Here is a 53,794-nt window from a genome sequence, read left to right as displayed (position 1 = left end):
CGAGGCGAGGCGCAGGCGCAAGTGGCGATAGCTGTCGAGACGCAGGGTGAACGCAGCCTTGCGCCCTTCGGCCAGAGCAGAGCGCACTTCCTTGCCCGCCTTCATGCGGCGGCGTGGGGCAGCTTCAGTTTCGAAGGGCGCAATGGCAGCGGCAAGCGCTTCCTGTTGCTGCACGATCACCGGCTTTTCGCCCGGCGCAATTTCGGATTCGCCAAGATCGTTCCAGCCCAGATCTTCAAGATCGGCCTCTTCGCGCGACAAGGCCGGAATGGCCTGTCCCGTATCGACCAGAAGCTGCGGACGCATCGCGGGCTTGGCCGCACCCTTGCGGGCAAGCAGACCAGACGACAGGGATGCGAGGGGTTTGATGGCAGCCATCACGAGCGCCTCCTCATCAAGAGCCGACGACGCGGCGGCCAAAGCCGCCCATCGGGCGCGGTGCGCCAGCCATCGGCATGACCGCCGCCTGCTGTGGCACGGCAAAGACGGTGCGGCGGAAATTCTTTTCGAGCCGTTCGGAAATATACGTCCACAGCGCGGTGACTTCGGCCGAAGACTTGCCGTTGGGATCGACTTCCATGACCGTGCGACCATCGATCATCGACGCGGCGAAATCGGTGCGGTGGTGCAGCGTCACCGGGGCAACGGTGCCATGTTGAGAAAGCGCGACGGCAGCCTCTGCCGTGATTCGTGCCTTGGGCGTCGCGGCGTTGACCACAAAGATCAGCGGCTTTCCGGCGCGATCGCACAGATCGACCGTTGCGCCCACGGCGCGCAGATCGTGCGGGCTGGGACGGGTCGGCACAACGATCAGTTCAGCAACCGAAATCACCGACTGGATCGCCATTGTAATAGCTGGCGGCGTATCGATCACGGCCAGTTTGAAGCCCTGCTGGCGCAAAATCGCAAGATCGCTGGCAAGCCGCGCCACGGTGGTCTGGGCAAAGGCCGGAAATTCGGCTTCACGTTCGTTCCACCAGTCAGACAGCGAACCTTGCGGATCGATGTCGATGAGGACAACCGGGCCTGCGCCCGCTCTCTGGGCCTGGACGGCAAGATGCCCGGACAAGGTAGTCTTGCCCGAACCGCCCTTTTGCGATGCCAATGCCAGTACGCGCAAAGCCAAACCCCCTGAAAATCAAAATCTGTCGTATAGGGATTCGCAGATTGGGCTGAAATTTTGGTTAACATGGCCCTTGCCCCGGCGAAGCATCGAATCGGATGCGGGCGCAATAGTTGAAGACGGCCCCGCGCATTCGCGCTAAGACTTCGCTAACGTCTCGTTGACTATAACGGCCGGAAAGCAATCCAGCAGGCATCGACACGGTTAATCGAACTTCGGTTCCGAAGGTCGGCTTTTGCGGGTTGCACCAATCGCAATACTGGTTTGATCAGGACGGACATTCTGGCGATGAGCACTTCGAGGCATAGAGCCAACACTTCTGCCGCGCTGCCCCTTGCATTGGCAGCAGTGCTGGCCAGCGCGCCTGCGCAGGCAGACGTGAAGACTGGCGTTGATGCCTGGTCACGCGGGGAACATGAGACTGCGGTCAAGGAATGGCTCGGCCCTGCGGCCAAGGGCGATGCCGATGCGCAGTTCAACATGGGTCAGGCCTACAAGCTGGGCAAAGGCGTGCCGCAGGATCTGAAGCGCGCCGAAGCGTGGTATCGCAAGGCGGCGCAGAGCGGCCATATCAAGGCGGCAGATACGCTTGGCCTGCTGCTGTTTCAGGACAATCGCAAAGCCGATGCCCTGCCCTTCCTTCAAGCCTCTGCCGAACGTGGCGAACCGCGCGCAATGTATATCCTTGGCATTGCCCACTTCAACGGCGATGGCGTGGGCAAGGACTGGGTGCGCGCCTATGCCCTGATGAGCCGGTCGGCATCTACGGGGCTGGAACAGGCCAAGCGCGGGCTGGCCACGATGGACGGGATGATCCCGCTCGAACAGCGGCAGATGGGCGTTTCACTGGCGTCCGACCTTGAGCTGAAAGCACAGGCAAAGCGCAGCCAGCAGTTTGCCGCCGCCGATCTTGGTGTGAAGACGACGCCCACCGCTCCGATCCGCGCCACTGCTTCTGGCGGAGCGTTGGAACGGGCGGACATGCCGCCTTCGGTGATCACTGCCGGGGCGGACTATGCCAATCCTGTAACGATGCCACAGGGTAAGCACGTGCCGTTGCCCACCGCCAAGCCGCAAGTCACCGCCGCAAAACCTGCCGCCCCGAAGCCTGCTGCGACGGTAAAGCCCGCCGCCCCAAAGCCGCAAGTTGCCGCCACCCCCGCTGCAAAAGGGAGCTGGCGCATCCAGCTTGGCGCATTCGGCGTGAAATCCAATGCCGACGGGCTTTGGAACAAGGTGAAGGGCCGCGCGGAACTGGCAGGGCACAACCGCATCGACCTGCCATCGGGCAGCGTAACCCGCCTGCTCGCGGGCGGGTTTGGCGGCCAAGTCGAGGCCGACAGGGCGTGCGGCGCGCTCAAGTCTGGCGGGTTTACCTGCATGGTGATAAAGCCCTGATGGCTTGGCCGACGATCTTGCCCCGAACCGTTCCACATCCCGGATAGAAGCGCTGGATTTCCTGCGCGGCGTGGCCGTGCTGGGGATTCTGGCGATCAACATCACCGGGTTCTGGGGGCCTTCGCTGGCCGTTTTCTCACCTGCGATTCCCTATCCCGAACCGGGAGCCGCAGGCTGGTATGCGTTCGCCTTCGTGCTGTTCGAAGGCAAGATGCGCGCGCTGTTCACGCTGCTGTTCGGGGCCAGCATGGTGCTGTTTGCCCAAGCGGCAGAGCGGCAGGGCATCAATCCCGACATTGCGCAAATGCGCCGCCTGTTATGGCTGATGCTGTTCGGCTACCTTCATTTTGCGCTGCTATGGTGGGGCGACATCCTGTTTTCCTACGCGCTATGCGGTCTTGGCGCTTTGCTCTTTCTACGCCTGTCGCCGTGGCAATTGCTGGGTATCGCGCTACCGTTCTACGCGCTGTCGCAGGGCATCGAAGCACTGATGGACCTGCCCGGTGTGTTGACCGAACAGGCCATTCTCGCAGGCACCGCCCCTGCATCCGATGTGGCGCAGCAAGCCGCAATGATGGGCCGCATCACCGCGTCGGTGTCGAAAGACATGGCCGTTCTGAACGCAGGTTTCATCGGCGCGATCCGGCTGAAGCTGGGGCAATCGGCACTTCAGCCGCTGACCACCACGCTGTCGACTTTCACCGAGACGCTGCCTCTGATGCTGACCGGCATGGCGCTACTGCGGCTCGGCCTGTTTTCGGACTGGCCAAGGCGACGACTGGCGCTGGTAGCGACGGCAGGGGTAGGTTTTGGCGGCGTGCCCACACTTTTCGCGCTGGACTGGCTTTGGACGCATGACTGGCCACCCCGCGCCATGTTCGCCGCAATCGAACATGGCATGGCATTGCCGCACCTGCTGATGGCTGCTGGCTACGCCGCAGGGATGGTGCTGCTTTTCCCGAAGGCGCAAGCCACTGCTCTCGGACAAAGGCTGATCGCGGCGGGGCGCTGCGCCTTCAGCAACTACATCGGCACCACCGTGCTGATGACCGCGATCTTCAGCGGTTGGGGACTGGGTCTGGGCGCAGGCTTGCCACGCCAATGGTTGCCCGTGTTCGTGCTGCTCGGCTGGGTGACCATGCTGGCGTGGCCGCGCTGGTGGCTGGCGCGGTTCGGACAAGGGCCGCTCGAAGCCCTGTGGCGAAGGCTGGCCCTACCCCGACGCGCCGCCCGTTAACCTTGTTCGGTAACCTGCCAAATGCCTCGCGTCCCGGCGCGGGACGTGGGGCATTCGGGACTCGCAAGGCTTCGCGTTAATGCCTATTCCTTAAGGGGAAAGGAGCAAGGCGCATGACGAAGCAATCAAACCTCTGGAGCAAACGCTGGGTGCGGATGCCGCTGGGGATGCTTGCCACCGGTGCCGCCTCGCTTCTGGCGTTCCACGCAGGACAGGACATTGCCGGAACGCTGTTTGGCAATACCACCGCCGAAGCCGCGCCGATGATCACCGCTGCTGCCGATCCTGCTGTCATCACACCCGCCGTTGCCGCGCCGAAGCCGGTCGATGGCCCATTCGTGGTCAAATCGATCCTGCCAATCAACGAACCGATCAAGTTCGGCAAGTTCTACTGGGACGAAACCCGCGCACCGGCCACCGGCCCGCTGGTGGTGACGGTCGACCTGACCGCGCGCGTGATCTCGGTCTTCCGTGACGGGCACGAAATCGGCGCTGCCGCGATCCTCAAGGGGTATGGCGAAAAGCCCACGCCCACAGGCGTTTTCCCGATCACGCAGAAGGACGCCGATCACGTCTCGAACATCTATGACGCGCCGATGCCCTACATGATGCGCCTGACCAACGATGGCGTTTCGATCCACGGCAGCAAGGTCGAAAAGGGTTATGCCACCAATGGTTGCGTCGGCGTACCGGAGGACTTCGCCGCCAAGCTGTTCGCGCAGGCCAAGCTGGGCGACAAGGTGATCATCACCGATGGCCGCAAGATGACCATCGGTGATCCGATCCTGACGGGTGAGCACGCGGGCTAAGCAAGCCCCTTGCTTGTGCTGGTGCGCGAAGCATCGCCCACCGAACTGCCACCGTCCACATCGAGAATGGCGCCGGTCACATAGCTGGCCGCAGGCGTGGACAGGAACACCGCCGCTTCGGCAATCTCATAAGCGGTGCCCCACCGCTTCATCGGAATGCGTGCGTAGTGCGCCGCCCGCGTCGCTTCATCAGGCGCCAGACGCGCCATGCCTTCGGTATCCGCGATTGGTCCCGGCGAAATGCCGTTTACGCGCACGTTCGGTCCCCATTCGATGGCTAGCGTGCGGACAAGCTGGTTGATCCCGGCCTTGGCTGCACAGGCATGAGCCTGCATCGCCATTGCCTGCTCAGCCTGCCCGGCGGTGATCGCGATCAGCGATGCACCGGGGTTCAACAGTTCATGGCAGCCACGAAACACGTTGAACGTGCCCAGCAGATCGATATCGACCACGGTCTTGAACGCATTGGCAGACATGCCCAGCACCGGCGCGAGGAAGTTCCCCGCAGCGCCTGACACCACGATGTCGAGGGTGCCGATCTCGTCCCGCACAGACTTCATCGCCTCGCACAGCGCGGTATAATCGCGCACATCGGCAGCGCGCCAGATCGCATCGCAGCCGATTTCGGCAGCGGCATTCGCCGCCTTTTCCGGGTTGCGGCCCAGCACGGCCACACGCGCACCAAGTTCGGCAAAGCGTTTGGCGATGCCAAGATTGATGCCGCTGGTGCCACCGGCAATAAACGCGGTCTTGCCTGCAAGAACATCGCCGCGAAAAGGGGATTGGCTCATGTCGTAAATCCTCAGCGCCAGAAATTAACGGGGGGCCATACGGATCGCGCCATCAAGACGGATCGCTTGCCCATTGAAATAGGAATTGCGCACCAGTTCCATCGCAAGGCTGGCGTACTCTTCCGGCCTGCCAAGGCGTTTGGGGAACGGGACCGAGGCATTCAGGCCATCGAGCACCTTTTCCGGCAGCCGCCCCAGCAGAGGTGTTCCGAAGATGCCCGGCATGATCGCGTTAACCCGGATGCCAAGGTCCATCAGATCCCGCGCCATTGGCAAGACAAGGCCGTTCACCCCGGCCTTGAGCGAGCCATAGGCCACCTGCCCCACCTGCGCGTCCTGCGCGGCGACCGACGCGGTGAGAATGATCGTCCCCCGCTCGCCATCCTCCAACCCATCGAGGCTCGCCATGCCCAGCGCGGAAAGCGAAGCAACGCGATAGCTGGCGATCAGGATGCCTTGTGCCGCAAATTCATAGTCCTCGGTCGAAAGGCGCGAAAACTCCCCGGTTTCACGGTTACGGCTGACAGTTTTGCCCTTGCGATGGGTCATCGCACAGTGAACGCACACCCGCTCCTGCCCGTGTGCGTCGCGCGCCTTGGCAAAGCCTGCGATGACCGATTCCTCGGACATGATATCGACCTTGCAGAATAGCCCCCCGATGGCTTGCGCCACTGCCTCGCCGGCCTCTTCGTTCAGGTCGAATATAGCGACTTTCACGCCCGCCGCCGCCAGCACTTCTGCGGTAGCCCGGCCCAGCCCCGATGCACCGCCGGTCACCACCGCACTGATCGTCGCGTCGATTTTCACAGGGCCTCTCCCAAAGCGCATTTAATTGATCGATTAAAAGCGCTTTGGGCAGTTGGCAAGTCCGTCAGAGAATATCGTAGCCCTCACCTAATCCGGCGCGCAGCTTGTCGAGCGCCTGCGCCTTCAACTGATGAACGCGGGGAATGCTCACGCCCAATACCTCGGCAATTTCCGCAAGGTTCAGTTCTTCAACGAAATAGAGCTGGATGATCATCTGCAATCGTTCCGGCAGATCAGAGATTGCCGCAGCGACCGCACCGCGCATTTCGGCATCGGCCAGCATCTCGAAACTGTCCGGCCGCTCGTCGGCGAAGGCGGCGTTGCTGTCCGAATATGCGTCGTCGATGGTCTCGAACCGCAGCGGTTCATCCGCCGCTTTCTGATCGGCCAATTCCTGCTCGGTCAGGCCAACGGCAGCGGCGAGTTCGGCGTCGTTGGGCGGGCGCCCCAGATCGTTGGTGAGCGCAGTGGTCTTCTCGCGCAGCACTCGCCGCCGCTCTGTGGCAGAGCGTGACAGGGGCGTGGAACGACGCACCAGATCGACCATTGCCCCGCGCACGCGCAGCTTGGCATAGGCGGCGAAACCATCTTCGGTTGGCCCGTCGTGCCGCTGCGAACATTCAGTCAGGGCAACAAGGCCCGCCTGTATGAGATCTTCGATCTCTATTCCTGCGCGGCCGGAACCGTGAACATGCCAGGCAAGCCGCTTCACCATCGGCAGGAAGCGCCGGATACGATCGGCAGTCTCGTCCTTTTTATAGGCCAGTGCGGCGGCAAAGCCGCGTTGATCATGTTTCATGCGGCAATTCCCTCAAGGGTCGGTTGCTCTTCGCGGGTCTGTTCGGGTGCCTCACCGCCGATGACGGAGATGACCTCGATCGGCTGCGAAGGCGGCAGTTCGGCAATGGAGAGGACAAGGCAGTTGGGCGCACGCAGGCGCAGCAGGCTGGCCAGTGGACGGCGCGCGCGCGGCTGCACGATCAGCGCAATCGGCGGCGCGCCGGGACCACGCCCGGCAATCAGGTCGGACACGCGCTCGCCGATGCCGCGCGCCAGATCGGGTTCAATCACCGGCTGCCCGGTGGCAGGATCGTGCATCCCGGATACGATCATCTGTTCCAGACCGGCTTCCAGCGTAACCACCGGCAGGCGATCATTCGGCCCGCACGCGCGGCCCACGATCATATTGCCCAAATCCGCGCGCAGCAGATCGACCAGACGGTCGTGATCATTGGTCTGCTGCAGCGCCTGGCTGAGCGCGGACAGGATCGGCAGCGGATGAGCGATGGAAATGCCATCGTCGAGCAGCGCGTGGAACAGCCGCGTCAGCGCACCCAGCGACATCGGTTGTGGATGGATCGTTTCAACCAGTCCTGCCGAACGCTCCTTTACGCCTTCAAGGATGGACTTGACCTCATCCGGGCCGAGCAACGCCGATGGCCTGTCGCCCAGCACCTGATTGAGATGCGTGGCGATGACCGTGCTGGCATCGACGGTCAGGAACCCTTCGGCAATGGCAAGATCGCGCTGCGCAGGCTGAATCCAGATGGCGGGGCAGCCGAAACTGGGGTCGCGGGTATGTTCGCCGCGCAGGCCGTGGTCGGGATTGGCCTCACCGGCATCGATCGCCAGAATCTTTTCAGGCCGCATCTCACCCACGCCAATCGGCACGCCGCCCAGCAGCACGCGGTAGGCATTGGGTGCCATTTCAAGCGAGTCCCGGACGCGGAACTGCGGAACGATGAAGCCGAAGGATTGCGACAGTTGCTTGCGCACCCCGGTGATCCGCGCCACCAGCGGCGACCCGCGCCTCTCGTCGACCAGATGGACGAGGCCATACCCCATCTCGATGGTGACCAGCGTGTGATCGCTCACCTCGTCCAGCGTGATGCGGCCCGGATCGACCGGCGGCGCTTCTTCCACCACTACGGGCGCAGGGCGGTCCGCGCGCTTCTTCAGAGTCCACCACAACCATCCGGCAAGGCCTGCGGCGGGCAGGAAAATCGTCTGCGGCATGGCCGGGATAACACCGATGGCCCCCATGATGATCGCCACCGGCAGCCAGATCGCCGGGTTTGCGAATTGTCCGCCGATCTGGCCCGTCAGGTCGCGGCTGTCGGACACACGGGTCACGATGGTCGCCGCCGCAATGGACAGCAGCAGCGATGGCACCTGAGCCACAAGTGCATCGCCGATGGCCAGTGTGATGTAGAACTCCGCAGCTTGCGACGCGCTGAGACCGTGGCTGATCATGCCAAGGCAGAACCCAGCGATGATGTTGACGCCCAGGATCAGCAGGGCCGCAATCGCATCGCCCTTCACGAACTTGGACGAACCATCCATCGAACCATAAAAGTCCGCCTCGGTCGCCACTTCGCGGCGGCGGGACTTGGCTTCGTCCGCCGTCAGCAGACCTGCGGCCAGATCGGCATCAATTGCCATCTGCTTGCCTGGCAAGGCATCAAGGGTGAAGCGTGCGGACACTTCCGAAACGCGGCCCGCGCCCTTGGTGACGACCACCATGTTGATAATCATCAGGATCAGGAACACGAACAGGCCGACCGCAAAGTTGCCGCCGATCAGAAACGCGCCGAACGCCTCGATCACATGGCCTGCCGCCGCGCCACCTTCGTGCCCGTTGACCAGCACGATGCGCGTCGATGCCACGTTGAGCGCAAGGCGAAGCAGCGTGGCAAACAGCAGGACCGATGGAAATGACGAGAAATCGAGCGGCTTTTCCGCATTCATCGCCGCCATCAGGATCGCCACGGACAATGCGATGTTGAGCACGAAGAACACGTCGAGCAGAACCGCGGGGATCGGCACGACCATCAGCACGATCAGCGTGAGAATGCCGCCGGGCAGGGCCATTGCGACGGGAGAGCCAAAGCGCTTCAGCATCGCTTACAGCCCCAGTGCCGAGAGGCGGCCATAGGCCTGTTTGACGTGCGCAGGCGCAGATCCGCCATCGTTCAGCGCGAAAGTCTGACGCAGGGTATCGGCCATCGAACTGCCGCCGATCAGCAAAGGGCCAGAAGATCGGGAACTGCCGCTTGCGGCTGCCGCACCCTGAAATTCGCGCGCAATCGGCCCACCGGTGAACTGGGGTTGAGCCGTGGCCGAAGCAGGAGTCACGCCCATGCTCGCCGCCCATTGCAAGGCGTCCTCACCGCCCGTCCCTTCGGTGGCCCGCGCCATGCGGGCGCGGATGACCGACATGACCTCGCCCACCGAGCGCGCACCATCGCTATCATAGAACGTGGACCGGTTGGCTGCGGCAGCGGCGGGCAGGATCGACGCGGCGCTTTGCGAAGGATCGCTGGCCAGCGCCGAAAGGAACTTCCCCGCCCCTTCCGCGCCAAAGAAATGTGCCACGTAAAGCTCGGCGTGATCGGGCGCACGGCCCAACACGCCCGTCAGATATTCGCTGTTTTCACCCGCCAGTTCGCCCGCCATGACCGATGCGATCTGCGGATCAAAGCGCAGCGCCAGCAATTGTGCACGCGCTGCCGGGTCTTGCACTTTGCCGCCCTCGATCATGTCCGCAGCCCAGCCAAGGCCATGTTCGGCGCCATGCTTGTCGAGCGTGCGCAGCCAGGTGCCGCTGGTGAACTGGTACAGCCCACTGGCGCTGGACGTGCGCGCCTTTGCCGATGGATCAAGGCTGGATTCAAGCTTCGCCTGCGCCATCAGATAGGCAAAGTCGGTGCCGGTGGCCTGCGCCGCCCCGGCAATCGCCGAACGCACGTTCGCCCCGGCACCGCTGATCGCGGCCGGGGCGACTGGCATTCCAAAACCTTCGGCTGAACTCACTTGACTGTCCTTCCGGCCGCAGGTTTGCGGCGCTTCGGAAGGACTTCAGCAAGCCCCGTGCCAAATCGGGATCAGGCTGTCCGCAAGCGGTGAACTTGCGCATTCGCCTTGTAGAGCTGGGCATTGCCGGTCAGCGCATCCAGACGCGACGATACGTTCGCCGCAATCAGGTTGCGCACCTTGCGATTGGCCTCGTTCAGGCGGCGCGCGGCATCCAGCAGCCCACGGCACTCCTCATCTACCAGCGCCGGTTCCACATCCGCCAGCGTGCCGCAAAGGTCCGCCTTGTTCGATGCGCAGCCCATGATCATGTCCAGATCCAGCCCGGCAAGCGCGTGCCGCTCCTGCTGCAACACGGCAAGCATCTGCCGCAGCGTATCGCGAATGTCGGTGGTGCGAACGGCGTGTGTCGTCATTACTGGGGCGTCCTCAGCAGCATCTGGGCAGCAATCATGGCGTCGGCAATCTTGGTGGGGATCACGGGGTAATTGCCCGCCTCGATCGCCTGCCGGATCACTTTCACGCGCTCACCATCGACCGGGGCGGCCTGGCCCGCGTCAAGCGCGCTCGATCGTTCAACTTGCGCGGCAGCACCACTGTCGGCAACATTGGCGGAAGCGCCGTCGACCGTTGCGACAGTCGCCGTTCTGGTATTGCGTGCGGTATTGACCTGCACCGGCCCAACCGGGCGCGATGCACCGATTTCAATAGGTGACATGGGTCCGCTCCTAGCGTTTCATGAAAGCAAGAACGGAACCGGAAGAGGTCTTTTAAGGGATTGGGCGGAAAAATTTTGCCGGTTCGTTAAATTTGTCCCGGCAAATCCTTTCAGTCCACCGGCACAACCACCAGCCCCGGCCTTTCGATACGTGCGCGGATCGGCACAGCCTTTGTATTTATGCGCACGCGAATCCATCCGCCGACCGGCCCGGCTTCCATCGCCTCGCCCGGTTGCGAAACGGCAAAGCCATCACCCGCGACGGATATCGTGACCGCCTCTCCCCGCGCCACGGCAGGCGGAGCGGCAGCTTCCGGCAAGGTGCTGCCGGACGTAGCGATGAACAGCCGCCATCCGCCGGAATCGGGGCAACGCACCATCACATTATTCTGCCGCGTCCCATGCCACGATACGACCAGCGGCGAATAGCACGGCGCAAGCCGCAGCCGCCGGTCCACCGGCATCGTCGCGCCACCCGGCTCGCCGGTTCGCACGCCGGTAAAAGCCGTCACTGCGGCGTCCACCAAAGCAAGATCGTGATAGCCTACCGGTTGCGCTACCACTGGGGCGCCGATCAGCAGGGTCATCGCAAAGATCAGATTTCGACTGCGCATCATCCTGGTCCGAAAAGTTGAGGTCCCTGAGGGAACAGCAATCATCGTGCCAAGGGTGCTGCGGACTTTACGGGTGCCTCGCTGGCATAGAACAGCGATACGCTGGCCCCTGCCCGCTCGCCCGGTTCGATCAGCACGCGCGCCCGGCTTGCACGCGCCCCGCCTGCCACCGCCAGTTGCAGCGCCTGCGCCACCGCCGCCTCGCGCTCACCATCGGAATAGCGCACGACCACGCGCACCTCCAGCCGAGGATCGCTGCCCACCTGCCCAAGCCATTCCGCCAGCGGCGGCGCGCCATCGGCTGCGCTCCACACGGCCACCGGCGCGCTTTCCAGCGCTGCCGCAATCGGCTGCTGCGGCGGCGCAGGAACCGGCGCGGCCTTGCCCGACATCGACAGCGCCGATGCAGTCACCAGAAACAGGATCAGCGAAAGATCGGCCAGCGCATATTGCCAGCCGGTCCCGGCCCGGATCATCATGCGTGCTGCCTTTCGCGCGGCAGATCGGTCCGCCGCGCCTGCGTGGTTACTTCGCGCAGTGGCGGTGAGGAATGGGGCAGTGCCTGCTCAAGCTGGCGGGTCAGCCACTCAATCACGTCCTGTCGCGCCTGTTCTTCGGCTTGGGCCTGCCGTTCGATCACCCGCGCGATGGGCGCAAGCACGATGTTGGCCAGCAACAGCCCGTAAAGCGTCGTCACCACGGCCATCGATATCGCGCCATTCAACGCCGCAGGGGCCAGTCCATCGGAAGGTAGCCCGCTGAGCGAGACGAGCGTGCCAACCATGCCAAACACCGGTCCCAGTTCGGCGGCTTGGGCAAACGTTCGCACGGCGATGTTCGATTGCGCCAGCCTTGCCCGGCGATGGGCATGGTGACGTTCGACCAGCGGATCGAGCGAGCGACACCGGATCAGTGCATCGGTCGCCTCGTCAAGTTCGCGGTCGCCAATCGGGCGGGGATTGACGCGCAACACGCCATCGCGGCGGATTGCGCTGACCTGCGCGGCAAGGTCAGCCTTGGCCTGTTCGGCAGAAAAGCGCGGGCGGAACACGGCCGCCAGCGCGCGCGCCGTTTGCGCCAATTCCTTTGGGCCAGACCGCAGCACAGTGGCCAGCGCCGTTCCGCCCAGCACGATTGTTGCGGACAGTCCGTCGATCAAAGGGTCAAATGCCATGCGCTGCGAAGCTCCTCGGCACCACAGAACGGCAGGGTGCGGCAAGATTTCACCCCTCAGCCTGCAATTTGCCGCCTTCCGGCAAGGACTTGCCGTTTGCGCACCACGCTGCTCGCAAAAGCGCCGGATTTCGCCACTTGGCACGCGCCTTGCTGAAACAGCGTCAGCAATCCGCAAGCCAATAAAGGCACCACGTATGAGCGAGACCCTGTTCGGCATTCACGGCACCGCGCTGGAACTGCGTTCGCAGCGCATGGGCCTGCTCACGTCCAACATCGCAAATGCTGCCACGCCTGGCTACAAGGCCAAGGACATCGACTTTGCCGCCGCGCTCAAGGCGCGCACATCAGGCGCAAGCATCGACAAGGCGATGGACGGTGCCACGCGCTATCGCATCCCCGTCATGCCCAGCCTTGATGGCAACACCGTGGAAATGGCGACCGAACAGACCGCCTTTGCCGAAAACGCGGTCGGCTATTCCGCCACGCTCAACTTCCTCAAGGGCCGGGTCGAAACGATCACCCGCGCGATCAAGGGCGAATAAGCCATGCCCAACAGCTCTCCCCTCACCCTGTTTCAGGTCACCGGTCGCGCCATGTCGGCCCAGTTGGTGCGCATGAATGCTGCAGCATCGAACCTTGCCAACGCAGGAACTGTCACCGCCACCGAAGCAGAAGCCTATCGCCCCTTGCGCGCGGTCTTCGCCGAACAGCTCGATCAGGCAAATGGCCTGTCCACGGTGCGTGTGGGCGGGGTAATCCGGTCCGACGCCACGCCAATCCGACAGCACGATCCCGGCCACCCGCTGGCCGACGAAAACGGCGATGTCTGGACTGCTCCGGTCGATGAGAACGCCGAGATGGTCGAGATGCTCGAAAGCTCCCGTCAGTACCAGAATGTGGTCGAGGCCATGCAGACCGCCAAGCAACTGATGCTTGAAACGATGAGGATGAAATAATGTCGATCACGTCCATCACTTCCACCACCAGCGTCAGCAACGCCACCACTTCGTCCAAGGCAGGACAGGGCTGGGGCGGGATGGGTGCCGAGGATTTCGTCAAGCTGCTCACCACGCAGTTGCAGAATCAGGATCCCACCGATCCGGTCGACAACACCCAGATGCTCGCGCAGCTCGCGCAGTTCTCTTCGCTGTCCAATCTCAATGACATGAAGGACTCGCTCAGCACGATAACGGAACAGAGCGATACGCTCTCGTCCATCGCGACCAAGCTCGACACGCTGAACAGCACCGTCACGCAGCTTCTGGCGCAGCAGTCCGCAGCTTCGACCACCGCCTGACCTTCCCAGCAGGAGACGCAGATGTCCTATTACACCTCCATCACCGGCCTGAAGAATGCGCAGACCGACCTTGCTGTCATCTCGCACAATATCGCCAATGCCGAGACTGCCGGATTCAAGAAAAGCTCGACAACCTTTGCCGATATCGTGGCAACATCAGTCCTGACCGATCCATCGCTTACCATCGGGATCGGCGCGCGCGTTTCGGCCATCACGCAGAATTTTGCGCTCGGTCCGATCGAACAGACCGGCTCGTCGCTTGATGTCGCGATCAACGGGGACGGATTTTTCACCGTGCAGGCGCCGGATACCGGCGAAATCAGCTACACTCGTGCCGGTGAATTCCGGCTCGATTCCGAAGGATACGTCAAGACTGCTTACGGCGATCGGTTGCAGGTCTTCCCGACCGATGCGTCGGGCAACGTCACCTCGATGACCACGCTTCAGTCTGTCCAGATGCCCACCTCGAATGCCACCGGGGCAGATTTTGCGGGCGTCAACATCAGCAACAAGGGCGAAGTATCCGTCTCCTATTCCGACGGTACGTCCGAAATCGTCGGCGTCGTTGCCATTGGCAAATTTCTTTCTCCCGAAGGCCTGCGCCAACGCGGTGGTTCAACCTGGAGCGCCACGGGCCTTTCCGGTTCGCCAAGCTATGCTGCCCCCGGCACGGGCCAGTTCGGCAGCCTTCTGTCCGGCTCGATCGAGCGCTCGAACGTGGATATCGCCGAAGAGCTGGTCGGCCTGATTACGGCGCAACGAACGTTTCAGGCCAACGCGAAGGCCATCGATACGGCCACGCAGATTTCCCAGACGATAATCCAGCTGCGCAGCTGATCGTTGCCCTGACCGGAGCCTGACGCATGGACCGCCTGATCTACACCGCCTATTCCGGCATGACCGGATCGACCGTGCGCCAGCGCGTGATTGCCAGCAACATGGCGAATGTGCAGACCGTCGGCTTCCGCGCCGAAATGCTCAATGCCACCCCAATGACGCTGAAAGGCCCCAGCCTCGAAGCGCGTGCGATGACCGAAGGCGAAGTGCGCGGGGCTTCGATGAAGCAGGGCACGCTGATCAGCACCGGCAAGCCGCTCGATGTGGCACTGACCGGCGACACCATGCTCAGCGTGCAGGCCGAAGACGGCACCGAGGTCTACACCCGGCGCGGCGATCTGGCGGTCAGCGCAGGCGGCGTGCTGGAAAACGGCGATGGCCGCCCGGTCATTGGCGAAAACGGCCCGATCACCGTGCCTCTTGGCTCGCAAGTCACGCTGTCGCCCGATGGCGGAGTGAGCGTCTCCAATCCCGAAGCGCCGGAACAACCGCCGCAACTGGTGGGCCGGATCAAGATCGCCTCGACCACGGGCAGCAAGATCGAAAAAGGTCTGGATGGGATGTTCCGCGTCGTCGATGCAAACGGACAGGCCGGAGGCGTTCTCCCGCAGGATGAGGAAGCCCGGCTCATGGTCGGCAGTCTGGAACAATCCAACGTCGATCCCACCCGCGTCCTTGTCGAAATGGTCGAGGCACAGCGCCTGTTCGATATCCGCACCAAAGTGGTCAGCCAAGCGCGCGAGATTGATGAATCCAGCGCATCGCTGATGCGCATCACCTGAATCTGAAAGGTAAGCCCCGATGCCCAGTTCCGCCCTCCACGTCGCACGCACCGGTCTTGAAGCGCAGGACACGCGGATGCGCGTGATCGCCAACAACCTTGCCAACGTCGGCACCACAGGGTTCAAGCGTGATCGCGCGAATTTCGCCACGCTCGCCTATCAGGATGCCCGCGTCGCCGGGCAGCAGTCCTCAAACGAAACCGCCTATGCCACCGGCTTGAACCTTGGCACGGGTGTGGCGGTACAGGCCACCACCCGCATCGACAGCCAGGGCACCCTGCAAGGCACCAGCAATGCGCTTGATCTTGCGCTGGATGGTGATGGCTACTTTCAGGTGACGATGCCGGGCGGCCAGCTTGGCTACACCCGCGCGGGCAATTTCTCCCGCTCTGCCGAAGGGACGCTGGTCACCGCGCAGGGCTATCCGCTCAACCCGGCCATAACCATTCCCGAAGGTGCCAGCGCCATCACCATTTCGCAGGATGGCACCGTGTCGGCCACTATCGATGGTCAGGCCGAACCTGCCGGGCTTGGCCAGATCACCATCGCAAGCTTCGCCAATCCCGGCGGGTTGCGCTCGGTTGGTGACAACTTCCTTCAGGAAACCGCAGCCTCTGGCGCGGCCCAGGTCGGCGTGGCGGGTGAACTTGGCCGTGGCCAGATCCGTCAGGGCTATCTTGAAGGTTCCAACGTCAACGTCGTCGAGGAACTGGTCGACATGATCGAGACTCAACGCGCCTACGAGATCAATTCCAAGATGATCTCCGCCGTCGACGAGATGCTCCAGAACGCGAACCAGACGCTGTGATGATCCAGATGGAAAACCCTATGGAAACCCCCTTCGATCGCCATTTCGTGTTGCACCGGCAGGAAATTCCGCACCGCCGCTCCTCGCCTCTGCGCGGGCTGGTGGTCGGGGCGATGATCGCTGCCGCGCTGGCGTGGTTCGTCGATCCGGCCTCTGCCGCAAAGCCGAGGAAAGGCTTCGAACCCGTCACCGCGCCGCCGGTCACCGTGCAGCCCGCGCCGCCCACTGCCGGATCGATCTTCAACGTCAGCACCGGCTACATCGGCTTCGTCGAAGGCCGCCGCGCCCATGCCGTTGGCGATACGCTCCGCGTCATGCTGGTGGAAAACATGACCACCGCCAAGACCGCCGGGGCCAAGACGCAGAAGTCCGGCCAGTTCTCCATCACCCCGCCCACCGCCGGGCCGCTGTCGTTCCTGAACCCCAATGCCCTTAATGCTTCGGGCGGTTCGTCGTTCAATGGTCAGGGCAACGCTTCGCAAACCAGTTCGCTGGGCGGCGAAGTGGGTGTGACCATCGCCGAAGTTCGGGCCAACGGCACCGCGCTTGTCCGGGGGGAGAAGCGCCTGCTGCTGAGCCAGGGACAGGAATGGGTGCAGTTTTCAGGCATCGTGCGCCTTGGCGATATCGATCAGGAAAACCGCGTGTTTTCCAATCAGGTGGCGGATGCCCGCGTCGAATATGCCGGAAACGGTTCAGTCGGCCGCGCCAGCCGCGAAGGTTGGCTGAGCAAGTTCTTCAATGCGATTTCGCCTTTCTAAAGAGTGCCGGTAATCATGGTCCGCTTCGTTCTTCCCCTTCTGCTTTGCCTCATCGCTCTCGTGCCCTCCCCGGCATGGGCTGAGCGCGTGCGCGATCTGGGCGAATTTCAGGGCGTGCGCGCCAACCAGCTTACCGGATACGGCATCGTGGTCGGCCTGGCTGGCACGGGTGATGATAATCTCGAATATCTGACACAGGCGATGAAAGGCACCGCAGGCCGCCTTGGCGTGCAGTTGCCCGCAGGCATTTCGCCGGGACTCAAGAATGCCGCCGCCGTACTCGTCACTGCCGAACTTCCCGCCTTCGCCAAGCCCGGCCAGCGCATCGACGTGACCGTTTCGACGATCGGCAAGTCCAAGTCGCTGCGTGGCGGCGCGCTGATCCTTGCCCCGCTCTATGGCGCAGATGGACAGATCTACGCGATGGCGCAGGGCAACCTTGCGGTCGGCGGCCTTGGCATTGCCGCGCGCGATGGCTCGCAACTTACCGTCAACGTCCCCACCGTGGGCCGCATTGCTGAAGGGGCCAGCGTGGAACGCGCGGTCGCCACCGGATTCGACAGCGGCGAAGTGCTGCGCTGGAACCTGTTCGATGCCGATTTTCTCACCGCCCAGCGCGTGCGCGATGCGATCAACCAGCAGTTCCCCCAGTCGGCCATGATCGAGGACGGTGTAACGCTCGCCCTGCGCCTTCCCGCCGGAGCAGACGCGCGCGCCACCACGATGGCCGCGATAGAGATGCTGGAGATCACGCCTGCCGAAACCCCGGCGCGCGTGATCGTGAACAGCCGCACTGGCACGGTCGTCATCAACAGCGCCGTGCGCCTCTCGCCCGCCGCGATCAGCCACGGTCGCCTTGTCGTGAAGATCGACGAAAAGTCGCAAGTCTCCCAGCCCAACGCTCTCAGCCGGGGCCAGACCGCCGTCACCCCCAGCAGCCAGATCGATGTGCAGGAAAAGGAAGCCAAGGTCGCCATGTTCAAACCCGGCGCATCGCTCTCCTCGCTGGTCGATGCACTCAACACGCTCGGCACCAGTCCGTCAGACCTCGTGGCCATCCTCGAAGCGCTGAAACAGGCCGGTGCTCTCAAGGCAGAGATGGTGGTGATATGACCGCGATTTCCACCACCTCTGCGCCTGCGCTCTCGCTCACGCCGACCGCGCAGACTGACCGCGAAAAGCTGGCAGGCGCGGCCAAGCAGTTCGAGGCCATTTTCCTGCGCCAGATGCTCGCCGCTGCCCGCTCGGTCGATTTCGGCGGCGATGACGTTTTCGGCAAGATGGACGAAACATTCGTGCAGATGCGCGATGAACGCTTTGCCGAAATCGCTTCGCAATCGGGCGCGCTGGGCCTTGCGGCGCAGATCGAACGCCACCTTGCGGCTCTGCTTCCCGAAGCCAGCGCCAACCAGCCCGGCGCGGAGGCGCGGTAACACATGTCGTCGGATCTTATCTCCATCGCGCGCAGCGGCATTCAGGCGGCCAAGGTCGGGCTTGATCTTACCGCCCAGAACATCGCCAACGCCTCGTCCACGGGCTACGTCCGCCGGACCGCCAGCTTCAGCGAAGTCGCCGAATCCGGTGGAGACTACCGCAACAGCAATCTTTCGCTTTCGGGCGTCCGGCTCGGTGGGATCGTCCGCAATGCCGATGCCTTTCGCCAGGCCGAGGTCCGCCGCACCGGGTCCGACGTCGCGCGCGCCAGCGCCGAAGTCAGTGGACTGGAAAACATCGAATCCGCGCTTGAACAGTCGGGCGTCTACGAAGCGATTGTCGATTTCGAATCCTCGCTCCAGCAGCTCACGCAGGATCCGGTCGATACCTCGTTGCGCGCCTCGGTGATGGAAAAGGCGCGGACGATGGTCGGCACGTTCCAGATCGCGGGACAGGAAATGGACGCGGCAGGCGAAGGCCTGCGCTTTCAGGCCACCGATGGCGTGACGCAGGTCAACCGCATCGCGCAGGAACTCGCACGCACCAACACGCGCCTTGCCCGCACTGCCGATGCCAGCAACGATCAATCCGCCCTTCTCGACCAGCGCGACAATTTGCTGGAAGAGTTGAGCAGCTATGGCAACATCGCCACCACATTCGGCGCCGATGGACAAGTCGCGGTCAAACTCGGCGGAGCAGCTGGCAGCGATCTCGTCACCGGCAGCAGCGCAGCAACGGTCGGCATCACGACAGCCGCCGATGGCACCGTCGTCTTCGATGTCGGGGGTACGTCGCTCACGCTGACGGGCGGCTCGCTCGCCGGGCAGCAGCTCGCGCTCACCAAGAACGCCCAGCTCAAGACCGATCTCGATGATCTGGTCGATAACATCGTCACGGGGTTCAATGCCGCGCAATCCGGCGGGGCCGATCTTGATGGTAGCCCCGGCGCAGCGATCTTTTCGGGCAGCACCACCTCCACGATGGCGCTGGCGGTTCAGGACGGCCGCAAACTCGCCACTGCTCCTGCGGGCAGCGTTGCCGGGAGCCGCGATGCCACGAACCTTACCGCGATCCGCAGCGCGCTCGCTGGCGTCGATCCCGCAGGCGCGATGGACGCGATCCTGTTCGACGTTTCGGGCACGCTTGCCGGGCGCAATGTCACGCTAGGGGCGCTTCAGACCATTGCAGATACCGCCAAGATCGCGCTGTCCGCCCAATCGGGCGTCGATCTCGATCAGGAAGCGGTCAATCTGGTAAGATACCAGCAGGCCTTTCAGGCGTCCGGAAAGGTCATGCAGGTAGCATCCGATATCTTCGACACCCTTCTGGGAATCAGGTAACCTGCCATGACCACGATCTTCGGCACATCGACCAGCGCCTTCTTCGAACGCTCCTTGACCAATCTCTCTGCCCTGCGCAGCCAGGCAGAAGAGACGCAGGCAGAAATGTCGAGCGGCGAGCGCCTGCAGCGGTCTTCGGACGATCCGGTGGCGGCATCTCGCCTGCGCCAGCTTGCCCGCGCCGAAGCGTTCGATGCGATCGACAGCACTGCCACAGATCGCGCCACCAGCGATCTGACCCTTGCCGACGATGCGCTGACGCAGATGACCACTTTTGTTACGCGGTTGCAGGAACTGACAACACAGGCCGCATCTTCCACGCTGAGCGACAGCCAGCGCGCCGGCATTGGCGAGGAAGTGGCCCAGATCCGCGACAATCTCGTCGCCATCGCCAACACCCGCGATGGCGCGGGCAACGCTCTGTTTGGCGGCGAAAGTGCCGGGGTGGCCTACACGCTCGACGCCGCCGGAAACGCCACATACGCGGGTACTGCCACAGCAGGCACGCTTTCGCTTGGCGGCGGGCAGACCGTCTCACGCGGGTTGACCGGACCAGAGTTCATCCAGTTCCAGTCCGGCGGTGCAAGCGTAGACTTGCTGGCCATGACCAAAGACCTTGCCGATGCGCTGCAATCGGGCACTGGCGGCGCAGCAGCAGCCAATGCCGCGCTCTCAACGCTCAGCGATGGCCTCAACGCGATCACCACCGCGCAAACGGTGGTCGGCACGCGGCTCAACTGGATCGATCTCAACACCGACCGGCGGACCGCGCTGGCCGAACTGCGAACGACCGAACAGGCCGATATCGGCGGCGCAGACCTCACCGAATCAATAGCACGACTTCAGAACACCATGCTGGTGCTCGAAGCCAGTCAGGCCAGCTTTTCCAAGCTTGCCAACCTCTCACTGTTCAGCGTGCTGCGTTGACCGCGGCCCCACGCGGCAAGCGCCTCTCCTTGCTGCCAGACCGGGATAGCATTTCATGTTCGTAGGCATCGGTATCGTCATCCTGCTTGCAATGGTGTTTGGCGGCTTTGCCATCACCGGCGGTGATCTTGGCCCCGTGCTGCACGCATTGCCGCACGAAATGCTGATCATCGGCGGCGCGGCGGTGGGCGCCATCGTCACCGGCAACTCGATGCACGAACTCAAGGGCCTTGGCGGCGGTTTCGGCAAGGCGTTCAAGGGGCCAAAGCACAACAAGCAGGATCACGTTGATGCGATCGTGCTGTGTACCAAGCTGATGAAAATCCTGCGCAGCGATGGTCCGGTTGCGCTGGAAAGCCACGTCACCGATCCCAAGAACTCACCGATCTTCGCAGAATACCCGCGCCTTGTCGCCAACCACGCGCTCACCTCGCTGATCTGCGACACGCTGACGCTGATCGTGGTGTCATCGGGCACGCTTGAAGTTCACGCGGTCGAAGACGTGATGGATCACGCGATGAAAACGCACTTCCACGAAGAGCACGAAGCCCAGCACGCCATTCAGGGTCTTGCCGACGCATTGCCGGCGCTTGGCATCGTCGCCGCCGTGCTTGGCGTGGTCAAGACGATGGGTTCCATCGACAAACCGCCATCGATCCTCGGCGGCATGATCGGCTCGGCGCTGGTCGGCACCTTCCTTGGCATTCTGCTCGCCTATGGCATCGTCGGACCGATTGCGGGCCGTCTCAAGCAGGTGCTTGAACAGGACGAGATGATCTATCAGGCGGTCAAGCAGGTGATCATCGCGTCCTTGCACGGGTGGCCGCAACCACTTGTCGTGGAAAGCGCCCGCTCGGGCCTCGGCCATGCCTATCGTCCCGGCCTGTCCGAACTGCTCGACGCCCTCCGGGGCCGCTGAGGACACCTGAGCGATGGCCAAGGCACCGGCAAAGGGCAAGAACGAGCCGCCCAAACCGATCATCGTCAAGAAGATCACCATTGTCGCCGGTGGCCACCACGGCGGCGCGTGGAAGGTCGCCTATGCCGACTTCGTAACCGCGATGATGGCCTTCTTCCTGCTGATGTGGTTGCTGGGTGCCACCACCGAAAAGCAGCGCAAGGGCATTGCCGATTATTTCACCCCCACGCTGGTCAAGGTCCGGCAGGGCAGCGCAGGCGGCTATGGTGTGCTCGGCGGATCCTCGCTGACCGACGTGGACGATTACCCGCACCGCGCAGGCCAGACCGGCAACAAGACGCTCACCATCCCGCGCGATGCCACCGGCGGTCCGAAGGAAGGCGGTAGCAAGGTCAAGCGTTCGCAGGTGATGAAAGAGAAGATCGCGCAAAAGCTCGCCCAGTCCGAAAAGCTGCGCAAGCTGGCGCGGCAGGTGCGCATCACAGATACACCTGAAGGCGTACGGCTCGATCTGGTCGATGATGCCGATTTCTCGATGTTCCTGCTCGGCACCACAGTCCTCACGCCCGATGCCGCCGAACTGCTGCGCGCCATCGGGCAGGCCATCGCCGCCGATCCCAGCCAGATCACCGTGCGCGGCCATACAGACTCGCTGCCGTGGAAGAACGGCGTGGCCAACAACTGGTCGCTCTCTGCCGGGCGCGCTGAATCCACGCGGCAAGCCCTGATGCGGCAGGGCATCAGCGAACCCCGCTTCCGCCGGATCGAAGGCGTGGCCGACCGCGAGCCGCTGGTGCAAAACAACCCCGCCGACCCCCGCAACCGCCGCATGTCGATTTTGCTGGCGGGATGACGCCTCGGCAACCTGCTTGCGCTCGGCGGTCATCGCGATATCGTTCCAGCCGGAAGGATGCCCATGCCACAAAGCACAAGATCAATTGATACTCGCTCACCAAGGCGCAGCAGAACCGCTCTGCTGCGCCTTGCGGTATGCTCGGCGCTACTCTCAGGCATGCCAATCTCCCCGGCAATGGCCAGCACCTACGTTCCGCAGAAGTTGAAGTGCCCTGTCGGCGGCAAGAGCTTCAAATACATGGCGCTTGCCAGCATCACGCACTGGGGCCGACTGCCCGACGGAATGCCGCTGGGATCAGGTATTTTCCCTACACCGCCGCCCAAGTGCCCTGACAACGCCCTCGTCATGTACCGCGATTTCACGTCGGCCGAAATCAAATCGCTCAATGCTTTCGTGAACAGCGATGGCTACCGCGCGCTCATCACAAGCTCAGAAACGACGTACTACCTTGCGTGGCGCACGGCGAAGCATCTGGGCGATGCGGATGCAGTCTGGCTGCTGCTGCAGGCCAGCTGGGAAGCCAAGAACATCGATCCTGAAAGTGAGCGAGCGAAACGCTACAACAGCGAATTCGCAGAGGCCGCCAGCCAAGCGCCCAAGACACCAGTCTCGTTCGAGGCAATCGCCCTGCAGATGCGCCGCGCTAACGCCCTGCGTGAACTCGGGCGATTCGAAGCAGCTGAAGCAGCGCGCATCGCCATCTCAATTCCAGATAGCCTTGGCGGCAACGAGGAGGATGCAAACGCCAATCGCAAAGGCTGGAGGGACACCATTGCTGCCCTCGGCGCGGTTATCGCCAGACGCGACCCAAGCCGCACACCGATCGACATGATGGGCTCACGCGAAGCGGCCTCACGCTGCCTCGAAGCGGAGTTCGCCAAAAAGCAGAAGATGTCCCCACCTCCACCACTCACCGCTTTTGAACAAGGATGGTGCGCTCGCCCGGAGCTCGCCGAAGACCTCAATAGATTGCGCGAATACCTCGCCAACTGAACAAAAATCCCTGCTGCCTGAGGACGAGCCTCCGTGCCATCGGGCAGGCCATCGCCACCGATCCCAGCCAGATCACCGTGCGCGGCCATACAGACTCGCTGCCGTGGAAGAACGGCGTGGCCAACAACTGGTCGCTCTCTGCCGGGCGCGCTGAATCCACGCGGCAAGCCCTGATGCGGCAGGGCATCAGCGAACCCCGCTTCCGCCGGATCGAAGGCGTGGCCGACCGCGAGCCGCTGGTGCAAAACAACCCCGCCGACCCCCGCAACCGCCGCATGTCGATCCTGCTGGCTGGGTAACAGCAACGTGCATTTCCTCACGTTCTCAAACGCTTCACCGCAGCCTTTAGAAATCGTTAACGGCTTGAGCGCCTACTGATCGTAACGCCACACGATCGGAGTCGCGCCGTGCCCCTTCTTGAAAAGCTGCTCAGCTCCGGAGATCAGGGCCTGCACGATCTGGTAGAGGCTGGCAGTGCTCTTTTCGATTGCCCTATGGCGCTGGTCAGTGTCCTCGACAATGATTGCCAGCGCTTCCTTGCCCGGCGCGGCGTCGATGCGGACCAGACCCCAATCGAGCAATCGTTCTGCCGCGTCGCCGTGGCACAGGATCGCCTGCTTGTGGTGCCGGACACGCATCTTGACGTGCGCTTCCGCTCCAATCCGCTGGTCACCGGCGAACCCCAAATCCGCTTCTATGCCGGGGCACCAATCCGCGTCCGCCCGCACCCCGATGCCCCGGCACAGGGGATCGGCGCTTTCTGCGTCATCGATTCCCTTCCGCGCACCTTCTCCAAGGCCGACAGCGCCCGCCTCATCTCCTTCGCGCGCGGTGTCGAAGCCATGCTGCAATCGCGCCTCTCCAGCCTCGCCCTGTCCGAAGATGCGGTGCTGCTCAAGGCCATGCTGGCGGACAAGGAGCGCGCCGAACGGCAGTTCCGCCAGGCAGAACGCCTGACCTCGATCGGCTGCTGGCGGCTCGATCTGGCCAGCGAAAAGGTCGTCTGGTCCGAAGGTATATACGATATCTACGGCATCCCCTTTGGCGGCACGCAAAACCTCGACGATGCGCTGGCCTACTACGAACCGGAAGACCGCACCCGGCTCGAAGCCGCGCTCGATTCCGCAATGCGCACTGGCAAGCCCTTCGATCTCGAACTCGATCTCGTCCCCTCCTCCAGTTCGCTGAAAAGGGTGCGCGCGGTAGGTGAGCCGGAACTGGAGGATGGCCGCGTCACCGCGCTGATCGGCGTGCTGCAGGATGTAACCGAACGCCACCGTTCGATCGCCGAACTGGACAAGCGCGCCAACACCGATGAAGTCACCCTGATCGCCAGCAGGCACAAGTTCGTGTCCTACATCGATGCCCGCGTCGATCTCGCCAAGATCTCGCGCGAACGGCTCGCGCTCATGCTCATCGATCTCGATCACTTCAAGCAGGTCAATGATACACTTGGCCACGCCGCCGGAGACGATGTGCTGCGCGCTGTGGCAATGGTCCTGCGCTCGCCCTGGCTCAAAGGCTCGCTCGCCGCGCGGCTTGGCGGGGATGAGTTCGCGCTTGTCATCACCGATCCCGGCCTGATTGCGGGTCTGTCCGAACTTGCCGAAAAGCTCGTCGGGGAACTGCGCTTTCCGCGCCGCTCGCCCGCTGGCACCATTACCGTATCGGCCACCATCGGCTGTTCGGAACTGATCGGCACCAGCGACAACCGCCACGATCTGCTGCAACGCGCCGACCGCGCGCTTTATCGCGCAAAGGCGCAGGCACGCGGCACCTACTGGGTCGATATCCCCCGCCGGGATCTGGATAACGCCGCCTGACATCGCAAAAAAGCCCGGCGACCTTGGGAAAGGGCCGCCGGGCGTTGGACCCGCACCCGGTGGAGACGGGCGCGGGTCTTTTCCGTTTCGCTTACCGCAGCAGCGACAGCACGTTCTGCTGGCTCTGGTTCGCCTGCGCGATCATCGCCGTCGATGCCTGCGAAAGGATCTGGGCCTTGGCCATCTGCGTCGTTTCCGCCGAATAGTCGGTGTCTTCGATGCGGCTGCGCGCGTCCGAAAGGTTGGTAATGTTGTCGTTCAGGTTGTTCACTGCCGATTCCAGACGGTTCTGGCCTGCACCCAGCGTTGCACGGGTGGCGTTCACGTTGGCCAGCGCATCGTCTACGTTGTCGATGGTGGTTTCCGCATCGGCAACTGACGAAACATCAAGAGCCTGCGTGGTCGATGCCGCGTCATAGGCTGTGTCGGTTCCACCGAAAATCTTGGTGCCGTCAAACGCCTTGCTGACGATGGTCACGGTGTCGGTAGTGTTCGCACCGGTCTGGATGTCGAACGTCGCATCATCCGAACCATCGGCGGCAGGCGCTGCGCCAACCACGGCGAACACGGCGTTTCCGTTGAACTTGGTATTGTTCAGCACGTCCGAGATCTGGGCGTTGAGGTTGCCCACTTCCGATTGCATCGCATCGCGGTCGGACTGCTGATAGGTGGCCGACTTCGACTGGACAGCCAGTTCACGAACGCGCTGCAGCATGTTGGTCACTTCGTTCAGCGCGCCTTCTGCGGTCTGCGCCAGCGAAATGCCGTCGTTGGCGTTGCGCACGCCCTGGCTCATGCCCTTGATCTGCGACGTCATGCTGGTGGCAATCGCCAGACCTGCGGCGTCGTCCTTGGCGCTGTTGATGCGCTTGCCGGTCGACAGGCGCTCCATTGCAGTGCCGAGCATCTTGTTGGCGCTGTTCGAGGAATTGGTTGCCTTGATTGCGCTGATGTTGGTGTTGATAACGGCCATTGTTCCAGTCTCCGGTTGGGTGGTGTGTCGTTCCCGAAAGGACTGCCGGGCCAGAGGATCGACACGGCTGTCGGGACAAAGACCGGCAAAGTGCAGCCGGTTTTAAGCCACCCCCCGGCAAAAGACTGCCGGTTATAGGTATTGGCACTAGGGGTTTCCCTGCCCCTTAAAGTTTCAACCTGTTTGTCGGTTACGCGCGAAAGATGTGGCCAGACAGGATGGTTAACAGGGGTTTCAAAATGATTCGCGATTGCGGGGCACTGCAGTTCACCGAAGCGGCTTCAAAGGCACACCCGGCGCTGGTTCAGCGCGCGGCTTCGGTGCTTTCAAGCTATGGCAGCGAAGGCGAATGCCTTCTGGCCGACGCTTTCGAGAACGCCGCCATGCCCCCGCGCAAGCAGGTGGTCCTGCTCGAACGCGCCCCCACGCCGCAGATAGAACGGCCCGCTGGTAACCGCATCGCTACCGTCCGCTACACCGATGGCGCGGGCGAAGCGGCGCTTGCCGCCCTGCTTGCCTGCGCGGCAAAGCCCGGCGCCCCCATCGCCGCCGATCCCGAAAGCCTGTCCGTCCTCGCTCTTGCCGAACGTATCGCCGCAACCGACATCCCCGTCCTGATCAACGGCCCCACCGGCACCGGCAAGGAAGTGCTCAGCCGCTTCATCCATGATCGCTCGGCCCGCAAGGACAAGCCCTTCATCGCCATCAATTGCGCCGCCATGCCCGAAGCCATGCTCGAAGCGCTGTTGTTCGGCCACCAGAAGGGTGCCTTCACCGGCGCCAATGCCGCCAGCGAAGGTTTCTTCCGCGCCGCCGATGGCGGCACGCTGCTGCTCGATGAAATCGCCGAAATGCCGCTGACGCTTCAGGCCAAGCTGCTGCGCGCGCTTCAGGAAGGCGAAGTGGTGCCACTGGGCGCGACCCAGCCGATCAAGGTGGACGTCCGCGTCATCGCCTGCGCCAACCGCGATCTGCCGCTTGAGGTTGAGGAAGGCCGCTTCCGTGCCGACCTGTTCTACCGCCTCAACGTCTTCCCCCTCGCCCTGCGTTCCTTGAGCGAACGGCCCGACGATATCGCCCCACTCGCTTTCGCAATGGCGCTTCGCCACGCCACCAATGCGCCGTGGATCTCGGACGCGGCACTGGCGATGCTGGCCGCCCATGCCTGGCCCGGCAATGTGCGCGAACTCGAAAACGTCATCCGCCGCGCGCTGGTCCTTGCGGGCAACGCTCCGATGATCGGGCCAGAACACATCGCGTTCGATCGCACCACCCGCCTTGTCAGCGCGCCGGTGGCAGCGCCCGAAACATCCGACGCCAGACTGTCGAACATCGTCCAGATGTCGGAAGCCCGCGCGATCATCTCCACGCTGGAAGCCTGCAACGGCAGCCGCGTGGCAGCAGCGCGCCAGCTTGGCATTTCCGAACGCACCCTGCGCTATCGCCTCGCCAGCTTCCGTGAGGCCGGCATTGCCGTCGGTGGCCGGCGATGAGCGGGATCAGCGGCATTGGAGGCCGCGCCTCTGGCATTCAGGACATCATGGCCCTGCGCCAGCAGATCATGGAGCGGTCGCAGCTGCTCCAGCAGGTCAAGGCCCCCGACGCCACGCAGGCCACGGCCGCAAGTTCCGGCCCGGCGGGCAGCTTCACTGATACGCTCAAAGGCGCGCTCGATACCGTCAACGCCACGCAGAACAAGTCGAGCGCGATCAGCGAAGCCTATGAAAAGGGCGAAGTCGTCGATGTCGCCAAGGTCATGCTGGCCCGGCAGGAAGCGGGCGTTGCTTTCGAAGCCACCCTGCAGGTCCGCAACAAGCTGCTGAATGCCTATCAGGACATCATGCGGATGGGAGTGTGATTAAATGGCCGACCTAGCCGATACGCCCGCCCCATCTACCTTCAGCGTACTGACCGATCCCGCCGCCGGTGGTCCCGGCGCGCGGGCCAAGGCGTTCCTTTCTCAACCGCCGGTGCGCAAGATGTTGCCGTGGTTCGCGGGCGTTTCGGCTGCGGGCCTGTCAGCCGTTCTCTGGCTGGCAATGTCGCCTGCGCCGCAGCGGATGCTTTACAGCCAGCTTTCCGATGGCGAACGCGCCGAAGTGATCGCCAGCCTCGAAAAAGCGGCGATCCCCTATCAGATCGACAATGCCAGCGGCGCGATCACCGTGGGCGAGGATGATCTCTACAAGGCGCGCATGGCCGCCGCGTCCGATGGCGCGATCGCCACGCCCGAAACCGGCACCCAGATGCTCGACAAGCTGCCGATGGGAGCCAGCCGTGGCCTTGAAGGCCAGCGGTTGAAAGCCGCGCGCGAGCGCGAGCTGGAACTGACGATGATGGAAATCGATGGCGTGGAATCCGTCCGCGTCCATCTCGCAGAACCCGAAAAGTCGGTCTTCGTGCGTGACAATATCGCGCCGTCTGCCTCGGTTATGGTCAAGCTGAAGAGCGGGCGGCAGCTTTCTGAAAGCCAGGTGCGCGCCATCGTCAACCTTGTCGCCGGGTCGGTGCCGGGCCTGTCGATCGATGCCGTGCGTGTGGTCGATCAGCACGGTCGTCTGCTGTCCGAAGCGGGCGGTGTCGATGGTGACCGGCTCGAACTGCAGCAGCGTATGGAAGAAAAGCTGCGCCAGCAGGTTGCCCAGTTGCTGACGCCGATGCTCGGCGATGGCAACTTCTCGTCCGAAATTCAGGTCGATCTCGATATGGATCAGGTCACCTCCGCGCGCGAAAGCTATGACAAGCAGGGCGTGGTGCGACAGGAAAGCCAAAGCGCATCGCAGTCTGCCGCCGCTGCTCCAGCGCAGGGCGTGCCGGGCGTCACCGCAAATACCCCGCCGCCTGCCACCGTAGCGCAGCCCGGCGCGCCTGCGGGCACGCCGCCTGCCTCAGCCGCTACGGCTCAGCAGAACGGTGAGAGTAGCTCCACCAGAACCTACGAACTGGGCCGTGAAGTTGCTGTTTCCAACCAGACACCCGGCAAGGTCCGCCGCCTCTCGGTCGCCGTCGCCCTCAGCGCAGAAGTCATGGCCAAGGCCAAGCCGGCAGAGATCGAGCAGATCAAGCAGTTGATCAGTGCCGCTGTTGGTGCCGATACAGCGCGCGGCGATCAGGTGGCTGTGGCGGTGCGTGCGTTCAAACCTGCCGTGGTCGAACCTGCGCCCTTCTGGGAAACTCCGTGGTTTGCCACGATCCTGCGCAATGCCGTGGCGCTTGTCGCAGTGCTGCTCGTGCTCCTTCTCGGCGTTCGCCCGCTGATCAAGGCGTTGAAGCGCGATCCCGCCAATACGGAAGAAGCGCCGAAAAGGAAGAAGGGCAAGAAGGACGAAACGGCAGAGGACGAAGACTCTGAAACCGGTGAAGACGGTGATGGGGATGCGGCTGGCGAAGATGCCGAAGATGCAGTTCCCCAAGTTACAGCCGAAGAAGTCGCCGCCGCAATCCAGCCTGCCCAAGACCCGGAAACCGGCGTGGTCGATGCCGAAGCGCTGGCACGGCAGGTCAGTCTTGCCCAGCGCCTCGTCGTCGAAAAGCCCGACAATGCGCTGGTTGCGTTGAAACAGATGCTCAAAGAGCCTGAAGAAGAAGGTGCCGCATGAGCGAGATGACAGACATCCTCGGCGACGATGCGCAGATTTCGGACCCCGAACGCGCTGCGGTCATGGTCATGCTGCTGGAAGACGATCAGGCGGCGCAGATTCTCTCGCAGCTTGAACCGTCCGAACTTCGGCTTCTCGGCGAAAAGATGTGCGCGCTGGGCGAAATCGGCCCGGTCGCCATCGCGCAGGCCATCGCGGGCTTTGTGGAAAAGACCGAACGCCTTGGCCTGATCGCGCACGATCGCGTCGGGCAGGTGCGCTCGCTGATGACGCGCGCCGTGGGCGAAGTGAAGGCCGACAGCCTGATGCAGCGCATCCTGCCGGATGATCCTTCGCGCACGCCAACCATAGAACTCGCCCGCTGGCTGACGCCGCAGGTCATCGTCCCGCTGATCCGCGATGAACATCCGCAGGCGATTGCAGTGCTGCTGGTGCAACTCGATCCCGAAGTGGCCGCTGCCGTGCTTCACGCCATGCCCGAAGAAATTCAGGGGCAGGTCGTCCACCGCATTGCCTCGCTCGGCCCGGTCGCACCCGAAGCCATTGCCATGCTTGAAGAAATGCTCGACCGGCGCATTCTCGAATGCCACGGATCGGCTGCGCTTTCGATGGGTGGCCCGCGCGAGGCCGCAGACATCATCAACGCATCGGCCCGCGCGGTCGAAAAGCGCGTCATGCCCGAAATCACCAAGGCGGACCGCCAGCTTGCCAAGGCCATCGAGAACGAGATGTTCAAGTTCGAACACCTCTATGTACTCGACGACAAGTCGATGGGCGCGCTGCTGCGCGAGGTGGACAGCGATGCGTTGATCGCCGCGTTGAAGGGCATTGCCGAGGAACTGCGCGAACCGTTCTTCCGCTCGATGTCGGCGCGCGCTGCCGATGGTATCCGCGATGAAATCGCCGCGCGTGGTCGCATGAAGATGGCTGAGGTGATCGAGGCGCAAAAGGCCATGATCACCGCCGCTCGCCGCCTCGCCGCCGAGGGCGTGATCGTGTTCGGTGCAGGCGATGATGATTATGTCTGACCCCCTGCGGGCAGTGTCTCTGGCTGACCTCGGACGGGTATCCGCAGGCTTTGCGCACGACCGCCGCTTCTTCCCCGATCTGGTAATTCCTGAAGTGCACCTAGATGCACCTAGCGCGCACCTGGACGCACCAGGTGACACCGACGATGCCGCAGAAGTATCTGATCCACTGGCAGAAAAGTGGGCCGAAGGATACGCGCGCGGCATGGGCGATGCGCAGGAAGCCGCAGCCCAAATCATCGCCGAACAGGACGCCGCGAGGAGCAAAATCGAACTCGCTTTATCGCGCCTCGACGCTGCCATGCAGTCCGACCTGAAGGACCGCCTGCGCGAAACCGTGATCGCCCTGTGCGAATCCGCGATAGCGCCCGCCGCGCTCGATCCCGATGGTCTGACCCGCCGCGTCGAAGTTGCCGCCGCAATGCTCGCCCGCGCCGAGGATGCCCGCGTAATTCGCCTGCATCCTGAAGATCTTGCGCTGATCGCCGCGCGCTTGCCCGAAGACTGGCATTTCGAACCCGACGCTGCGCTGGAGCGCGGCTCGGTGCGCGTCGAAGGCGCGAGTGGCGGGGTTGAGGATGGCCCGGAGCAGTGGCGGCGCTCGATTGAGGAGGCGTTGCGGCAATGCTGAATCTGGCCGAACCGCTGTTTGACAGCATGGCCCTGTGCGGCCCCGATTTCACCCCGCCGCGCTATGGTTTGCTGGCCGCCTGCGATGGCGGAATGCTTGAAGTTTCGGGGCTTTCCGTGCCCATCGGCACGCAATGCCGCATCGCGCATGGGGCCGGGTCGCTCACCGCCGAGACGATAGGTTTTCGCAACGGGCGCACGCTGATGATGCTCCTTGGCGATCCCGTACTTCTGCGCCCCGGCGCGAAGGTGCGCCCCGAAGGCCGGCCCGGCATGGTCCCGGTGGGCGAGGCGTTCCTTGGCCGCGCGGTGGATGGAGAGGGCAAACCTATCGACGGGCGCGGCCCCATCAACAGCCGCCGCGAATGGCCCGCCGGTGGCGTGCGCGCTGCCGCGCTGGACCGGTCCCCGGTGCGCGAGAGTTTCGATACCGGCGTGCGCGCGCTGAACGCCCTGACCACCTTCGGTATCGGCCAGCGCATCGGCATCATGGCCGGGTCTGGCGTGGGCAAATCCGTGCTTCTCGACATGATCGCGCATGGCGCGGAGGCCGAGATCGTGATCGTGGGCCTGATTGGCGAGCGCGCGCGCGAAGTATCTGATTTCGTTGAACGACACATGCAGGGATCGAAGCGCGAACGCTCGGTCATCGTGGCCGTCCCCGCCGACCACGCGCCGAACTTGCGCATCCGTGGCGCGATGATGGCCACCGCATTGGCCGAATACTTCCGCGCGCAGGGCAAGCGCGTGCTGCTGATCATGGACAGCCTGACGCGCGTGGCCCACGCGGGCCGTGAAATTGCGCTGCTGCTGGGCGAACCCGGCGCGGCGCGTGGCTACCCGCCGTCCGCGCTCGCCACGATCACCAAGCTGGTGGAGCGCGCGGGCAATTCGGCGGAAAGCGGTGGTTCGGTGACGGGCCTCTACACCGTGCTGGCCGATGGCGACAACCAGGATGACCCGGTGGTCGATACCGCGCGCTCGATCCTTGATGGGCATATCGTGCTGTCACGCGATCTGGCGCAGCGCGGGCAATATCCGGCGATAGACATCGCCGCATCGCTGAGCCGCGTGATGAACGATATCACCGCGCCCGAACACCAGAAAGCTGCCCGCACCTTCCGCGCGCTGGTGGCAAGTTATGAAGCCAACCGCGATCTGGTGTTGATGGGGGCCTATCGCGCCGGGGCCGATCCTCAGCTTGACCGGGCGATTGCCATGCACGAGGCATTGACCGGCTTCATCAGCCAGCCGCAGCGTGAGGTGGTGCCGATGGTGCCCAGCGTTGCCGCGCTGACGCAGTTGATCGGGCCGTGAAGGCCGAACGCGCGCGGCTGGCCCGGCTCAAGAGGCTGGAGCGCATTCGTGACATTGCGCGGCAGACCGCCCTTGCCGAAGCAGGCAAGGCAGAAGGCACGCTGTCGCAGTTGCAGGGTCTGGTAGAACGCACCAGCCGCCTGTCTGCCGATTATGCCGCCCGCACCGATGTGCGCGATGCGCATGGGCTTCAGCAGTTGCGGCACTTCATCGCCGGGCTTGACCGCATCACCAGCGGAACCCGCGCCGATGCCGAAGCGGCAAAGCGTATTGCCGATGCCAAGGCGCAGGAAGCCGCCGCTGCCGAACGCCGCCGCGCCGCCGTGGAAGAGCGTGCACAAGCGCAGGAGCGTCTGATCGCCCGCAAGATCGCATCAGGGGCAATACCTACGACCGGCAAGAAGCCATCTGGCACGGGTCTTGAATAAACAGGGTTAACGCAAACGCCGGAGACCCTTGCGATGACCGACCTTTCCGCCCTTTCCCTGCAGACCGCCCTGACGCCTGTGGCAATGCCCACCGTGGCGGCACCGCTGGAAAAGGCAGGAAACCCGGCGGAATTGGGCGCTGGCAGCGGCACGCCCACTCCCCCCAGTTTTGACGCGCTGCTGGCACTTATGACCACGACGCAGGCGGCAACGTCGCAAGCGGCAGGCGCGATTTTGCCGGAAAGCGGCAAGACTTTGCCGGAAGCGGCAATTGCCGTTGCCCCCCTTCCGCTGGCAAACTTGCCGCAGGCCGCTTTGCTGAAGGTAAATCCTGCCCGCCCGACACAACCCACCGATACAGCAACGGATGTCGCCGCCGATCCGCTCGCCGAAGTGGTCGATGAAAACGCTGTTCCTTCCGATGGCGAAGCCGAAGTAGCGACGCAGCCCGATATTGCGCTGTTCACTGCGATCTTTGCCGCGCCCGACCGGCTTGCCGCCCCGGCCGCGCAGACAGAGCCAAACAGCGCAGCGTCCCCGCAATTGCCCGTTGCCACTCCTGCCAGCCCGGCCACGCCAGCACCCGGCACCGCGCCCGCGACACCAGCCACGGTTGCCGCTGCGATCGCCAGCACTGCACAGATCGAGCTGGCGCCCACGTCGCGCACCACCGCAACGCCGGTGACGGCAAGAGTGGCCAGCCCATCTGCAGCGGAACAGGCTGCCCCAGCCGCGCCAGCAGTCGCTCCGGCAACCACCCTTGCCGCCACACTGCAGACCGCCGACACCGCGCCTGCCACGCCGAACGCAACGCCGGTGACGAGCGATGCCTCCATCGCCCCGGAATCAAGCGAAGTCTCACCCCGCAAACAGGCCGCATCCGCACCCGAAGCCGCAAAGCTGCAATTGGCCGAAGCACTCACGCCTTCGACCGTTTTCACCGAAGCGCCAGTTCAGGCCGATAACCAGCCGGTAAGCGGGGCTGCCCGCAGCGAAACCAAGGCCGAGCGCATCGATTTTGCCACGCTGGTCGATACGCTCGCCCGCGCCCGCGAAGAGGCTTCGCCGCGCACGGTGAACGTAGCGGTGACCAACACCGATTTCGGGCGTGTGTCCTTGCGTTTTGACCGCAATGACAACGGCATGGCGGTGGCAATGAGCAGTGCCGACCCCGGCTTTGCCCGCGCGGTAAGTGCCAGCGCAGACGCGGCCGCCACATCGGCCGACACCCGCAATCCCAATTCCCAGGCACAAGGCGATGCCCGCGCGCAAGCCAGCGATACCAGCACACAGCGGCAGCAGCAAAGTCAGCACCAGCAGGGCCAACAGCAGCAGGCGCGCACCGACGTGCGCACCGGCACCGGTGGCACCCAAGCCTCCACCCTCCACGAAGATGCCACCGGCAAGACCCGCGACAGCGACAGCGGCATTTATGCCTGATTTTGGGCCTGATCCTGACATTCCAATTCTGAGAGAGCGACCATGAGCGACAAAGGCGACAAGGAAGAAAAGCCCAAGAAGAAAAAGGGTGGCGGCATGATGATGAAAGTCGTCGGCGCAATTGCCCTGCTGGGCGTTGGCGGCGGCGGCGTGTTCGGCCTTGTGGCAGCGGGCGTGATCGGCGGCGGTGGCCCGCATGAAGTGATCAAGGTGGACAACAACCCCAAGTTGATCCGCAAGGGGGAGGAAGACCCCTATGCCCCCGCAGCCAAGGAAGGCGAAGGCGAAGGAGCCGCTGGCGACACCGACGGCGATGGCGGGAGCGAGTTCCGCACCGTCTATTACAACTTCCCCGAAGACTTCACATCGAACCTGCGCAATTCTGACGGACTGCTGCAGGTGAACATCTCGGCCTCGACCCGCCGCGATTACCGCGTGGTGCTGTGGATGAAGAAGCACGAACTGGCGATCCGGTCCGCACTGCTGATCGCCATTGCCGATACGCCTGAAGAAGATGTGATCAGCCCGGACGGCAAGGGTCGCCTGCAAAAGCGCCTGACCGCCACGATCAACAAGGTTCTGACCGAGAACGAGGGCTTTGGCGGGGTGGAGAACGTCTACTTCAAGTCGTTCATCGTCCAGTAAATTTCCGAAAATTCGAACCGAGGCTTTCTGCCCCCCATGAAACCAGAACGCGCCTTTATTGCCGAACGTGCCATCGCGCAGCACGATGCGGCCCTGCTGCGCCCCGGCCCGGACACCGCAGAACTTGTGTCCGCGCTGGCGCGGATGAGCGAGCGTCTGGCCAAGGCGGTGCGCGGTGCTTTGTCGCCCCTGCTGGGTGGAGCGGAGCCGCAGATCAATCCGGCCAAGCCGATGAAGACCGATTTTGAGGATTTCTGTTCGGAAATCCCGCGCCTTGCCGCCAACAGCCTGATGCAGATCGGCCACGGACCATTCATGGTGACGATTGAGGGCGAAAGCGTGCTGCGGCTGGTTGACCGCGCGTTCGGTGGCCCCGGCGATACCCCCGGATCGCTGCCCAAGGAGTTCCCGCTTTCCGCCGAACTGATGATCGGGCGGATCGAACAGCTCCTCGCCACCTGCCTTGCCGTGGCGCTGGGCGGCAGCGGTGCCCCCATCCGCGCGGTGCGGCGCGATGCCAGCCTTGCACAGCTTCAGGCCATGCCGGGCAGCACGCCGGTTGCGGCACTGACGCTGAACGTGCTGGAACAGGGCCGGATGCCGTGGATGATTTCCGTCGCTTTCCCAATGGATACGCTGGCCCAGATGTTCGCGCATGGTGAAAGCCAGCGTCCTGCAAAGGCCACGCGCGGCCCGGCCCGGCCAACCGACGCCCCTTTTGCCGACCTGCCGATCGATCTGAGCGCGGTGCTGGTGGACATGAAACTGCCGCTGGCCACCGTCTCGGCGCTGCGTGTGGGACAAGTCCTATCCGTGCCGATTGCGCGCAACGTGCCGCTGCGGGTGGGCGACAAGACATATGCCACCGGCACCATCGGCGCGCTCGAAGATCGCGTCGCCATCCAGATCAACCAGCTTTCCTGATTTTCACGAGAGGCCAGAACAGATGACCTTCCAGCCCCGCGGTTTTGATTTCCTCAAGGATGTCGATGTCCGCCTGACCGTTGAACTAGGCCGCACTTCGATGAAGCTGAAGGACGTGTTGGGCCTGACCGAGGAATCGGTCGTCATGCTCGACCGGATGACCGACGAACTGCTCGACGTAATGGTCAACGGCAAGCTGATCGCGCGCGGTGAAGTGGTGGCGCAGGGCGACAGGTTTGGCCTGCGCATCGTCGAGCTTGCTGGATCGGACGGCGAAGAAGCCGCCTCGCCCGAAAAGAAAGCGCCCAAGGCTGCGGCCAAGGGGGATGAAGACTGATGTTCTGGTACGTCCTCAAACTCCTGGTCCTGCTGCCACTGATCGGCGGTCTGGCCTGGGCCAGCCTGAAGTTTGCCAAACGCATGGAAGGCCGCTTCATGAGCGGGAACGCGCCGAAGTCGGTGCGGATCGTGGAAACGCAGATGCTTTCCCCCACGCTGCGACTGGCCGTGCTGGAATTCCACGGGCGCGAAATTCTGGTTTCGGCGGGCAAGAACGGACTCGTCCGGTTGGCCGAAGCGCCAGCGCGACCCAAGGTTGACGCGGAGGAAGTGCAGTGAAGCGCCTCTTCGCCATGATGACGACCGCGCTCGTCCTGTTACCGCATCACGCGATGGCTGCGGTGGCTGCGGCTCCTGCTACCGCGCAGCAACCTGCCGCGCTTTCGGGCGCGCTGGACCGGGCGTTCGGGCAGATGGCCGGGGCGCAGAGCGGCGGATCACTATCGCTTTCGTTGCAGCTCCTGCTCATCATGGGGCTGCTGACGATCCTGCCCACGCTGGTGCTGATGATGACCAGCTTCACCCGTGTGCTGATCGTGCTTTCCATCCTGCGGCAGGCAATGGGCCTGCAGCAATCGCCCCCCAATCAGGTGCTGATCGGGCTGTCTCTGTTCCTTTCGCTGTTCATCATGGGGCCGACGCTCGACAAGGTGAACGCCAATGCGATCCAGCCCTATGCCAGCGGGCAGATCGGCGCAGAGCAGGCCTTTGCGGCGGGCGGGCGCGAATTTCACGGCTTCATGATCCGCCAGACGCGCGAAACGGATTTGCGCATGTTTGCCGATATGGCCAAGGCCCCGCGCTTTGCCAGCACGGCAGACGTGCCCTATTCGATCCTGCTGCCGGCTTTCGTCACCAGTGAGCTGAAAACCGCGTTCCAGATCGGCTTCATGCTGTTCCTGCCGTTTCTGGTGATCGATCTTGTCGTCTCATCCGTGCTGATGAGCCTTGGCATGATGATGATGAGTCCGACGATTGTGTCCCTGCCGTTCAAGCTGTTGCTGTTCGTGCTGGTCGATGGCTGGGCGCTGCTGATGGGCAGCCTTGCAGCGAGTTTCGGATGATGGAAGACACCTCCGCCCTTCTCTCGCTGGCCGATCGGATGCTTTGGATCACCGCGCTGGTGGCGGCACCGGTGCTGCTCGCCTCGCTTGCCGTGGGCCTTGTCGTCGGCGTCATTCAGGCCGCGACTTCGGTAAACGAACAGACGCTGACTTTCGTGCCCAAGCTGGCGGTTACCGCGCTGGTGCTGGTGCTGTTCGGTTCGGCCATGCTGGGCCTGATCGGGGATTTCACGAAAGAGATCTTCGACCAGATCGCCGCGACCGGTCAGGGTTGAGCGCGTGCTGCAACTGAACTTCGGCTTTGGCGCGCTTGAAGCCGATTTCTGGCGCTGGATGTTCGTGATGACGCGGATCGGCGCTGCGATGTTTGCTGCACCGCTGTTTGGCGCGGCCACGGTGCCGCCGCAGGTGCGCGTGATCGTGACCGGGGCGATTGCCCTGCTGATCTGCGGGTGGACACCGGTTGCCGCCCCCCCTGCGCTGCTTTCGGTAGGCGGGCTTCTGATGGTGGCCAATGAGGTCGTGATCGGCCTTGCCATCGGTTTTGCGCTGCAACTCTCGTTCGCCGCGCCGACTTTGGCGGCGGAGATCATCGGTGGCGGCATGGGCATGTCCATCGCCACCACGGCAGACCCGGTAAGCGGGGCAAGTTCGCCCGCGATGGGGCAGTATTTTGCGGTGGTGCTGACGGTGATCTTCCTTGGCACCGGGGCGCATCTCAACTGGATCGCGCTGCTGGTTGATAGCTATGCCACCTTCCCGCCGGGCACAGCGTGGCTCGCGCCGGGGCGGATGGAACTTATAACGCAGTTTGCAAGCCAGATGTTCGTCACCGCGCTGCTGATCGCACTGCCGGTCACACTGATCCTGCTGCTGGTGCAGGTGACGACGGGGATCATCAGCCGGTCCGCGCCAAGCCTCAACCTGTTCTCGCTCGGCTTGCCCGCAGGCGTGCTGGCAGGCCTTGCCGCCATGATCGCCGCCGCGCCGATGCTGCCTGACGTGATGGTTGATATTTCCGCCACCGCCGTCGGCCAAGCCGCCGCGCTGATCGCGCAATAAGGAGAGGCGTCCGCAATGGCCGAGCAGGAGGGCGAGAAGTCCTTTGCCCCGACAGAGAAGCGCAAGAAGGACGCTGCCAAGAACGGCGACGTCTTGCGGTCGAAAGACCTTGCGACCGCTGTGGGCGTGCTGGTGGGAGCAGCGTGGCTTAAGTTTGCGGGGCCGTGGCTGTTCGATGCCCTGCAGGATACGCTGCGCGTTTCGTTCACGCTGGATCGCGCCGCGATTGAGGATTTTACACCGAACAAGCTGCTGATGGGCGCGCTGGTGTCCGTGCTGCCGCCGGTCTTCGTGCTGGGCGGACTGGTGCTGGCGGCTTCGGTGTTCTCGCAAGTGGGGCTTTCCGACGGACGCTGGAACGCTGGAAACCTTGCGCCCAAGGCATCGCGCCTGAATCCCCTGTCGGGGCTGAAGCGCATGTTCGGGCCGCAGGGCTGGATCGAACTGGCAAAGGGTCTTGCCAAGCTGGCGCTGCTGGGCACGATTGCCTACGCTTGGGCCAAGGGTGAGGTTGCCGACCTCATCGGCCTTGGCCACGGCGATATTCATGGGCAACTTGTGCAGGCGTGGGACGCGATCACATCGCTTGCGTTTGCACTGGCGGCAGGGCTGGTGGTGATCGCGCTGATCGACTTCCCGATCCAGTGGGTGCGCCGCTTCTTCCGCCTGCGCATGACGCTGCAGGAGATCAAGGACGAGCACAAGGACGCCGAAGGTTCGCCCGAAAAGAAGGCCGCAATCCGCCAGAAGCAACGCCAGTTCGCGATGGGCGCGATGCAGGGGGCGATGGCCAAGGCGCAGTTCGTGATCACCAACCCTACGCACTTTTCGGTGGCGCTTACCTATGACCCCGATCTAGCCCCCGCCCCCGTGGTGCTGGCCAAGGGGCGCGGAGAAAGGGCGCTGGCGATGCGCGAACTTGCCGCCGAACTGGGCGTGCCGACCATCGAGATTCCGCCCCTTGCCCGCTCGGTCTATTTCACCACGCGCGAAAACCAGATGATCCGCGAAGACCTATATGCCGCAATCGCATCGGTGCTGGCCTTCGTGATGTCGCTGAAACGGGGCGACAATCCGGTGCTGCCGCCAATCGACCTGCCGATCCACATGCAATTCGACGCCGATGGCCGACCGGAAGCCGTCGTGCAGCTTAACCGCGCCGCCGCGCAACCGTCCTAGGGATCATGGCTACAACTTCGTCCACCGCATCGACATCGGCAACCGCCCAGATCGTCTCGACTCTGGGGGCGGGCAGCGGCATCAACACGGCGCAACTGGCCGAACAGCTTGCCGCCGCGCAGTTTGCCACGCGCATCGATCAGCTTGCCACCAAGAACGAAAAACTGACCGCGCAGATATCGTCTGCGTCGAACCTCAAATCGCTGATGGGCACGCTGTCTTCGTCCATCGGCTCGCTGATCCGCACCGGCGATCTGGCGGTGAAACCCTCAATCGCGAACGCCAGCGTGGCGACCGTAAGCAAGGGCACGGCCACCGGCAGCGGCAGCTACAGCCTTGAAGTGACGAGCCTTGCCAATTCGCAGAAGCTGCTCACCCCCGCTTATGCCTCTGCCAGTTCCACGGTAGGTTCGGGCACGCTGACACTGCGCTTCGGCACGGTTTCGGGCAACTCCTTCACCCCCGATACCGCGCAGGACGCGGTGGACATCGCCATCCCCAGCGGCGCGACGCTGACCGACGTGGCCGCCGCGATCAATGCTGCGGGCACCGGCGTTTCGGCCTATGTCGCCAATGGCACGGGCGGCGCGCAGATCGTGCTGCGCGGCAAGGAAGGCGCGACCAGCGGCTTCCAGATCGAGACGACCCCCGATGTCGGCGGCGAAGCGCTGGCCGACTTGGCATGGACCCCGGCCACGGCTGGCACACGGCTGAAATCCACGGCGACCAATGCCGCGTTCACGCTTGACGGCGTGGACTACACATCGACCAGCAACGCCGCCAACGATGTTGCCCCCGGACTGAACCTGAAGTTGACGGCCACCAATATCGGCAACCCTACCACAATCAGCTTCAGCGATCCGTCCAGCGGCATCACCACCGCGATGACCGATCTGGTCGATGCGCTGAACGAGGTCGTATCGCAGCTCAACACCGCAATGAACAAGGACAGCGGCGAGTTGAACAACGATCCCGGCGCACGCGCATTGCGTACAGCGCTGGTGACGCTGGCCGGTTCGACCATCATGCCCAACGCCGCCAGCGGCGCGCCTGCAACATTTGCCGACATCGGCCTCAAGACCGAGCGGGACGGCAGTTTCACACTCGACACCGCACGTCTGGCGAAGACATTGCAGGATTCACCTGAAGAAGCCGGTGCGATGTGGACCACCGGATTGTATGGCGTCTATGCCTCGATCGACAAGATCGCCCGTGCTGCCTCATCGGTTTCGGGAACCTCGCTTGGCAGTTCGATCACGCGCTACACCGCTTTGCAAAAGACGCTGACCGAGAAGACTGAAACGCTGACCACCAAGCAGGAGGACTTCCGTCTGCGGCTCGTCTCGCGCTTCGCCTCGATGGATACGCGCGTCAGCAATTCCCAATCCACCCTGTCTTTCCTCAAGGCGCAGATCGACGCCTGGAACGGGAGTGACAACTGATGCTGCATCGCCGCCACGACCCTTCGGAAGCCTATCGCCGCGTCGATTTCGATGCGCGCGTGCGCGGCGCGGATTCACGCCAACTGGTCGATCTGTGCCTCGAACATGTTGTCGGATCGATCGGCCGCGCACTGCACGCGCAGGAACGCAGCGACAATTCAGCCAAGAGTGCAGCGCTTACCCGCGCGGTTTCGGCGCTTACGGCGCTGCAGATGGGCGTCGACATGGCCAATCCCACGGCTCCTGCACTGGTGCAGCTTTACCAGTCGGCGCGAAATGCCATTCTCGATTGTGTGACCCGGTTTGACGCCACCAAGCTGAAGATCATCCGGCAGGACTTCACCGAAATCCGTGAAGCGATGCTGCGCAGCAGTGCTGCTTGAGCGTCTGCCCCTGACGGCAGTGATCGGATAGATTTTCTCAAGCAAAGCCGCAAAGACGCGAAGATGTCGCGCGCGCCGCAGGCATTGTTCGCTGCAACAAGCGACGCATATATGTGCAAAACGGCTTCGCCGGTGACACTACACCTTTGCGGCCTTGCGTGAATAGAAGCCTGCTTGCTCTGGCTTCGCCGCACATAACGCAAATACGAAAAAGCCCGAAGCCAGCGTGTGGCTCCGGGCTTCAGTCTGCCCGCACGACAGGGGACGGGGGTCGTGCGGGAAGTGGAGAAGAAGAAACTTCAGCCGGAATGGCAGCACGCAATCAGGGCTTCTCCCAGATCATTCAGCCCAAGCTCCTTGTCAGCCGCTTCCATATCCATCGCCGCACTGGGCGCTTCGGCCACCATTGCGGTCTTGCGGTCCTGCACGAATGTCTTGCACCCGGCATCGCGCATCAGACGCAGGCCCTTGGCCCCGTCCTTGCCCATACCGGTAAGGACAGCACCGGCGGCCGGGATGGCCCCGCGCGCGATCGATCCAAACAGCAGATTGGCCGCAGGGCGCACACTATCCACCGGATCACGATCGATCAGGCGCAGCTTGGCCGGACTGCCCGGTTCGATGACGGCATGAAGATTGGGATCATAGGCGATGTGGATCGCGCCGGCCACCAGCGGGGTTGCGTCCTTGGCCGCCTTTACCGAACATTTCAGTTCGCCATCCATGCGCTTGATAAAGGTTTCGACCACGGCGGGTTCAGCATTGAGCGTGATGACCGTGGGCGGGCACTTTTCGGGAAAATCGCCCAGGATCTGCGTCAGCGCATCGATCCCGCCCATCGAGGCGGTGAGCGCAAGGATATGGCCGTTCCATTCGAAGTTTGTCTCAGCCGCCTTGGCAACCTTTGTGCTGTCGCGCGGGGCGCGTCGATCCTTGACGTTGCTGTTGGCTGCGGCAAGCACGATCTTGCCGAGCTGGCCCACCGTCTTGGCAAATTGTTCAGGCGTGGCCTTCAGCGGTTTGGGGAAACATTCCACCGCGCCCAGTTCATAAGCCTTGAGCGAAGTTTCGGTGCCCGCCTGGGTCAGGCTGGACAGCATGACCACGGGCATCGGGTTCGATCCCATGATCTCTTCCAGGAACTCGATCCCGCTCATCCCCGGCATTTCCACATCAAGCGTGACCACGTTCGGGCGCAGCTCCTTGATCTGTTCGCGCGCATCGTTGGCGCTGGATGCAGCACCGACAACCGTCACGTTCTTCGCCTGATCGAGAATGTCGGCAAAAAGCGCCCGCATGGCGGCAGAATCATCGACTACGAGTACGCGTGCATCATGCATCTGAAGGAACCTCTTGATCAGGCGTGATAAAGCCGTCCTCCTTCCTTTACGCGCGCAGAGCCGACGATTTCCTGTGCTGCCCCTTACGTATCTCAACCTAAGGGGGACGAAAGGCGACCTTTGCCCTCGTGCCCCTATCTCCATGACCCTGTTCACCGCGTCCGATTCCACCGGGCCGGTCAAGTGGAACCGGAGGAAAAGCATCTCCATGTCGTCGGTCATGCCATCGATCACTCTGCCCGCGCGCTGCGATCGCGCCGCCGCCGAGGCCCTGTTGCCGGAAATGGTCGCCGCGCTGGGGTTCGGTCCTCTGATGATCGATGCACGCGAATGCCAGCATATCGGCCAGGCCATGCTCCAGTTGCTCGTCAGCGCCCGCCAGACGGGCGACGGCGCGGTAATCGAGGCCTCGCAGGCGCTGCGCGACGTTGCCCAGCTTACCGGCCTTGCCGACGAACTGTTTTCCGGGAGCCACGCATGAACGCCGAGGAAATTCAGGCGATATTCTTCGCCGAATGCGAAGAATCGCTCGAAGCCGCCGAACAGGGCCTCGCCGCCTGCCGTGATGGCACGCAGGACAGCGATACTGTCAACGCGGTGTTCCGCGCGGTCCATTCGATCAAGGGCGGTGCGGGCGCGTTTGGCTATATTGCGCTGCAGGGCTTCACCCACACGTTCGAAACGCTGCTTTCGGACGTTCGCGATGGCACGGTGGCAATCACCGGACCACTGATTGACCTGATGCTGGGTGCGCTCGACACATTGAGCGACCATGTGACCGCCGCGCGTGATGGCAGCGAACCGCCGGAAGACAGCGCTTTGCAGGCAGAGCTGACCGCAGCGATGGCTGCAAATGCTGGTTCTGCGCCTGCCTTTACAGCTGCTGCACCAGCGCCCGTGGCCGAACCCGAGCCTGCCGCAGCCCCGAAGGTCGAGAGCGCGGGAGACGATTTCGACTTTGATTTCGATCTCGATGCCCTGCTCGACGATATCTCTGGCGAGATCGCGCCATCGGGGACCGATACCGAAACATCCGAAAAGCGCTGGCAAATGCGAGTGCGCCCCCATGCGGCAGCCATGCGCAACGGCAGCGAGCCGCTGCTCATGCTGCGCGAAATGGGCGACCTTGGCGGTCGGTGCGAGGTTTGCGACATTTCGTCGATCCCGCCGCTGGATTCATTTGACGTCGGCACCGGCTATCTCGGCTGGGCGTTCAGCTTCCCCACCGAAGTGACCGAGGATACCGTACGCGATATCTTCGATTTCGTGGGCGATGATTGTTCGCTGACATTCGGCGAAGCGGCAGAAATGCCGCCGGTGCAGCACCCCGAAACATCGAAGCCCGCACCTCCAGTGGCCGCTTCTGCTGTGGCACCAGCCGCAGCTCCTGTTGCGGCAACGGCGCCAGTGCCCGCCGCTGCCGCGCCCGTCGATGCGGACAGCGCACAAGCGCGCACGGTAGCAAATGGCTCGGCTCCGCCCGCCCCCCCCGCCCCCGGCCAGTCGATCCGTATCGAACTGGGCAAGCTCGACAAATTGATCGACGCAGTTGGTGAACTCGTGATCGCACAGGCCATGATGGCGCAGCGCCTTGCCGGGCAGGGTCTTGCCGTGGCAGAGGAAATGGCGATGATCGAGGGCTTGACCCGCGACATCCAGGAATCTGCGATGGCCATCCGCGCCCAACCCATTGGCTCGGTGTTCAGCCGCGTGCCGCGTATCCTGCGCGAACTGGCCTCCACCACCGGCAAGCACGTGAAGCTCGAGGTTTCGGGCGAGACGACCGAACTCGACAAGACCGTGATCGAGCGGCTGGGCGAACCGTTGACCCACCTGATCCGCAACGCCGTGGACCACGGCATCGAACAGGCGGACGAACGCATCGCCGCCGGCAAATCGGCGGAAGGCACGCTGACCCTTTCGGCAGAGCACCGCTCCGGCCGCATCCTCATCCGCATCGGCGACGACGGCAAGGGCATCGACCGCGAGCGCGTCTTTGCCAAAGCGGTCGAAAAGGGCCTCGTCTCGCCCGATACGGTGATGAACAAGGAAGAGATCGACCTGCTGATCTTCGCACCGGGCTTTTCCACCGCGCAGACCGTGACCAACGTGTCGGGCCGTGGTGTGGGCATGGATGTGGTACGCCAGAATGTGAAAGACCTCGGCGGGCGCATCACCATCGAATCCGAACCTGGCAAGGGCACCACGTTCACGCTCACCCTGCCGCTGACGCTGGCCATTTCCGATGGCATGGTCGTGAACGTGGGCGATCAGACACTGGTCGTGCCTCTGGCCAACGTGGTGGAAAGCCTGCGCCCCGAACCCGATGAAGTACAGGGCCTTGGCGCAAACCGCTGCATGATCAACGTGCGCGGACGCTTTATCCCGGTGATCCCGCTCAGCCAGTCTGTCGGCGCGGCGGGCGCGGCCACCGATCCGCGCGACGGCGTGCTGATCGTTGTCGAAACCGAAGGCGCAGGCCGTGCCGCGCTTATGGTCGATGCGATCTGCGATCAGCGTCAGGTCGTGATCAAGAGCCTCGACACCCACTACCGTTCGGTCGAGGGCGTGGCGGGTGCAACCATCCTTGGCGATGGCCGGGTGGCGCTGATCGTCGATGTCGACAGCCTCGTATCGCGCAGCCTCGCCTCCGCTGGCGGCAATGCAGCCCTGGCAGAAGCGGCATGAGCCTGATGGACGCCCTTGATGCGTCGATGCCCGGTGTCAGCCCCGGTGTGTACGACGAAGCGGACTTCCGCGCGATCTCCGATATCACATACAAGGAAGCGGGCATTGTCCTGTCCGCGGGGAAGGCCATGCTGGTCTATTCGCGCCTCGCCCCGCTGGTGCGCGATTCGAACTGCGCCACGTTTGGCGCCTATGTCATCCGCATCCGCGAAGATGCGACCGAGCGCCAGAAGGCAATCTGCGCGCTGACCACCAACCACACGTTCTTCTACCGCGAAGCGCATCATTTCGAGCACTTCGCGCAGCACGTCCGGCCCGGCTATGTGCAGCGGCTGAACAGCGGCGGCAAGGTGCGGCTGTGGTCGGCAGGCTGTTCCAGCGGCGAGGAAACCTGGTCATTGCTGATGACCTTTCTTGGGGCCGACCAATCGGAGGGCACTGCCATCGCCCGCCGCGACCTGCGCCTGCTCGCCAGCGATATCGCCACTCACGCCATCGCCAAGGCGCGCAGCGGCACCTATCGTACCGACGATCTGAAAGCCGTACCCGAAGCGCTGCGCCGCGTCTGGACCCGCAGCCACGGCGAGGACAGCACGATCGCGCCCGAAGTGCAGCAGCTTGCCCGTTTCCGTGCGCTGAACCTGCAGGGCGATTGGCCGATGCAGGGGCAGTTTGACACGATCTTCTGCCGCAACGTGATGATCTATTTCGACAATCCCACCAAGGAGCGGCTCGTGCAGCGCTTTGCCGAAAAACTCGCTCCCGGCGGGTGGTTGTACATCGGCCATTCCGAACGTGTCACCGGCCCGGCGCTCGATCTGCTGACGACCCAAGGCCCCACCATCTATCGCAAGAGGGCCGCATGACCATCCGCGTCGTCATTGTTGAAGATTCGCCCACGATGCGCGCGATCCTGATGAACCGGCTGGGCAAGGAGCTGGACATCGAGGTTGTTGCTGCAGCCGCGAATGCCGCCGAAGGCCGCCAGATGATCCGCGAGCTGGACCCCGATGTGGTCACGCTCGATATCGAGATGCCCGGCATGAACGGCCTCGATTTCCTTGCCAAGATCATGGAGTTGCGCCCGACGCCGGTGATCATCGTCTCCGGTTCCACCCAGCAGGGCAACGAGATGAGCGCCCGCGCGCTCGCGCTAGGTGCGGTGGATTGCTACGCCAAATCGGGTGGTGGTGTGGGCCTTGATGATGCCGGCAAGCTGGCACAGATGATCCGCGAAGCCGCCAAGGTCCAGTTCGCCCCACGCCGCGCGCCGGTCGCGCCCCCAACTACGATTGCCCGCGTCGCGCAGGAAGCGCGCGGCACCTTGGCCGATCGCCCCGCCCTGATTGCCATCGGGTCATCCACCGGCGGCGTCGAAGCGCTGCAGACGGTGCTGTCGGGCTTTCCCGCCAATTGCCCGCCCACGCTGATCGTGCAGCACATCAACGCCCGCTTTGCCCCTGCCGTTGCGCGCACGCTCGATCAGTCGTGCCCGCCGAAGATCGTGCTGGCAGAAGCGGATATGCCGCTGAAGGATGGCCACGTCTATCTTGCGCCCGGCGATGATCGGCACCTTTCCATCGGCGGAACCGGTTCGTTCCATTGCAAGCTGCGTAGCGGCAATCCTGTCTCCGGTCACCGCCCCAGCGTGGACGTATTGTTCGCTTCTGTCGCTGAAGTCGTCGGCCCCCGCGCGGTCGGCATTCTCCTGACGGGCATGGGCGCAGATGGTGCCAAGGGCCTGCTGGCAATGGCGCACAAAGGCGCACGCACCATCGCGCAGGACGAGGCGACCTGCACCGTCTTCGGGATGCCGCGCGCCGCGATCAGCCTTGGCGCCGCACGCATCGTGGCGCCTTTGAGCGCAATCGCCCGCCACGCCTTCAGCAAGGCAGCGTGACATGAGCTTCGAACAACCCATACCGGGCACGCCGCCGCTCGAACGGGTCACGGTCATGCAAGGCCAGGCCCTGGCCAGCGCCAGCGCATCGATCGAATACTCCACCGTCCTCGGCTCATGCGTGGCCACCTGCCTGTTCGATCCGCACAGCAGGATCGGCGGCATGAACCATTTCCTGCTGTCCGAACCCCCTGCCAATCTGCCCGGCACGCAGGTGGACGAACACTATGGCGTCTATCTGATGGAGCTTCTGGTCAACCAGATGCTGTCCAGAGGCGCGCGCAAGAGCAATCTCAAGGCCCACCTTTATGGCGGGGCCAACGTCAACCGCAACATGATGCGCATCGGCACGATGAATGCCGAATTCGCACGCGAATTTCTCCGCCGCGAAGGGATTGCCCTGATGCGCGAGGATCTGGGCGGCACCAATGCCCGCCGCGTCGATTTCCGCCCGGCATCGGGCCAGGTCCGCCTCCGCACGGTGGAAGACCGGTTCGCGCCCCCTGTCCAACCCACCCCGCGCCCGGCTGTGTCCACTGGCGATGTCGAACTGTTCTGAACGGAAAAAGCGAGTCCCTCCCATGAGCAACACCACCCGGATTCTTACCGTAGACGACAGCCCCTCCATGCGGGCCCTTCTCAACCACGCCCTGTCAGGCCACGGCTTCGACGTGTCGCAGGCCGAAGACGGCATGGCCGCGCTCGACTGGCTGGCCATGAACGAGGTCGATGTCGTCATCACCGATATCAACATGCCGCGCCTTGATGGCTTCGGCCTGATCGAACGCCTGCGCGAAGGCAGCCGTCATCGTGATCGCCCGATCCTCGTCCTCACCACCGAAAGTTCGGACGAGAAGAAAGCCCGCGCCCGTGCCGCCGGAGCAACGGGCTGGATCGTCAAGCCGTTCGACCCCGAAAAGCTCGTCGCCGCCGTGCGCCGCGTCGCCCACTAAGTCTCTAAAAAAGGAGCACACACCATGCTGCGCGAACTGATCACCTTCGAAGTCGAAGGCCAGGTCTTCGGCCTCGACATCATGGCCATCCGCGAAATCCGCGCATGGTCGCCCACCACCCGCCTGCCGCGCGTGCCGTCATACGTCGCGGGCGTCGTCAACCTGCGCGGCACCGTGCTGCCAGTGATCGATCTCGCCGCCCGTCTCGGCTGGCGCGCCACCGAAGCCACGCCGCGCCACGCCATCATCGTGACGCAACAGGGCGCGCAGATCTCCGGCTGGATCGTGGATTCGGTCAGCGATATCGTCACGCTGGAAAGCGAAGCGCTGCAGCCCCCTCCGCCGACCTCGGCGGGCGATACGGTGGTGCCCTTCCTCGAAGGTCTTGCAGCCATCGAAGACCGCATGGTCATGGTGCTGAACCTTGCCAGCCTGACCGATGGCGCAGCACTGCCCGAAGCTGCCTGAACCACGAAAGGCCAGCCCGATGGCGTCACATAATCAAAAGCAGGCCACGCATCGCCAGATTGCCGTCGTGCTCGAAGAACTGGCCGAAGAAGTCGAAGCCCTCGGCGCCGCCCTGTGCATGGACATGGAAATCGCCATGAAACACATGGACAAGTTGCAGGCGATAGACCTCATCGCCCAAAAGCAACGCTCCCTTGGACGACTGCTGGAGGCCGACAGCCCGGCGGAAGAAGTTGAGCGGATCGCGATTGACGTGCTGCGGGACCGGATGCGGTTGTCGGGGTGATGCGCATGACCTTGGTCGGCCACGGAATGCCGTTGATCGACCACAAGACGCATTGACCGCATATGTTCGCCATCGGCGGAAAATGCGGTTTCCAACGAAACAATTCACTTTGCTATCGGGCACAGCTTTGCTGGCGGCCTTCACTCCATCGGCACGTGCTGCCGATGAGCCGGCCCCCGAAACGGCCCCGCCGGTGGCGCAGGCAGCGGGCAGCAGAACCATATTCACCCCCGCCGATTTCGAACGCTTTGCCCCACGCAACGCACTCGACATGCTCCGCCAGGTTCCCGGCTTTACCATCCGCGAGGGCGAGGAAGCCCGCGGTTTGGGGCAGGCCAGCGGGAACGTGCTGGTCAATTCGCAGCGCCTTTCATCAAAGTCGGACGACATCTTCACCCAGCTTTCGCGCATCCCCGCCTCCACGGTCGAGCGCATCGAACTGGTCGATGGCGCAAAGCTCGATATTCCCGGACTTACAGGCCAGGTCGCCAATGTCGTGGCACGCAGCAGCAGCTTTTCAGGACAGTTTCGCTGGAGTCCTGAGGTTCGCGCCCACTATGCCGACCCACGACTTACCAATGGCGAGATTTCCGTCACCGGGCGTACCGGCCCGGTCGAATATACCATCAGCCTGACGAACAACGCCAATCGTGGCGCTGCCGGTGGGCCGACCGTCATCACAGACCGCACCGGAGCCGTAACCCAGACGCGCGAGGACGTGATCAAGGCCAATCGCGATGAACCGAAACTGGCGGGCCGTTTTACCATCGATGGTCCCGGCTCGTCGGTCGCCAACATCAACGGCTCGTTCGAACGCATCCCGCGCGGATTTACCGAACATTCGGTTCGGACGAATGCGGACGGCACCGTACTGGTGCGTGATCTGGACGACCGCTCCTCGGCGCGGAACTGGGAAATCGGCGGAGACTTCGAATTCGCCGTGGGATCGGGGCGGTTGAAGCTGATCGGCCTCAATCGGCAGGAACACGAACCCTACAGCCAGTCCGTCGTCACTACATTTGCCGACGGATCGCCCGCTATCGGTGATCGCTACGCCCAGACCGGCGACAGCGCAGAGCGCATCGCCCGCGCTGAATATTCATGGAAAATGCTAGGCGGCGACTGGCAACTTGCCGGTGAAGGCGCATTCAATTCACTGCGCAATGTCGCCATGATCGCCACGCTCGACGGCAACGGCAAGTTCGTTGACATCCCCTTTCCCGAAGGCACCGGCGGCGTGAAAGAGGATCGCTATGATGCCAGCCTTTCGTTCAGCCGCCCGCTGACCAAAGACCTTACCCTGCAACTGATCGCTGGCGCCGAACGCTCCATGCTGCGCCAGACCGGTGCCACCGGGACGCAGGATAGCCTCAGCCGCTCGTTCTTCCGCCCGAAAGGTTCCCTCTCCCTGGGGTGGAAGGCAGGCAAGCGGCTCGATGTCTCGTTCAAGCTGAAACGTTCGGTCGGCCAACTTTCGTTCTACGATTTTCTCGCCCGCCGTTTCCTCGACGATGGCAATGCCAACAGTGGCAATACCGATCTCGTGCCCCAACAGGACTGGTCTGCCGAACTTGAACTCAACCGCACATTCGGCCCGCTCGGCTCCACCAAGCTGCGGCTCGTCGGTCGCAACGTGCAGGATTACGTCACAGTCGTGCCGATTGGTACGAACGGCGAATCCATCGGCAATGTCGATAGTGCCAAGGAACGTCAGATCGTCAGCAACACAACGCTGCAGTTCGATCCGCTGGGATGGAAGGGTGCACGGCTCGATCTCAATGTCGAACTCACCTTCGCCAGCCTGAAAGACCCATTCGACCCCGCGCGGCACATTCCCTATGGTTTCATCACCGAACGGTATTTCGAGATCAATTTCCGTCAGGACTTTCAAGGCACGGATTGGGCCGCTGGTGGCTGGTACGAATACAACCGCCAGTCGCTTTACCACCGTCGCTTCGAACTTGGACGGGACTATGAAGGCCCTGTATTTGCGGGGCTTTTCCTGGAACATAAGGATGTGATGGGCCTGACGGTTCGCGCCAGCGCCAACAACCTGCTGAACGGCCGCCAGCGCTGGGACCGTCAGGTGTTCGATGGCCCTCGCCCGAATGCACCAATTCAGTTCGTGGAAACGCGCAATCGCCTGATCGGCCCGATCTTCCAGCTTTCGATCAAGGGCAACATCTGAACACCATATCCCTCCTGTCCTTGACCGCTCGGCTCTCCCCGCGCAATGCTCCCCGGCATGTGGCAGTTATATCAATTCCCCCTGTGTCCCTTCAGCCGCAAGGTGCGGCTTCTGCTCAGCGAGAAGGGCGTGGCCTACGATCTCGTGCGCGAAAATCCGTGGGAGCGGCGCGAGGAGTTCGGGCGGCTCAGCCCCGCCTACCGCACGCCCGCGATCCACAATACCGAGCGCGGCACAGCCCTGGCCGACAGCAGGGCGATCTGCGAATTTTTCGAAGAGACGGTCGACAAGACGCCGATGATCAACGGCACCGCGCCCAATCGTGCCGAAATTCGCCGCCTCGTCGCGCTGTTTGACGAAAACTTCTATGCCGACGTCACGCATCCCATGCTGGAAGAGCGCATGAAAAAGCGCCTCGTCTATCGCAGCCCGCCCGACAGCAAGCGCCTGCGCGAAGCGATGCGGCTGGCGGACGAGCACCTCTATTACATCGACTACCTGATCGATAACCGCCCCTGGCTGGCCGGTTCCACCATGAGCCTTGCCGACCTTGCCGCCGCCGCACAGATCTCGGTCGCGGATTACCTCGGCGGGATCGACTGGTCGGGCCACGAACAGGCACGAAGCTGGTACTCCGTTTTCAAAAGCCGCCCCAGCTTCCGCCCCCTGCTGGCCGAACGCATGGACGTGATCCAGCCCCCAGCCCACTACGCGGATGTGAACGCCTGACAGGAACGCCGCCTGGCATTATCGGGCGCTCACATCCCCCCTCCCGTAGACGGGAGGGGCCGGGGGAGGGCATGTTCCGCAAACGCCCCAAAAACCGCTGTCCTACAAGTGCGCTGCCGGCATAGCCTCCCGCCATGCTACTGCTCCGAACACCGCCACCCTGCCCCCAGAAGCCGCTCATCCTAAGCCTGTCGAAGGATGCCTTCCGCACACGCAAAAACGGCGGAAGATCCCTCCCGCCGTTTTTCTTCAGGACTGTGTAAACTGTGTAAACCTGTTCAGGTTCAGGCCGACTTTGCTTTCACGCCAAACCGCCCGAACTTGCGGTACTGCGTCATCCAACGGTCAAGGAACAGACCCAGAGGACGCGGGCTTACCCCCAACGAAGCGATGCCCGGCAATGCACCGCTCGCCACGTTGCCCGCCTTCAGCAGCTTCCACTGGTCCGTGCTCATCGGCGCGCCCGGCAGCCATCCGGTGAGTGCGGCGAACGCGCCCGAAACCGCATCCGGCAGTTCCACCAGCACTGGCGAACGACCGGCCGCGCGGGCGATGCGGCGGTTGAGTTCGCCCATCGTGACCACTTCCGGCCCGGCCAGCTCATACGTCTTGCCGCCATGCGCACCGGCATCGGCCAGCACATTGGCAATTGCCTCTGCCGCATCGTCAACGAACACCGGCTGCAACTTAGCATCGGGACCGAACACCGGCAGGACCGGCAGTCTGCTCACCAGACCACCGAACATGTTGAGGAAATTGTCATCCTCGCCAAACAGGATCGAAGGCCGCACCACCGTTGCCGATGGGAACGCCGCCAGAACAGCCGCCTCACCCTCTGCCTTGGTCCGCGCATATGCCACGTCGGACGCAGCATCAGCGCCCAAAGCCGAAATGTGGACAAATGCCTGCGCGCCCGCCGCCTTGGCAGCCTCGGCCACACGCCCCACACCACGGCCCTGCAGCGAATCAAGATCGCCCGCGAACGCACCGACAAGGTTCACCACCGCGTCCACGCCCGTCAGCGCCTTGGCTACCGTTTGCGGCCTGGTCACATCGACCGCAACGAACTGCGTCTGCCCCAGCCCGCCCAGCGGCTTCAGCCGGAAAGCCCGCTCGGGATGGCGGCTGCACACCCGCACGCGCGCGCCGCGCGCCAGCAGTTCCTGCGCCAGATGCTTACCGAAGAAGCCACTGCCGCCAACCAGCGCCACCAGCATTCCATCCAGATCGCGCGTCCTGCCGCCCACTGCGCCGTTTGCCATATCCAAAATCCTGCCTGCCGCGCCCGCAAGAAGCGAGCGACCAATGCGCCGCCTTTGGCACAGCCGGGCCTGCGCTTTCAATGCCGAAACACCCCTGATGCGGACATACGGCAAAAAGAGTTTGCGAACTTCCGATTTGCCCCGTTGACACCCCGCCGCGCGTGGCTTAGTGGCGCCCTCCTACCCGGCGAGACGGTGATTTACCCCTCGCTACCGTGCCCAGATGGCGGAATTGGTAGACGCACCAGCTTCAGGTGCTGGCGC

Annotated in this window: 61 protein-coding genes and 1 pseudogene (1 of these 62 cut by a window edge); 47 read left to right on the top strand and 15 right to left on the bottom strand. The window is 63.4% G+C overall.

Annotated features, from left to right (window positions below):
• Both ACOVQ0_RS18795 and ACOVQ0_RS18790 read right to left on the bottom strand, forming a co-directional pair.
• Positions 1–378, bottom strand: partial view of a hypothetical protein gene (locus ACOVQ0_RS18795; RefSeq protein WP_421888126.1) — the 5' portion only. It extends 111 nt beyond the left edge of the window; only the first 378 of its 489 coding nucleotides appear in the window; it begins with the start codon at positions 376–378; its stop codon lies off the left edge, out of view.
• Between the two features lie 16 nt (positions 379–394).
• Complete coding sequence (locus tag ACOVQ0_RS18790; protein WP_421888122.1) at positions 395–1,120, bottom strand: AAA family ATPase; 726 nt, start codon at positions 1,118–1,120, stop codon at positions 395–397.
• A 291-nt stretch (positions 1,121–1,411) separates the two neighbouring features.
• Here ACOVQ0_RS18790 and ACOVQ0_RS18785 point away from each other — a divergent pair, with 291 nt between their 5' ends.
• From ACOVQ0_RS18785 to ACOVQ0_RS18775, 3 genes are all read left to right on the top strand, one after another.
• On the top strand, positions 1,412–2,521 hold the full coding sequence (locus ACOVQ0_RS18785; protein WP_421888119.1) for an SPOR domain-containing protein: 1,110 nt from the start codon (positions 1,412–1,414) through the stop codon (positions 2,519–2,521).
• A gap of 4 nt (positions 2,522–2,525) precedes the next feature.
• Entirely contained in the window at positions 2,526–3,758 is a 1,233-nt protein-coding gene (locus ACOVQ0_RS18780; protein WP_421888116.1) for a DUF418 domain-containing protein, read from the top strand.
• Positions 3,759–3,871: 113 nt separating this feature from the next.
• On the top strand, positions 3,872–4,567 hold the full coding sequence (locus tag ACOVQ0_RS18775) for a L,D-transpeptidase family protein (RefSeq protein ID WP_421888112.1): 696 nt from the start codon (positions 3,872–3,874) through the stop codon (positions 4,565–4,567).
• Here the strand turns inward: ACOVQ0_RS18775 and ACOVQ0_RS18770 are convergent.
• From ACOVQ0_RS18770 to ACOVQ0_RS18725, 10 genes are all read right to left on the bottom strand, one after another.
• The gene (locus tag ACOVQ0_RS18770) at positions 4,564–5,358 is read right to left on the bottom strand and encodes an SDR family oxidoreductase (RefSeq protein WP_421888109.1); all 795 of its coding nucleotides are present in this window, start codon (positions 5,356–5,358) and stop codon (positions 4,564–4,566) included. The genes ACOVQ0_RS18775 and ACOVQ0_RS18770 overlap by 4 nt on opposite strands.
• A 24-nt stretch (positions 5,359–5,382) precedes the next feature.
• On the bottom strand, positions 5,383–6,165 hold the full coding sequence (locus tag ACOVQ0_RS18765; protein WP_421888107.1) for an SDR family oxidoreductase: 783 nt from the start codon (positions 6,163–6,165) through the stop codon (positions 5,383–5,385).
• A 64-nt stretch (positions 6,166–6,229) separates the two neighbouring features.
• Complete coding sequence (locus ACOVQ0_RS18760; RefSeq protein ID WP_421888105.1) at positions 6,230–6,964, bottom strand: sigma-70 family RNA polymerase sigma factor; 735 nt, start codon at positions 6,962–6,964, stop codon at positions 6,230–6,232.
• Positions 6,961–9,066 carry a flagellar biosynthesis protein FlhA gene (locus ACOVQ0_RS18755; RefSeq protein ID WP_421888103.1) on the bottom strand — a complete coding sequence of 702 codons (2,106 nt, stop codon included), beginning with the start codon at positions 9,064–9,066 and terminating at the stop codon, positions 6,961–6,963. The genes ACOVQ0_RS18760 and ACOVQ0_RS18755 overlap by 4 nt, the downstream gene beginning before the upstream one ends.
• Positions 9,067–9,069: 3 nt before the next feature.
• The gene (locus ACOVQ0_RS18750; protein ID WP_421888101.1) at positions 9,070–9,954 is read right to left on the bottom strand and encodes a lytic transglycosylase domain-containing protein; all 885 of its coding nucleotides are present in this window, start codon (positions 9,952–9,954) and stop codon (positions 9,070–9,072) included.
• Between the two features lie 95 nt (positions 9,955–10,049).
• Positions 10,050–10,394 (bottom strand): flagellar protein FlgN, encoded by a 345-nt coding sequence (locus ACOVQ0_RS18745; RefSeq protein WP_421888098.1) that lies wholly within the window; start codon positions 10,392–10,394, stop codon positions 10,050–10,052.
• Complete coding sequence (gene flgM / locus ACOVQ0_RS18740) at positions 10,394–10,696, bottom strand: flagellar biosynthesis anti-sigma factor FlgM (protein WP_421888095.1); 303 nt, start codon at positions 10,694–10,696, stop codon at positions 10,394–10,396. The genes ACOVQ0_RS18745 and flgM overlap by 1 nt, the downstream gene beginning before the upstream one ends.
• A 110-nt stretch (positions 10,697–10,806) precedes the next feature.
• Positions 10,807–11,313 (bottom strand): flagella basal body P-ring formation protein FlgA, encoded by a 507-nt coding sequence (locus ACOVQ0_RS18735; RefSeq protein ID WP_421888092.1) that lies wholly within the window; start codon positions 11,311–11,313, stop codon positions 10,807–10,809.
• 38 nt (positions 11,314–11,351) lie between these two features.
• Positions 11,352–11,789, bottom strand: a complete 438-nt coding sequence (locus ACOVQ0_RS18730; RefSeq protein WP_421888089.1) for a hypothetical protein — start codon at positions 11,787–11,789, stop codon at positions 11,352–11,354.
• The gene (locus ACOVQ0_RS18725; RefSeq protein WP_421888086.1) at positions 11,786–12,484 is read right to left on the bottom strand and encodes a MotA/TolQ/ExbB proton channel family protein; all 699 of its coding nucleotides are present in this window, start codon (positions 12,482–12,484) and stop codon (positions 11,786–11,788) included. Before ACOVQ0_RS18725 ends, ACOVQ0_RS18730 begins: the two co-directional genes overlap by 4 nt.
• Positions 12,485–12,680: 196 nt before the next feature.
• On the opposite strand from ACOVQ0_RS18725, the gene flgB reads away from it, so the two are divergent.
• The 16 genes and pseudogenes from flgB (at position 12,681) to ACOVQ0_RS18645 (ending at position 25,263) form a co-directional block, all read left to right on the top strand.
• Positions 12,681–13,028: a flagellar basal body rod protein FlgB gene (gene flgB / locus ACOVQ0_RS18720; RefSeq protein ID WP_421888083.1), complete on the top strand. Its 348-nt coding sequence runs from the start codon at positions 12,681–12,683 to the stop codon at positions 13,026–13,028.
• A 3-nt stretch (positions 13,029–13,031) separates the two neighbouring features.
• Entirely contained in the window at positions 13,032–13,442 is a 411-nt protein-coding gene (flgC, locus tag ACOVQ0_RS18715; RefSeq protein WP_421888079.1) for a flagellar basal body rod protein FlgC, read from the top strand.
• Positions 13,442–13,783 carry a flagellar hook assembly protein FlgD gene (locus tag ACOVQ0_RS18710; RefSeq protein ID WP_421888075.1) on the top strand — a complete coding sequence of 114 codons (342 nt, stop codon included), beginning with the start codon at positions 13,442–13,444 and terminating at the stop codon, positions 13,781–13,783. The genes flgC and ACOVQ0_RS18710 overlap by 1 nt, the downstream gene beginning before the upstream one ends.
• Positions 13,784–13,804: 21 nt before the next feature.
• The gene (locus ACOVQ0_RS18705) at positions 13,805–14,620 is read left to right on the top strand and encodes a flagellar hook-basal body complex protein (RefSeq protein ID WP_421888071.1); all 816 of its coding nucleotides are present in this window, start codon (positions 13,805–13,807) and stop codon (positions 14,618–14,620) included.
• A gap of 26 nt (positions 14,621–14,646) precedes the next feature.
• The gene (locus ACOVQ0_RS18700; RefSeq protein WP_421888068.1) at positions 14,647–15,402 is read left to right on the top strand and encodes a flagellar basal body rod protein FlgF; all 756 of its coding nucleotides are present in this window, start codon (positions 14,647–14,649) and stop codon (positions 15,400–15,402) included.
• A gap of 19 nt (positions 15,403–15,421) precedes the next feature.
• The gene (gene flgG, locus ACOVQ0_RS18695) at positions 15,422–16,210 is read left to right on the top strand and encodes a flagellar basal-body rod protein FlgG (protein WP_421888065.1); all 789 of its coding nucleotides are present in this window, start codon (positions 15,422–15,424) and stop codon (positions 16,208–16,210) included.
• A gap of 20 nt (positions 16,211–16,230) precedes the next feature.
• Positions 16,231–16,971 carry a flagellar basal body L-ring protein FlgH gene (locus ACOVQ0_RS18690; RefSeq protein WP_421888062.1) on the top strand — a complete coding sequence of 247 codons (741 nt, stop codon included), beginning with the start codon at positions 16,231–16,233 and terminating at the stop codon, positions 16,969–16,971.
• 15 nt (positions 16,972–16,986) lie between these two features.
• Entirely contained in the window at positions 16,987–18,084 is a 1,098-nt protein-coding gene (locus tag ACOVQ0_RS18685) for a flagellar basal body P-ring protein FlgI (protein WP_421888059.1), read from the top strand.
• On the top strand, positions 18,081–18,404 hold the full coding sequence (locus tag ACOVQ0_RS18680) for a flagellar biosynthesis protein FlgJ (RefSeq protein ID WP_421888056.1): 324 nt from the start codon (positions 18,081–18,083) through the stop codon (positions 18,402–18,404). Before ACOVQ0_RS18685 ends, ACOVQ0_RS18680 begins: the two co-directional genes overlap by 4 nt.
• A 3-nt stretch (positions 18,405–18,407) precedes the next feature.
• On the top strand, positions 18,408–19,745 hold the full coding sequence (gene flgK / locus ACOVQ0_RS18675) for a flagellar hook-associated protein FlgK (protein WP_421888053.1): 1,338 nt from the start codon (positions 18,408–18,410) through the stop codon (positions 19,743–19,745).
• 6 nt (positions 19,746–19,751) lie between these two features.
• Positions 19,752–20,672 (top strand): flagellar biosynthesis protein FlgL, encoded by a 921-nt coding sequence (locus ACOVQ0_RS18670; RefSeq protein WP_421888050.1) that lies wholly within the window; start codon positions 19,752–19,754, stop codon positions 20,670–20,672.
• A 55-nt stretch (positions 20,673–20,727) separates the two neighbouring features.
• On the top strand, positions 20,728–21,591 hold the full coding sequence (motA, locus tag ACOVQ0_RS18665) for a flagellar motor stator protein MotA (protein ID WP_421888046.1): 864 nt from the start codon (positions 20,728–20,730) through the stop codon (positions 21,589–21,591).
• Between the two features lie 13 nt (positions 21,592–21,604).
• Positions 21,605–22,444, top strand: a complete 840-nt coding sequence (locus tag ACOVQ0_RS18660; protein ID WP_421888043.1) for a flagellar motor protein MotB — start codon at positions 21,605–21,607, stop codon at positions 22,442–22,444.
• Positions 22,445–22,684: 240 nt separating this feature from the next.
• On the top strand, positions 22,685–23,440 hold the full coding sequence (locus ACOVQ0_RS18655) for a hypothetical protein (RefSeq protein ID WP_421888040.1): 756 nt from the start codon (positions 22,685–22,687) through the stop codon (positions 23,438–23,440).
• 29 nt (positions 23,441–23,469) lie between these two features.
• A pseudogene (locus ACOVQ0_RS18650) lies at positions 23,470–23,739 on the top strand (OmpA/MotB family protein); the annotation flags it as partial.
• Between the two features lie 108 nt (positions 23,740–23,847).
• Positions 23,848–25,263, top strand: coding sequence for a diguanylate cyclase domain-containing protein (locus ACOVQ0_RS18645; protein ID WP_421888037.1), 1,416 nt, complete (start codon positions 23,848–23,850; stop codon positions 25,261–25,263).
• A gap of 91 nt (positions 25,264–25,354) precedes the next feature.
• On the opposite strand, the gene ACOVQ0_RS18640 is transcribed toward ACOVQ0_RS18645, so the two are convergent.
• Complete coding sequence (locus ACOVQ0_RS18640; RefSeq protein ID WP_421888034.1) at positions 25,355–26,236, bottom strand: flagellin; 882 nt, start codon at positions 26,234–26,236, stop codon at positions 25,355–25,357.
• Positions 26,237–26,475: 239 nt separating this feature from the next.
• Between ACOVQ0_RS18640 and ACOVQ0_RS18635 the strand changes: the two genes are divergently transcribed.
• From ACOVQ0_RS18635 to fliS, 18 genes are read left to right on the top strand one after another with little or no spacing between them, the layout of a single operon-like run.
• The gene (locus tag ACOVQ0_RS18635) at positions 26,476–27,729 is read left to right on the top strand and encodes a sigma-54 interaction domain-containing protein (protein WP_421888031.1); all 1,254 of its coding nucleotides are present in this window, start codon (positions 26,476–26,478) and stop codon (positions 27,727–27,729) included.
• Positions 27,726–28,094, top strand: coding sequence for a flagellar hook-basal body complex protein FliE (gene fliE / locus ACOVQ0_RS18630; RefSeq protein WP_421888028.1), 369 nt, complete (start codon positions 27,726–27,728; stop codon positions 28,092–28,094). Before ACOVQ0_RS18635 ends, fliE begins: the two co-directional genes overlap by 4 nt.
• 4 nt (positions 28,095–28,098) lie before the next feature.
• On the top strand, positions 28,099–29,835 hold the full coding sequence (gene fliF, locus ACOVQ0_RS18625) for a flagellar basal-body MS-ring/collar protein FliF (protein WP_421888025.1): 1,737 nt from the start codon (positions 28,099–28,101) through the stop codon (positions 29,833–29,835).
• The gene (gene fliG, locus ACOVQ0_RS18620) at positions 29,832–30,863 is read left to right on the top strand and encodes a flagellar motor switch protein FliG (RefSeq protein ID WP_421888022.1); all 1,032 of its coding nucleotides are present in this window, start codon (positions 29,832–29,834) and stop codon (positions 30,861–30,863) included. The genes fliF and fliG overlap by 4 nt, the downstream gene beginning before the upstream one ends.
• Positions 30,856–31,494, top strand: coding sequence for a FliH/SctL family protein (locus tag ACOVQ0_RS18615; RefSeq protein ID WP_421888020.1), 639 nt, complete (start codon positions 30,856–30,858; stop codon positions 31,492–31,494). The genes fliG and ACOVQ0_RS18615 overlap by 8 nt, the downstream gene beginning before the upstream one ends.
• Complete coding sequence (locus ACOVQ0_RS18610) at positions 31,488–32,810, top strand: FliI/YscN family ATPase (RefSeq protein WP_421888017.1); 1,323 nt, start codon at positions 31,488–31,490, stop codon at positions 32,808–32,810. Before ACOVQ0_RS18615 ends, ACOVQ0_RS18610 begins: the two co-directional genes overlap by 7 nt.
• Positions 32,807–33,238, top strand: a complete 432-nt coding sequence (locus tag ACOVQ0_RS18605; RefSeq protein ID WP_421888014.1) for a hypothetical protein — start codon at positions 32,807–32,809, stop codon at positions 33,236–33,238. The genes ACOVQ0_RS18610 and ACOVQ0_RS18605 overlap by 4 nt, the downstream gene beginning before the upstream one ends.
• A gap of 33 nt (positions 33,239–33,271) precedes the next feature.
• Entirely contained in the window at positions 33,272–34,678 is a 1,407-nt protein-coding gene (locus ACOVQ0_RS18600; RefSeq protein WP_421888011.1) for a hypothetical protein, read from the top strand.
• A gap of 42 nt (positions 34,679–34,720) precedes the next feature.
• Complete coding sequence (locus tag ACOVQ0_RS18595) at positions 34,721–35,323, top strand: flagellar basal body-associated FliL family protein (RefSeq protein WP_421888008.1); 603 nt, start codon at positions 34,721–34,723, stop codon at positions 35,321–35,323.
• A gap of 36 nt (positions 35,324–35,359) precedes the next feature.
• Positions 35,360–36,247, top strand: coding sequence for a FliM/FliN family flagellar motor switch protein (locus ACOVQ0_RS18590; RefSeq protein ID WP_421888005.1), 888 nt, complete (start codon positions 35,360–35,362; stop codon positions 36,245–36,247).
• 22 nt (positions 36,248–36,269) lie between these two features.
• Entirely contained in the window at positions 36,270–36,584 is a 315-nt protein-coding gene (fliN, locus tag ACOVQ0_RS18585) for a flagellar motor switch protein FliN (RefSeq protein ID WP_421888001.1), read from the top strand.
• Positions 36,584–36,865: a flagellar biosynthetic protein FliO gene (locus tag ACOVQ0_RS18580; protein ID WP_421887998.1), complete on the top strand. Its 282-nt coding sequence runs from the start codon at positions 36,584–36,586 to the stop codon at positions 36,863–36,865. The genes fliN and ACOVQ0_RS18580 overlap by 1 nt, the downstream gene beginning before the upstream one ends.
• Positions 36,866–36,918: 53 nt before the next feature.
• A complete protein-coding gene (gene fliP / locus ACOVQ0_RS18575) occupies positions 36,919–37,650 on the top strand; it encodes a flagellar type III secretion system pore protein FliP (protein WP_421888141.1) in 732 nt (243 codons plus the stop codon).
• Positions 37,650–37,925 carry a flagellar biosynthesis protein FliQ gene (gene fliQ, locus ACOVQ0_RS18570; RefSeq protein WP_421888138.1) on the top strand — a complete coding sequence of 92 codons (276 nt, stop codon included), beginning with the start codon at positions 37,650–37,652 and terminating at the stop codon, positions 37,923–37,925. Before fliP ends, fliQ begins: the two co-directional genes overlap by 1 nt.
• Before the next feature lie 4 nt (positions 37,926–37,929).
• Positions 37,930–38,712 (top strand): flagellar biosynthetic protein FliR, encoded by a 783-nt coding sequence (gene fliR / locus ACOVQ0_RS18565; protein ID WP_421887995.1) that lies wholly within the window; start codon positions 37,930–37,932, stop codon positions 38,710–38,712.
• Positions 38,713–38,727: 15 nt separating this feature from the next.
• Positions 38,728–39,891, top strand: coding sequence for an EscU/YscU/HrcU family type III secretion system export apparatus switch protein (locus ACOVQ0_RS18560; RefSeq protein WP_421887993.1), 1,164 nt, complete (start codon positions 38,728–38,730; stop codon positions 39,889–39,891).
• Between the two features lie 5 nt (positions 39,892–39,896).
• On the top strand, positions 39,897–41,333 hold the full coding sequence (fliD, locus tag ACOVQ0_RS18555; protein WP_421887991.1) for a flagellar filament capping protein FliD: 1,437 nt from the start codon (positions 39,897–39,899) through the stop codon (positions 41,331–41,333).
• On the top strand, positions 41,333–41,716 hold the full coding sequence (gene fliS / locus ACOVQ0_RS18550) for a flagellar export chaperone FliS (RefSeq protein WP_421887987.1): 384 nt from the start codon (positions 41,333–41,335) through the stop codon (positions 41,714–41,716). Before fliD ends, fliS begins: the two co-directional genes overlap by 1 nt.
• 299 nt (positions 41,717–42,015) lie before the next feature.
• On the opposite strand, the gene ACOVQ0_RS18545 is transcribed toward fliS, so the two are convergent.
• Complete coding sequence (locus ACOVQ0_RS18545; RefSeq protein ID WP_421887984.1) at positions 42,016–43,056, bottom strand: chemotaxis protein CheB; 1,041 nt, start codon at positions 43,054–43,056, stop codon at positions 42,016–42,018.
• Positions 43,057–43,198: 142 nt separating this feature from the next.
• Here ACOVQ0_RS18545 and ACOVQ0_RS18540 point away from each other — a divergent pair, with 142 nt between their 5' ends.
• The 10 genes from ACOVQ0_RS18540 to ACOVQ0_RS18495 all read left to right on the top strand — a co-directional run bounded on the left by ACOVQ0_RS18540 (position 43,199) and on the right by ACOVQ0_RS18495 (position 52,268).
• Positions 43,199–43,537 carry a chemotaxis protein CheX gene (locus ACOVQ0_RS18540; RefSeq protein WP_421887980.1) on the top strand — a complete coding sequence of 113 codons (339 nt, stop codon included), beginning with the start codon at positions 43,199–43,201 and terminating at the stop codon, positions 43,535–43,537.
• Complete coding sequence (locus ACOVQ0_RS18535; protein WP_421887976.1) at positions 43,534–45,744, top strand: chemotaxis protein CheA; 2,211 nt, start codon at positions 43,534–43,536, stop codon at positions 45,742–45,744. The genes ACOVQ0_RS18540 and ACOVQ0_RS18535 overlap by 4 nt, the downstream gene beginning before the upstream one ends.
• Entirely contained in the window at positions 45,741–46,610 is an 870-nt protein-coding gene (locus tag ACOVQ0_RS18530; protein WP_421887973.1) for a CheR family methyltransferase, read from the top strand. Before ACOVQ0_RS18535 ends, ACOVQ0_RS18530 begins: the two co-directional genes overlap by 4 nt.
• On the top strand, positions 46,607–47,644 hold the full coding sequence (locus ACOVQ0_RS18525) for a protein-glutamate methylesterase/protein-glutamine glutaminase (RefSeq protein WP_421887969.1): 1,038 nt from the start codon (positions 46,607–46,609) through the stop codon (positions 47,642–47,644). The genes ACOVQ0_RS18530 and ACOVQ0_RS18525 overlap by 4 nt, the downstream gene beginning before the upstream one ends.
• A gap of 1 nt (position 47,645) precedes the next feature.
• Positions 47,646–48,203 (top strand): chemotaxis protein CheD, encoded by a 558-nt coding sequence (locus tag ACOVQ0_RS18520; protein WP_421887966.1) that lies wholly within the window; start codon positions 47,646–47,648, stop codon positions 48,201–48,203.
• 22 nt (positions 48,204–48,225) lie between these two features.
• The gene (locus ACOVQ0_RS18515) at positions 48,226–48,597 is read left to right on the top strand and encodes a response regulator (RefSeq protein WP_084278551.1); all 372 of its coding nucleotides are present in this window, start codon (positions 48,226–48,228) and stop codon (positions 48,595–48,597) included.
• Between the two features lie 24 nt (positions 48,598–48,621).
• Positions 48,622–49,065: a chemotaxis protein CheW gene (locus tag ACOVQ0_RS18510; RefSeq protein ID WP_421887963.1), complete on the top strand. Its 444-nt coding sequence runs from the start codon at positions 48,622–48,624 to the stop codon at positions 49,063–49,065.
• Entirely contained in the window at positions 49,037–49,351 is a 315-nt protein-coding gene (locus ACOVQ0_RS18505) for a hypothetical protein (RefSeq protein ID WP_421887960.1), read from the top strand. The genes ACOVQ0_RS18510 and ACOVQ0_RS18505 overlap by 29 nt, the downstream gene beginning before the upstream one ends.
• A gap of 82 nt (positions 49,352–49,433) precedes the next feature.
• Positions 49,434–51,539, top strand: coding sequence for a TonB-dependent receptor plug domain-containing protein (locus ACOVQ0_RS18500; protein WP_421887958.1), 2,106 nt, complete (start codon positions 49,434–49,436; stop codon positions 51,537–51,539).
• A 57-nt stretch (positions 51,540–51,596) separates the two neighbouring features.
• On the top strand, positions 51,597–52,268 hold the full coding sequence (locus ACOVQ0_RS18495; protein ID WP_421887956.1) for a glutathione S-transferase family protein: 672 nt from the start codon (positions 51,597–51,599) through the stop codon (positions 52,266–52,268).
• Positions 52,269–52,552: 284 nt separating this feature from the next.
• Here the strand turns inward: ACOVQ0_RS18495 and ACOVQ0_RS18490 are convergent, their stop codons facing one another.
• Complete coding sequence (locus ACOVQ0_RS18490; protein ID WP_421887953.1) at positions 52,553–53,530, bottom strand: complex I NDUFA9 subunit family protein; 978 nt, start codon at positions 53,528–53,530, stop codon at positions 52,553–52,555.
• Positions 53,531–53,794: the final 264 nt, after the last annotated feature.

This window comes from Novosphingobium sp., assembly GCF_049240505.1.
Lineage (GTDB): Bacteria > Pseudomonadota > Alphaproteobacteria > Sphingomonadales > Sphingomonadaceae > Novosphingobium.
This window is presented reverse-complemented; position numbering and strand designations above follow the sequence as displayed.

Excerpts from the sequence above, each read along its gene's own strand:
- ACOVQ0_RS18510 (WP_421887963.1), top strand. The coding sequence starts at position 48,622 with ATGCTGCGCGAACTGATCACCTTCGAAGTCGAAGGCCAGGTCTTCGGC.
- ACOVQ0_RS18680 (WP_421888056.1), top strand. The coding sequence starts at position 18,081 with ATGACCGCGATTTCCACCACCTCTGCGCCTGCGCTCTCGCTCACGCCG.
- fliQ (WP_421888138.1), top strand. The coding sequence starts at position 37,650 with ATGGAAGACACCTCCGCCCTTCTCTCGCTGGCCGATCGGATGCTTTGG.
- ACOVQ0_RS18600 (WP_421888011.1), top strand. The coding sequence starts at position 33,272 with ATGACCGACCTTTCCGCCCTTTCCCTGCAGACCGCCCTGACGCCTGTG.
- ACOVQ0_RS18735 (WP_421888092.1), bottom strand. The coding sequence starts at position 11,313 with ATGATGCGCAGTCGAAATCTGATCTTTGCGATGACCCTGCTGATCGGC.
- flgC (WP_421888079.1), top strand. The coding sequence starts at position 13,032 with ATGCCCAACAGCTCTCCCCTCACCCTGTTTCAGGTCACCGGTCGCGCC.
- flgB (WP_421888083.1), top strand. The coding sequence starts at position 12,681 with ATGAGCGAGACCCTGTTCGGCATTCACGGCACCGCGCTGGAACTGCGT.
- flgM (WP_421888095.1), bottom strand. The coding sequence starts at position 10,696 with ATGTCACCTATTGAAATCGGTGCATCGCGCCCGGTTGGGCCGGTGCAG.
- ACOVQ0_RS18700 (WP_421888068.1), top strand. The coding sequence starts at position 14,647 with ATGGACCGCCTGATCTACACCGCCTATTCCGGCATGACCGGATCGACC.
- fliF (WP_421888025.1), top strand. The coding sequence starts at position 28,099 with ATGGCCGACCTAGCCGATACGCCCGCCCCATCTACCTTCAGCGTACTG.
- ACOVQ0_RS18685 (WP_421888059.1), top strand. The coding sequence starts at position 16,987 with ATGGTCCGCTTCGTTCTTCCCCTTCTGCTTTGCCTCATCGCTCTCGTG.
- ACOVQ0_RS18660 (WP_421888043.1), top strand. The coding sequence starts at position 21,605 with ATGGCCAAGGCACCGGCAAAGGGCAAGAACGAGCCGCCCAAACCGATC.
- fliS (WP_421887987.1), top strand. The coding sequence starts at position 41,333 with ATGCTGCATCGCCGCCACGACCCTTCGGAAGCCTATCGCCGCGTCGAT.
- ACOVQ0_RS18615 (WP_421888020.1), top strand. The coding sequence starts at position 30,856 with ATGTCTGACCCCCTGCGGGCAGTGTCTCTGGCTGACCTCGGACGGGTA.
- ACOVQ0_RS18490 (WP_421887953.1), bottom strand. The coding sequence starts at position 53,530 with ATGGCAAACGGCGCAGTGGGCGGCAGGACGCGCGATCTGGATGGAATG.
- ACOVQ0_RS18635 (WP_421888031.1), top strand. The coding sequence starts at position 26,476 with ATGATTCGCGATTGCGGGGCACTGCAGTTCACCGAAGCGGCTTCAAAG.
- ACOVQ0_RS18670 (WP_421888050.1), top strand. The coding sequence starts at position 19,752 with ATGACCACGATCTTCGGCACATCGACCAGCGCCTTCTTCGAACGCTCC.
- ACOVQ0_RS18710 (WP_421888075.1), top strand. The coding sequence starts at position 13,442 with ATGTCGATCACGTCCATCACTTCCACCACCAGCGTCAGCAACGCCACC.
- ACOVQ0_RS18505 (WP_421887960.1), top strand. The coding sequence starts at position 49,037 with ATGGCGCAGCACTGCCCGAAGCTGCCTGAACCACGAAAGGCCAGCCCG.
- ACOVQ0_RS18495 (WP_421887956.1), top strand. The coding sequence starts at position 51,597 with ATGTGGCAGTTATATCAATTCCCCCTGTGTCCCTTCAGCCGCAAGGTG.
- ACOVQ0_RS18760 (WP_421888105.1), bottom strand. The coding sequence starts at position 6,964 with ATGAAACATGATCAACGCGGCTTTGCCGCCGCACTGGCCTATAAAAAG.
- ACOVQ0_RS18755 (WP_421888103.1), bottom strand. The coding sequence starts at position 9,066 with ATGCTGAAGCGCTTTGGCTCTCCCGTCGCAATGGCCCTGCCCGGCGGC.
- ACOVQ0_RS18590 (WP_421888005.1), top strand. The coding sequence starts at position 35,360 with ATGAAACCAGAACGCGCCTTTATTGCCGAACGTGCCATCGCGCAGCAC.
- fliD (WP_421887991.1), top strand. The coding sequence starts at position 39,897 with ATGGCTACAACTTCGTCCACCGCATCGACATCGGCAACCGCCCAGATC.
- ACOVQ0_RS18540 (WP_421887980.1), top strand. The coding sequence starts at position 43,199 with ATGACCCTGTTCACCGCGTCCGATTCCACCGGGCCGGTCAAGTGGAAC.
- ACOVQ0_RS18515 (WP_084278551.1), top strand. The coding sequence starts at position 48,226 with ATGAGCAACACCACCCGGATTCTTACCGTAGACGACAGCCCCTCCATG.
- motA (WP_421888046.1), top strand. The coding sequence starts at position 20,728 with ATGTTCGTAGGCATCGGTATCGTCATCCTGCTTGCAATGGTGTTTGGC.
- ACOVQ0_RS18525 (WP_421887969.1), top strand. The coding sequence starts at position 46,607 with ATGACCATCCGCGTCGTCATTGTTGAAGATTCGCCCACGATGCGCGCG.
- ACOVQ0_RS18500 (WP_421887958.1), top strand. The coding sequence starts at position 49,434 with ATGCGGTTTCCAACGAAACAATTCACTTTGCTATCGGGCACAGCTTTG.
- ACOVQ0_RS18530 (WP_421887973.1), top strand. The coding sequence starts at position 45,741 with ATGAGCCTGATGGACGCCCTTGATGCGTCGATGCCCGGTGTCAGCCCC.
- ACOVQ0_RS18545 (WP_421887984.1), bottom strand. The coding sequence starts at position 43,056 with ATGCATGATGCACGCGTACTCGTAGTCGATGATTCTGCCGCCATGCGG.
- fliN (WP_421888001.1), top strand. The coding sequence starts at position 36,270 with ATGACCTTCCAGCCCCGCGGTTTTGATTTCCTCAAGGATGTCGATGTC.
- ACOVQ0_RS18535 (WP_421887976.1), top strand. The coding sequence starts at position 43,534 with ATGAACGCCGAGGAAATTCAGGCGATATTCTTCGCCGAATGCGAAGAA.
- ACOVQ0_RS18770 (WP_421888109.1), bottom strand. The coding sequence starts at position 5,358 with ATGAGCCAATCCCCTTTTCGCGGCGATGTTCTTGCAGGCAAGACCGCG.
- ACOVQ0_RS18610 (WP_421888017.1), top strand. The coding sequence starts at position 31,488 with ATGCTGAATCTGGCCGAACCGCTGTTTGACAGCATGGCCCTGTGCGGC.
- ACOVQ0_RS18775 (WP_421888112.1), top strand. The coding sequence starts at position 3,872 with ATGACGAAGCAATCAAACCTCTGGAGCAAACGCTGGGTGCGGATGCCG.
- fliE (WP_421888028.1), top strand. The coding sequence starts at position 27,726 with ATGAGCGGGATCAGCGGCATTGGAGGCCGCGCCTCTGGCATTCAGGAC.
- ACOVQ0_RS18750 (WP_421888101.1), bottom strand. The coding sequence starts at position 9,954 with ATGCCAGTCGCCCCGGCCGCGATCAGCGGTGCCGGGGCGAACGTGCGT.
- ACOVQ0_RS18745 (WP_421888098.1), bottom strand. The coding sequence starts at position 10,394 with ATGACGACACACGCCGTTCGCACCACCGACATTCGCGATACGCTGCGG.
- ACOVQ0_RS18705 (WP_421888071.1), top strand. The coding sequence starts at position 13,805 with ATGTCCTATTACACCTCCATCACCGGCCTGAAGAATGCGCAGACCGAC.
- ACOVQ0_RS18725 (WP_421888086.1), bottom strand. The coding sequence starts at position 12,484 with ATGGCATTTGACCCTTTGATCGACGGACTGTCCGCAACAATCGTGCTG.
- ACOVQ0_RS18690 (WP_421888062.1), top strand. The coding sequence starts at position 16,231 with ATGGAAACCCCCTTCGATCGCCATTTCGTGTTGCACCGGCAGGAAATT.
- fliG (WP_421888022.1), top strand. The coding sequence starts at position 29,832 with ATGAGCGAGATGACAGACATCCTCGGCGACGATGCGCAGATTTCGGAC.
- ACOVQ0_RS18595 (WP_421888008.1), top strand. The coding sequence starts at position 34,721 with ATGAGCGACAAAGGCGACAAGGAAGAAAAGCCCAAGAAGAAAAAGGGT.
- flgK (WP_421888053.1), top strand. The coding sequence starts at position 18,408 with ATGTCGTCGGATCTTATCTCCATCGCGCGCAGCGGCATTCAGGCGGCC.
- fliP (WP_421888141.1), top strand. The coding sequence starts at position 36,919 with ATGGCTGCGGTGGCTGCGGCTCCTGCTACCGCGCAGCAACCTGCCGCG.
- flgG (WP_421888065.1), top strand. The coding sequence starts at position 15,422 with ATGCCCAGTTCCGCCCTCCACGTCGCACGCACCGGTCTTGAAGCGCAG.
- ACOVQ0_RS18655 (WP_421888040.1), top strand. The coding sequence starts at position 22,685 with ATGGCGCTTGCCAGCATCACGCACTGGGGCCGACTGCCCGACGGAATG.
- ACOVQ0_RS18580 (WP_421887998.1), top strand. The coding sequence starts at position 36,584 with ATGTTCTGGTACGTCCTCAAACTCCTGGTCCTGCTGCCACTGATCGGC.
- ACOVQ0_RS18520 (WP_421887966.1), top strand. The coding sequence starts at position 47,646 with ATGAGCTTCGAACAACCCATACCGGGCACGCCGCCGCTCGAACGGGTC.
- ACOVQ0_RS18640 (WP_421888034.1), bottom strand. The coding sequence starts at position 26,236 with ATGGCCGTTATCAACACCAACATCAGCGCAATCAAGGCAACCAATTCC.
- ACOVQ0_RS18560 (WP_421887993.1), top strand. The coding sequence starts at position 38,728 with ATGGCCGAGCAGGAGGGCGAGAAGTCCTTTGCCCCGACAGAGAAGCGC.
- ACOVQ0_RS18785 (WP_421888119.1), top strand. The coding sequence starts at position 1,412 with ATGAGCACTTCGAGGCATAGAGCCAACACTTCTGCCGCGCTGCCCCTT.
- ACOVQ0_RS18730 (WP_421888089.1), bottom strand. The coding sequence starts at position 11,789 with ATGATGATCCGGGCCGGGACCGGCTGGCAATATGCGCTGGCCGATCTT.